This is a genomic window from Acinetobacter sp. CS-2, from assembly GCF_016599715.1.
Taxonomy (GTDB): Bacteria; Pseudomonadota; Gammaproteobacteria; order Pseudomonadales; family Moraxellaceae; genus Acinetobacter.
Genome location: NZ_CP067019.1, coordinates 1,316,646 through 1,374,316 on the forward strand (window position 1 = coordinate 1,316,646; position 57,671 = coordinate 1,374,316).

The following is a 57,671-nucleotide window of genomic DNA, read 5'->3' on the forward strand; positions in this document are numbered from 1 at the left end:
AGCGTGTTGTCAAAATTGTGAGGCATAAGAATGCTTAAAACGATCAAATTATATGGCGTACTAGGAAAGAAGTTTGGTAAAGAATTTCATCTAGCTGTTGAAAGCACCCGCGAGGCTGTAAAAGCGCTATCAATACAAGTGCCCGGCTTTGAGCAATTCATGCTAACAGCTCATGAGCAAGGTCTTGCCTTTGCTGTCTTTCAAGATGATGAAAATATCAGTGAGGATCAGATCGACTTTGAGACTGGTGCCAAAGTTATCAAGATCGTACCTAAAGTCATCGGCGCGGGTGGCAATGGAGTGTTGCAAACAATTCTGGGTGCTGTTTTGGTGGTAGTTGGTGTTCTTGTTGCCATTGGTACTCTTGGTGGTGGTGCACCTTTAGGCGCGGCTTTAATTGGTGCCGGTATCGGAATGATGGTCGGTGGTATTGCTCAAATGATGATGCCAAAGATGGACGAGGGAGATCAAAACCAAGATGGAAACAGGGCTAATAAGGGCTTTGGTGGTGCAGTTACAACGATCGCACAAGGAAATCCAGTTCCGATTCTTTATGGTCAGCGTGAAGTCGGTGGATTCATTATAAACGCTGGTCAATTTGCAGTAGATACTTTTAGCTCTGCGGATGCTGGTTTTACAGGTGGCGGCAGCAGCGGTGGAAAGAAATAATTTAAAAACACAGGCGCAATGAGCGCCTTTTTTATTGTCTAAGGATGAGTATGAACGCAGTAATTAAAGGCGCAAAAGGCGGTAGCAAAAGCCAAAGACAACCCAAAATTGCAAACGATACAACCGCTTCAAAAACCTATGCACGTTTACAATATGGCATGAGCGAAGGGGAGGTTGAGGGTTTAGCAAATGGCCTTAAATCAATCTTTCTTGATGACACGCCAGTTGAAAGCGATAGCGGCGCAAGAAACTTTCAAGATGTCACCCTAGATTTTCGCTCAGGCACTAATGATCAGACATACATGGAAGGCTTTGAAAGCATTGCTTCTGAAGCTGCTGTTGGAGTTGAGCTTAAAAGTGATACGCCTTGGGTTAAAGGGATTACCAATCTCAATCTCGATGCCGTAATTGTGAGGGTGCGTTTTGGGGCTTTAAAAAAGCAAGACCCAAGCAATGGCGATGTCTCAGGTATTGTTATTGATTACTCGATTGAAGTACAAACTGACGGAGGGGCATGGGAGTTAATGCTTGACACCAAAATGTCAGGAAAAACTTCAGCAAATTATGAGCGTACTCACCGTATCGGCTTGCCAAAAGCCAATAATAATTGGTTGATTCGCGTCACACGTAAAACACCAAATTCGAGCTCTGAATATGTCAGCGATAAGATGTATATTCAGGCCATTACTGAAGTTATCGATCTTAAACTTACATACCCAAATACCGCAGTGATTGGCGTGCAATATGATGCTGAAACATTCTCGAATATTGCTAAAATTGCAGTTGACCTAAAGGGCGTAAAGATCAAAGTGCCAAGCAACTATGATCCAGTAAGCCGAACTTACATCGGTATATGGGATGGTACATTTAAACGTGCTTATAGTAATAATCCAGCTTGGATTTACTATGACCTATGCACCAATAAGCGATATGCGCTTGGCAACCGTTTAACCGAGCAAATGATTGATAAATGGTCTTTATATCGTTTAGCTCAATACTGCGATCAGTTAGTGCCAGACGGCAAAGGTGGTCAGGAGCCGCGTTTTACCTGCAATGTGTATATTCAAAGTGCTGAATCTGCTTTTGATATTTTAAGCAAACTAGCAGGCGTATTCCGTGCGATTTCATATTGGGACGGCAATTCAATCGTATGTGATGCTGATTTACCACAAGATACTTATTTCACTTACACTCGCGCCAATGTGATTGATGGGCATTTTGAATATTCAGGCACCCGTGCGCGTGACCGTCACAATGCAGTCAAAGTTGCTTGGGATAATCCACAAAATCGCTATAAGACCGAATATGTCTTTGTGCGAGATGAAGCAGCTATTGCACGCGATCGAGGTGCAGTCAAATTACTTGAGTTAGAGGCATGGGGCTGCACATCGGAAGGACAAGCACAGCGCACAGGGCAGTGGGCGCTAAAAACAGAACAACTTGAAACTCGAACTGTCACATTTAAAGTTGGTTTAGATGGCTATATTCCATTACCAGGTAAAGTGATTGAGGTTGCAGACGAGTTGTTAGCTGGCCGTGCAAATGGTGGACGTATCTCTGCTGTCAGCGCTGATCTAAAAACCATTACGATTGATCGTGATGATGTGGTGTGTCGTGCGGGTGATCGACTGGTTGTAAACGGTGAAGATGGTAAAGCGCAAACTCGAATCGTGTCATCAAAAATTGGACGCAAAGTCACAGTTACATTGGCGTTTGATTCTGTGGCTGCGGAAAATGTTTGGGTCGTTGATGCTCAAGATTTAAAAACGATGAAGTTTCGCGTCATGAGTATTACTCAAGATGACAAACATCAGTTTTCAATCACTGCTTTGCAATATGAATCATCAAAATATGATGCTATTGATTTCGGCGCATTCATTGATGATCGTCCGATTTCCATTATTAATCCCACCGTTCAGGCGCCAGTCACCAATGTTTTAATTTCATCTGAAACCATGGTTCAACAAGGATTATCTATTGAAACAATGGTGATTGCTTGGGATCAGGCACAAGGTGCAACCAAGTATCAAGTTGAATGGCGCAAAGATGATGGCTCGTGGATTAAATTGCCAATCACAGGCAGTAATTCAGTAGAAGTTCAGGGTATTTATGCGGGCAACTATGAAGCGCGTGTGATTGCATTGTCTGCGTATGATGTGGCTTCTTTGCCAACATATTCAAATCTGACAGCATTGAAAGGTAAAGCAGGAAAACCACCAAAGCTGGCTTATATCAGTGCAACAGGCATTTTGTTTGGTATGCAATTGAACTGGGGCTTTCCAGCGGTTGGGGCTTTGGATACGGCTTATACCGAGATTCGAGTTTCACCCGATGGTCAAAGCAATATTGCGGTGTTGGGGCAGTTTGCCTATCCAACCAATGCCCATACGATTCAAGGTTTACAGCCGAATTTAACCCAATATTATCAAGCTCGATTGATTGATCGGATTGGCAATATTGGCGATTGGTCGGACTGGACGCATGCGACCACTTCAGCGGATGCTTCCGATGTGCTGGATATTTTATCGGGCAAGATTACTGATTCGCAGCTACATCAAGACCTGCAAACCAAGATTGACCGCATTGATACCGTTGATGGTGATATTGCCGACATTGTTCAAGCAGTACAGAACGTTGAAGATGGTTTGACACAAGAGCGTACTGAACGCCAGTCAGGTGATCAGGACGTATTGAATCAGTTGACCATTTACAAAGTCAGTAATGATCAAGCAGTTGCTGCTGTGGTTGAAGAAGTTGAAACCTTAACAACCGAGCAAGGAGCATTATCATCAAAAATTGATGGTGTGTTTGCCCAGGTGAACCCACCGATGATCGGATCAGAATCTGATTTGATCGGTAGTGAAGCAGGCTATGCCGGTGTGTGGTCAGAACAATCTGCGCGAATTGAAGGAGATATATCGCAAGCACAGCGGACTGAAACAGTACAAACCCAAGTGAATGAGAATCTGGCTTCAATTCAAGAAGTCTCATTGTCTGTCAATGGATTGTATGCTCAGAAGTACATCAAGCTTGATGTAAATGGCAAAGTTGCAGGTTGGGGTGGGACCAACACAGGTAAAGAATCGGATTTCATTCTGAACTTTGATTCATTTGCGATTGGCAGCGGAAATAGTGCTGGGTATTACCCATTTATCTTTAGAAATACGCCATTCACTGATCCTTTAACGGGCACGGTGTTCCCTGTATCCGCATATTTAAAATCGGCAATGATGGATTATCAGTCTGTGAAAACTTCACATATTGAAGATCTCGCAGTGAAGGCAGCCAAAATTGACAGTTTAGCGGTAACGACTGCCAAAATTGATAACCTTGCCGTGACTGGTGCCAAGATTGCTGATTTGGCCGTGGATACTCTGAAGATTCAAGACAATGCTGTAACCGTTCCAGTCTCGGCTTTTGCTGAAATCTCTGTGGCTGTTGGGAGTGAATACGCCACCATTCAAACCTTGAATGTGCCCTCTGATATGGGGCATACCATTTTGACTTTTGGTGCAGTATTTAGCTTTAGTTCTTATACGTCACAGCAACGATTGCTTTGTCGTGTGTTGAAGAATGGCAATGTGGTCTTTGAAGATTTGGAGGTTCATTTCATTGATTATGCTTCTGTCGGTGTGACCTCAAGTAACAGCGGGCAGCACCAACATGGTATGACAATGAATTTGACAGGCAGTACAAGTAGTGCTGGTGGTCACAACCACTCGTTCAGTGGATCAACAGGCAATACATCAATTAGTGGTGTTTCAAATTCATCACACAGTCATAACTACAGTGGTAGTACTGGATTTACAGGAGCACACACGCATAGCTTAAATTTAGATGGCTCTGTAACGATGGGGCTTGATGGTATCCATAGACATGATGTTGAAATTCGGGGCAGCGCACGAAGTGCGGGAACCTTGAATATTTCACGTCATGACTCAACAGGAATCGCAGGCGCATTCCAGTTGCAGTTGAAATCAACTTCAGGTGGCAGCGTCAATGTTTCACAGCGTTATATTCACGCAATGACAATGAGGAAATGATGGCTTATTTTGCAGTGTTTGATGTGGCAACAGGGAAAATTGAGAATATTGTTGAATGTCCTGAGTTCCTGGTGAAGACGATTCACCTAGAAACAACTCAAGACGTGATACGGGTTGAATCTCAAGTTTCTGCCGCGCAGTACCATGTTATAGATCGACAACTTTATAAGTTGTTTTAACGATTTGATCGATTAATAGCACCTTGCGAAACAGTGTTTCTCAGGGTGCTTTTTTATTGCCAAAAATTAGGGGGTAACGTGTCTGATAATCAGCAAATTGTGGATGCATCCGCTGCAATCGCTGCGAGTAAAGCGGCAACGTATGCAGGTTCGGGTGTGGCTGGAATTTCAGCTTGGATGGGAACGATTGATTGGGGTTTTTGGATCAGTATCAGCATTGCTATGGGTGGTTTTTTAATGAACTGGTACTTCGCCAAAAAGAAAGATAAACGAGATGAAATTGAACATAAGGCTTATTTAGGCAGCCTTGAAGGAAAGTGTGATGCAAAACAAGACTAAAATCTCAGTCGCATTATTGGCAGCTTCGGCTGCTTTTTTTACGGGTTTAGAAATACACGAAGGCTATTCGGCAAAACCCTATAAAGATGGTGGTGGAGTAGTCACTCAAGGCATCGGCTCAACCGTAAAACCCAATGGCCAGCCCCTCAAAATGACTGATCCGCCAATCACACGAAAAGTTGCCCAGGAGTGGGCAAAAGCGCATGTGGCCAAAGACGAGATTGCTTTCCGAAAATCACTGCATGGCGTGAAATTGTCTCAAGTTGAATATGACACCTATCTGGACTTCACATACAACTTTGGCCAAGCCAACTGGAATCAATCCTCCATGCTTCGAAATTTAAAAGCCGGGAAGTACAAGCAGGCTTGTGATTCATTGTTGAAGTGGAAGAACGTGGCCAAACGTGATTGCTCTGTACGATTCAACAATTGCTATGGTGTTTGGACTCGGCAGGTTGAGCGTCATTCGAAATGTATGGGAGCGCAGTAGATGAGTGAATTTAAAAAAGTTAGCAATGTGCTTCTTGAGTCTAACGGTATTTATTTTATTGAATGCCCTGGTTGTAAAACCTTGCATCCATTCCATGTTGATCCAAAACATAAAATTTGTTGGGATTTTAATGGCGATTTAGAGAAACCAACATTCACCCCATCATTGATGGTAAATCAAGGTCATCCAAGCCAATGTCACTCATTTATCACTGACGGGAAGATTCAATTCTTATCTGATTGTAATCACAGTTTAGCTGGTAAAACCGTTGATTTACTGCCAGTGGAGGAATTCTAATGCCAATACTCTTAGTCTTATGGAAATTCAAATACTGGGTCGCAATTGCGATCCTTTCTTTTTTATGGGTTGGGCAAATCGCTTACACAAATCATTTGTCCGGGAAGCTTCAGGATGCTGAAACCGCATGCGATGCACATGTGGCTAAAGCAATTAAGCCTTATCGAGATTCGATAGTAAAAGCCCAAGAACAGAAAGCCATCACTGAAAAAGCCTGGTCAGATAAATATATTGAGGTAGAACAAAATGCGATTAAAAAAATACAAGATGCGAATGCTTCCGCTCGTAGTGCTGACCTGGCTGCTAGTGGGCTGTCAAAGCAACTCAGTGAAGCCAACAAACATTTGTCCACAGCTTCCAAAGAAACCATTATTGAGTACACCGTTACCAACAATGAGCTACTCGAAGCATGCACAGCAGAATATCGAAGCATGGCAGAAAAAGCAGATGGCCACGCAATTGATGTCGAAAGATTAAGTGAAGTTTGGCCGGAAGATAAAGCCCTCAAGTGAGGTTTTTTTTAGGTTATAATAGAATTAATAAGCTTCCATTTACCTGTGGATAACTTAATAAAAACACCAAGTCTACACCAATGTTATGTAATTACTTGTTTTATATAATAAAATATAACCTACCAAATGTGGGTGATAAAATCACAGTAAACATTACCACTGAAGCTTCAGTTCCTGCGAAAAAATAAGCTTGAATTGGTTAATAAAAAAGCACCCTTGAGAGGGTGCTTTTTTTAGTGATTGAAATTTTACTTTAAATTGCTGAAATCTGTTTGAGATATGCCTGCAATACAGCCTGTGCCTGCAATGTTAATGCAGCGGCATGGCGCTGATTGTCGGCCCGCAAAGCTGGAATATTAATGTTGGCTTTTCTTAATTCACAGGTATGGCCAATCAGCCATTTTTCCAGACTTTCTGGGGCGACTTCAAGATGAAATTGTAAGGCCAGAATATTTTTCCCCACAGAAAATGCCTGATGAGGATAAATCTCTGAACCTGCTAATAATGTAGCCTGTTCAGGCAAATCGAAGGTATCGCCATGCCAGTGCAATACAGCAGTTCCTGTTAATGGCTCAAGCAGATTATTTGCACTATCTGTAATGCTGAGTTGGCTCCAGCCAATCTCTTTTTGATGGCCTGCATAAACTTTGGCATCCAAGGCATGGGCAATGAGTTGAGCACCCAGACAGATACCTAAAGTTGGCAAGTTTTCTTTTAAGCGAACTTTGAGTAAGTCTATTTCTTGTTGTAAGAAAGGGTAGTCATCCGTTTCATACACTCCAATCGGTCCACCTAAAACAATGGTCAAGCCTTTATGCTGAAATGCTTTGGTTAAATCATCTACACCGGCTTCAAAATAACGAACCCGGAAACCCAGTTGATAGAACACATCTTCAAATGCCCCCAGGTCTTCAAAGGCAAGATGTTGAATGGCATAAATGGTGTCGGGAAAGTCTGGAGATGCTGTAGTCATATACTATTTTTCTAAGAGGGCAGGAATAAGAGCAATTTAGCCTGAATAGCCAGAAAAATGAAGATTTCTCTGTGGATTGTTTGCAATTTAAAGCAAAAAAAGCGAACCGAAGTTCGCTTTTGATATTCTTTATACAAGGTTATGTTAGAAGAAGCCCATTGGCTTGGTGGCATAGCTGACCAACAAGTTTTTGGTTTGCTGATAATGATCCAGCATCATCTTGTGGTTTTCACGTCCAATACCTGATTTTTTATAACCACCGAATGCGGCATGTGCAGGGTAGATATGATAACAGTTGGTCCATACACGACCTGCTTCAATCGCACGGCCTGCACGATATGACGTATGCGCTGAACGTGACCAGACACCTGCACCTAAACCATAAATGGTATCGTTGGCAATTTTGATGGCATCATCAAAATCTTTAAAGGTGGTCACTGCAAGTACTGGTCCAAAAATTTCTTCTTGGAACGTTCTCATGTTATTGGTGCCTTTGAAAATGGTTGGTTCAATGTAAAAACCTTGGCCAACTTCATGACGTGCTTCCCCACCCGTCAATAGTTGAGCACCTTCTCCACGGCCGGTTGCGATACATCCCAAAATCTTGTCTTGCTGTTCTTGAGAAGCCTGTGCCCCAATCATCGTTTCTGTATCGAGTGGATGACCGGTTTTAATGCGTTTCACACGTTCTACTGCAAGTTCCAGGAACTGGTCGGCAATACTTTCCTGAACCAAAGCACGTGATGGACAGGTACAGATTTCCCCTTGGTTCAGGGCAAACATGGTAAAGCCTTCCAGTGCTTTTTCTAGGTAGTCATCTTGTTGCGCCATGACATCTTCAAAGAAAATGTTTGGTGATTTACCACCTAGCTCTAAGGTTACCGGAATAATATTTTCAGTGGCATATTGCATGATCTGCTGACCGACAGCTGTTGAGCCAGTAAATGCAATTTTGGCAATACGTGGGTTGGTAGCCAATGGGCGGCCCACTTCAACGCCATAACCATTCACAATGTTTAATACACCTGCAGGCAACAGGTCCTGAATCAGTTCAACCAGTACCAGAATACTGACCGGTGTTTGTTCAGCCGGTTTTAAAACAATACAGTTACCTGCAGCCAGAGCCGGTGCCAGTTTCCAAGTTGCCATTAAAATCGGGAAGTTCCACGGAATGATTTGTCCGACCACACCTAAAGGTTCATGAAAATGGTAGGCAATAGTATCTTCATCGATTTCTGAAATGCCACCTTCTTGTGCACGGATACAGCCGGCAAAATAGCGGAAATGATCAATCGCCAAAGGAATATCAGCAGCCAGGGTTTCACGAATCGGCTTACCATTATCCCAAGTTTCAGCAACTGCCAAAAGTTCCAGATTGGCTTCTAAACGGTCGGCAATTTTTAACAGGATATTTGAACGGGTGGTTGGCGATGACTTGTTCCATTGTGCTTTGGCTTTATGTGCAGCATCAAGAGCAAGCTCAATATCTTCAACGCTAGAACGTGGAACTTTGGTGAAGGCTTTGCCATCTACAGGCGAAATATTGTCAAAGTATTCTCCTTTGACAGGAGCTACCCATTGTCCACCAATGAAGTTTTCATATTGGGCTTTAAACTGAACTTTTGAACCAGGTTGATTAGGATCGACGTAACGCATATGTATTTCCTTTGCTTATTTTAGTGTCTTAAAACCGTATCTACAGCTTTGGTATATAAGGTACTTGTGTACATTATATGATTAGCATAACCTGAATAAGGTTGGAGAAAGGTTGGATACAAGAAGGTTTACAATCTTTTCAATCCAGCATAAAAAATAGCGATTACAGTGGATGTAAATCATGAATTGTTGTGAGAATAAGGAATGATGACAAAACAAAATTTGATGCAAAAAAGGCATAAAATTGATCAGTTTAGGCAAAGTAGCAGTTTATCTGCCTTACATGCAGAACAACTGGGTCAAAGCATTGCGAGTTCCTGGCAACGTTCATCCTCGGCCGAAATTCCCAAGGATCGCTTGGCTGCCCCACTGGTTCACTTACAAAAAGAAACCTATCCTTCGGCTTTGGCAAATGCCTTGCAACATTGCGCACAGGATTTAAAGCATATTGCCGAACAGTCTTCGATGGTAATTGCAGTCGGCGATATCGGTAGCACCATTATCTGGTCAGCCTCCAGTCCACAAATGCAGCGTGCAGCAGAAAGTGTGCATTTTATTGAAGGCGGGCAATGGCGCGAGGAACTGGTTGGAACCAATGCCTTGGCACTGTCGTTAAAAACCCAGCAATCGAGTTGTGTTTTTTCCAATGAACATTATATGCCTTCCATTCATGATTGGGTCTGTTATGCTGCCCCGATTATTGATCCTTATTCCAAACAGGTGTTAGGGGTGATTGACCTGTCGACCACCTGGCAAAAGCATAACAGTTTGGGGCTGCTTGCAGCGGAACGCTGTGCTTCGATTATTCAATCGGCTTTGCTGGAATACCAAAAGCAGCGCCTGTTTATTCGGGCTTTTTCCGTGCCTCAGGTTTTGTTTAACGGTAAGGTGCTGGTTTTGACCCCCCGCCAAATTGAAATTTTGACTATCCTGGCGTTATGTCCGCAAGGTTTAAGCCTGGATACCCTGCATCAGGCTTTATACGGGGAACGAAAAGTCAGTATAGGCACCTTAAAAGCAGAAATGTCGCAGTTGCGTGATGTACTGGGCGGTATGTTGGGTTCCAGACCTTATCGTTTATTGGCACATGTAGAGGCTGACTTTTTATTGACAGAACAGTCTTTGGATGCCGGCTATATCGATTCGGCCTTAAAACTGTGTACTGGCGTATTTTTATCCAAAACCGAAAGTCCTTTTTTATGTGCCTGGCGTGATTGTCTGGAATCACGTTTAAGTGATGCCATCTTTAAAGCCAATGAAACTGATGTGCTGCTAAAACATGTGGCTCGATTCCCTGAGGCGATTGATGCGGTGGAGCGCCTGATTGAGCTCATGCCCAAAACGCACCCTGTGCATCAAACCCTGCTGAAATATAAGGATGCTTGAGAGCTGTAAGATAGATTACAGCCCTTTAATTTCTAGCCATTCAAACAGCTGCTGATAAACCCGCTCACGCACAGATTTTTCCGACAAGACCAGATCATGTAAGCCATTCTTGATTTTAGCAATGGTGACATCACCTTGGATTTTTTTGGCATATTTGTCGATATGTTTGACATCTAGAATCACGTCACTGCTTTGTGCATATTGATGCCATTTTTTTGGATTTTTGCTTTGATCGGAATGCATTACCAAAGCAGGTACCGTTAAGCTGACTCCCTGATGAATTTCTTTCTGTGCTTCAAAAATGGCCCGAACAAAACTCAATCGAACCAGAGGATAAGATTGCGGTTTCCAGTCCAGATTAAAGTCCCATTCACCATGCAGGTTTTTATGCAGACTGGGAACATACCATTTGTTCAGCTCACTGGGAAATTTTAAATCCGGGCAAACCTTACCCACCCGGCTTAAATTGGGAATGCCCAATTTTTTCTTGATCGGGTTCATATTGAAATCATAAAACGGACTATTGACCCACAGTGCCTTAATTAAAGGATGCTCTGGATGATGTGCCGCATACAGTGTGGTGGTTAAGCCACCGGTAGAATGGCCACTGAGTAAAATGGCATCATGGCCTTCTGCGCCTATAATGTTTAAGGCTTCGGTAATTTCGGCATCGTATTCGGCAATTTCACGCACATTATAATATTTTTGATGCGGCAGAATGGAACGGCCATATTTACGTAAATCGAGTGCATAAAAGTCAAAACCATGCTGGTTGAACTGTTCTGCCATTTCCGTCTGGAAGAAATAATCAATAAAGCCATGAATATATAACACAGCTTTGGATGTGGTTTGGTCGGCTTTTTTTCTGACTAAGGTCGCTGTAACCTGACCTTCGTAATCATCCGGGAAATTTAAAGTGGCCTGTTCATAACCTGGGCCTAAGATATCACGTTGATAAAGTGGGGCGGTGTTACCATTGCTCATTTTTATACTCATAGAGAAGAATCTGTTTTCTCTTATCCTTCATGATGAGTGGTAATTTGTCAAATTGAATTATTTTCATAAAAAAAAGCAACCACAGTTCTTATCCTGTCATCAAGGACACAGGATCAGCCAGGAAAAGGGAAATGGTTTCTTTTCTTGGCGCACTTCTTGACGAAGTGCGAACATGGGTTGCTAAAAGTGTAAGTCAAAGAATTGGATAGAAGACTTACAGGGAGGTATTACATTGCTGCTTTAAAATCGACTACCGATGCATTAGGTTTCAATGCTGCCTTAAAGATATCGACCACTTGAGCATGGTTAGCTTTACGTGGGTTGGTCAGCATGCAGGCATCTTTTTGCGCATTTTCTGCCATGATGGCCAGATCAGCTTCTTTGACACCCAGTTCAGCTAAACCGGATGGAATACCAATAGAAGCAGAAAGTTGACGAATGGCATTGATGGCTTCAAATGCAGCTTCAGTTACCGTCAGGCCTTCAGTGTTGACTCCCATTAACTGTGCAATTTTCGCATAGCGATCCGGGCAGGCGATCAGGTTAAATTCAGATACATGCGGAAGCAGAATGGCATTACAAACGCCGTGTGGCAGATTGTAGAAACCGCCCAGCTGATGCGCCATGGCATGAACATAACCTAAAGATGCATTGTTAAAAGCCATACCTGCAAGATACTGTGCATAGCTCATGGCATCACGTGCTTCCAGGTTTTCACCATTGGCAACAGCCGGGCTAAGCCATTCGCTAATCATGGTAATTGCTTTTTCGGCACAGGCATCAGTAATTGGATTGGCTGCAGTTGATACATAGGCTTCAACAGCGTGAGTCAATGCATCCATACCGGTTGCCGCAGTTAAACTGGCTGGTTTGGCAATCATCAGTTTAGGATCGTCGATGGCAATCAGCGGGGTACAGCGCCAGTCAACAATAGCCATTTTTACATGGGTATCGGTATTGGTAATAATACAGAAACGGGTCATTTCTGAAGCCGTACCTGCCGTGGTATTGATCGCAATCAGCGGTGTCATTGGTACAGTGCTTTTATCGATCCCTTCGTAGTCACGAATATGACCGCCACCCGCTGTCACCAGGCCGATACCTTTAGCACAGTCATGTGATGAACCACCGCCTAAAGAAACAATAAAATCACAACCCTGTTTATTATAGGCTTGAACGCCGTTATGTACGTTAATGTCGGTTGGGTTTGGTTCTGCACCCGGGAAAATATGACTGTCAACGCCAGCATCTTTTAAATAGTTTGAAATAGTATCTGCGACACCAAATTTGAATAAACCTGCATCAGTCACAATCAAGGCCTTCTTGGCACCTAGATTTTGCGCTTTAGTTCCAATTTCTTTGGCACAGCCTGGGCCAAAAAGTGAAACACAGGGAATATAAAAACCGTTGGTTTGATCTGCAATATTTTTAAAAGCCATGGTGCGATTCCTTCTACCATTCATTATATTATCGGTGACTCTCACCGTAATTGGAGTATCGAATGAAGCTGGGAAAAATCCTACCTACCAAATACCTACCATTTTAAGTTTATGAATTTTATAATTTTTTTTATTAAATATTGCCCAGTTATCTATTTTCCATGCATCATTTACTCATATCTAGTCTATCTTGCAAGCCATGTATGAAAGGTTCTTAAACTTTAGCATGTTTGAATTATATTCAGGTGATCAACCATTAAAAAGCCCTAAGAATCAGATTGATATTTAAGCCCGAATACCAGTTTTGAGGGCGGCGATAGGGTAAAGCTAAAAATCCTGACTGGTTGAGAAATCATAGAAAATTGGCAACGGCCAGAAGATTAATTTTTTCCGCTGGGCATAAATGCAACCCTTATCTGGAGATAAAAAACCGGTGGCTGGCACCGGTTTTTTATCTTCCCCGTTTAGAATTTTTTTTCTACACTGAGGAGTACACTTGGAATGGCCTGATTCACCCGTGATTCATACAGGCTGCCATCAGATTGATTGGTTAAACGCTCTTTATAATCTGTACTCAAGATATTGCGTGCACTCAGGGTCGTTGCCCAGCCATCATCAAAGCGTTTGCTCACACTGATATCGACATTGACCCGTTCATTGCTGGTACGGTCATAGGGCAGGTTATCCAGGGCCCGGGTAAATTCAGGAACATAGTTCAGATTGACACTGCTGGAAAGACGCCAGGGCTGATAGTTATAAGATAAACCGGCACTGGCTGTATAAGGTGCCACATCACTGGCTAAACATTGCTGATGATTGGTCTCTTCAATTTTTGCCCGTACGGTAGACAGTTGACCATTCAACATCAATGCATGCCCATTTTCAGTTTGCTTTAAGGCATAACGAGCAGCAATTTCAACCCCATAGGTGGTGGCATTGTCCTGGTTTTGTGGGCGTTCTACAAAACGCGAGCCTTCCTGACGAATCACTTTCTCAATGTAATCTTCAATTTCACGTTGGTATGCCGTGATGTTGACGCCACCTGACGGGGTGTTATACCCCAAAGTGGATTCAAAGGCGGTTATTTTTTCCGGACGTAAATTAGGGTTTCCGCCACGATCCGGATTGTTCAGGCTACCGGCATCGCTATCGGTAGAAACAGAAACCGTAGGTAACAGCTGGTCGGTTTTAGGACTGCGGAATGCCTGGCTGATATTGCTTTGTAATGACCAGTGATCATCAAAGTCAAAACGATGTGCCAAGACTGGACTTAAGTGACTGTCACTATAATCCACAAGTCCTGAACGATGAATCCATTCTTGACGGGCACCTAAAGTCACGGTTTGCCGGTCTGTAAACTTCCAGCTGCCTTCGGTGTAGAGCGCATAACGCTGTTCATCGAGTGTATCGGTAATATTACTCTCAAGTTCACTCGAGCGAATATCCGTACCAAACTTCAGTTGTCGGGTGTTATCAAATTTACGCACACCATCATAAGCCACACCATACTCATGGATGGTTTCATCGGTATAGCTGCTGAAGAGCGGTGACCGGGTCGATTCGGTTTCGTTCTGCTGTTCGACTGAAAGACGAATTTTGTCGGAATTATCCTTGTCTTTACGTTCATAACGGGTATTTAAACGGATGCTGTCATTCTTGTCATTTTGCGTCTGATCGCCACGGCTGCCGTCACTTTCATTATTGCGATAGAACAGTTCGGCAACCAGTTTTTGCTGGTCATCCAGTTCATATTCAACACGGGGTGCCAGCATTTGCGACTTGCGTTCGGTAATACGCTTTTGTTCGCTTGTTTGGCTGCTGTTTTGGGTCTGGGTGATCGAAGTGGTGTCATTCCACATCTGGTTGGCAGACAGGCTGTATAACCAGGCATTATCCCGGCCATCAGCCTGAACACTGATATTTTTACGTTCCTCTTCTTTTTGGTCAGATTTTGCCAAACCATATCCTGCACGGATAGTTCCGCTGATGCGGGCATGATCCAGGGGGTGTTTCAGAATAATATTGATGACGGCGGAAGAGGCCACAGAAGCCTGAACGACACTTGGCTGTTTGGTAATTTCAATCCGTTCGATCATGTCTGGCGTGATGCTGTCAACAACCGACATGCCACCGCGTGGGCCACCTTGAACCGGTTCACCATTGATTAAAAATACCGGGGCACCACCGCCACGAAAACGCATAGCTGAAGCACCGCCACCCCCACGTGGACCTTGTCCCGGTGTGGGCATCTGAAAACCGGCGGCACGGCGTAAGGCATCATTCATGGATTGATCACCAAATTGCAGCATTTCTTCACGCGTGACAATAGTTTTCGCCACCGCACTGATATCCGGGTCTTTGGCTTGGGCGGGCGTTGCTTGAAATTTTAGGGTTGCCAGTGTCTGTACCGGGGCTGTTTGAGCAACCGTGCTGTTTGTTGTGGCATCGCTAATCGTGTCAGCCGCCCAGCTTGGGGAGATAAAACTAAACAGTGCACAACTCAGGGTGCTCCATTGCCAACGCGGTTGTATGCGTTTCATTATTCGATGTTCCCTATGTAATTTTGCGTAAGATAACGTAAAAATATGGAGAAAATTTGTGGGAAACCGCAGAAATGAAAATAACCCATAAAACTGGATTACAGCGATAAAATAATCAAAATGAATGGCTTAACCCCAGCATTCTGATTATTTTTTGTGGCCGGGGGCAATGCGGATGCTGCCTTATTTCGTCAAAGATAAAATACAGTTTTGGCTGATGTTTTCAATCACCGCATCATTCAAGTGAATTGGGTTATCCCATTTCAGCATTTTTTGGGTCAGCCATTTAAAATCATCTACCTTTGGCACAGATGTCTCATCGACAAAATTGCGGATAATATTTTGAATGGAGTGGAATTTTTGTACATGAATGCTGTCTGAGCATTGAAATTGCACAATATTGAACTCGGTCAGCATTTGCCAAACGTCAGCATAGTCCTGTAAATCTTTCAGTTCTTGCTGGGCTTTTTGAATGGCCTGCGTTAAAGCCTGATGCGTGTTTGGATGTTGCATTGCCCAATCACAGGTGACTGCCAAAACCTTATCTGCCACTTGGGGAATAATGTCCTGACTGGAAGCGACAATTTGACCGATTCCCAGTAGTTCAGCCTGGCTGTTCCAGGGTTCACCGACACAAAAACCATCAATGACCTGATTGGCTAATGCCTGCACCATATAGGGTGGGGGAAGCGTGGCCAGTTTTATATTTCGTGCAATTTCAGGATTGGCAAGGGCGAGCCATTCTCTGAGACAATAATGATGAATCGACTGCTTAAAGACATGGGCAAATTGAATCTTTTTTTGCGCTTGTAGGGCAGAGACGATTTTTTGTGCAGATTGTTGTGCGCTGTCCTGACTGGAAATGTTCAGATCAAAGCACAGTTTTTGACTCAAACTAATAAAGGCACGGTTATAACTTAATACCAGGGCAGTCTGGAGTGGAATACCGAGCTGGTCTTCACCAAGTGCTGCGGCAGGCAGCATGGCAGACAGGCAATGTGCAGCATCTAAAAAACCAAAAGCCAACCGGTCTCTTAAGCTGGCCCAAGATGCTTCCTTCACCAGCGTGACCTCTAAACCCGCTTCCTCAAAAAAACCACGCTGCTTGGCCCAAAGAATGGCCACACAATCCAGCAGAGGAATATAGCCGAACTGGATTTGAGTTTTTTCTAAATCTGGCATGGCTTAATCCTTCAATTGGCTTTGTAGTAGTTGCTGTGCATCCAGTAAACGCCGTGCCATTTCGCCAATGGTCATACGGTGGCTCATGGCATTTTTACGCAGTAACTGAAAGGCTTGATCTTCAGTAAGATGGTGCAATTGCATCATCAATACTTTGGCTTTCTCCACATCTTTACGGTCGGCTAGCTTATTTTTGGTGTCTTCCAGATCGCCGAGCAATTTTTTATGTTTTTTAAACTGTTCAATCGAGATTTCTAAAATGCTGTCCAGTTTGGATGGGTCAATGCCATCGACAATATACGCCGTAACCCCGGCATCAATGGCGTTTTTGATCGTGTCTTTGTGGCTGTTTTTAGTGAACAGTACTGTCGGCAGATCGAACTGGCTGACACAGCTTTCAATGATGTCACGATGGGGATGATCCATATCCAGCAAAATCACGTCGGCATGCAACTGTTCGAGGCGGAACATGCTTAAATGATCCGCGCTGAGGCAGGCCACGACCTCGAAATTGTGTTCGATCAGGGAGGCTTGAATGTAATGGGCACGGTCTTGATCGTCATCAATCAGTGCGATTTTGAGTTTTGGCATATGGGCTAAATATCATCAGGCCATGCCTGAAAGAAAAAGTCATAATCTATTTAAAGCAATTAAAATGCCAAATGAGTTAAATCATTATGATTTCAATAAAAGTTCACTGAACCAAGGAACGGTGAGCAAATTGCGCACTGTCTTAATGCAAAAATGCGCTACAAGGAAGCATAATCATTGTTGAGCTGAGTCAGGAGGTCATAGTTAAAAATAGAGAAGCAGACCATTACTGGCATTGAAAAATTATAAATAAAAATTAAAAATGATAAAAAATATAAACTTATAGTTTTCTCTGAGTTATTGGCACGCGCATTGCTATATCTCTTGTGAGTCAAAGACGACTCCAAAAATTGTAAGACGGCCAAAGACGTCCGTTCTGATCGAATCTGCTGTGCAGCTATCTGCATGACAGATAAAACAATACGTTCAGTTCAGGAAGGAGAGGGCTATGTCTTCAAATTTAAATGCTAAAAAAGCAACAAAAATAAGTCTTTTCAATTTCAGTAGCGCAGCAATGCGGGCCTTCCATATGAGTTGGCTCGCATTTTTTGTCTGTTTCTTTGCCTGGTTTGCCTGTGCCCCACTCATGCCTGTCATTGCCGGTGAATTTCATCTTACTAAAGATCAAATTGCCAATATTAATATTGCCGCAGTCGCAATTACTATTTTAGTTCGTCTGATTGTCGGGCCTTTATGTGATAAGTATGGCCCACGCAAAACCTATACCGCATTACTGATTATCGGCAGTATTCCTGTCTTTGGTGTGGCCTCTGCCAACAGCTATGAATCTTTCCTTTTCTTCCGCTTATTGATTGGTGCCATTGGTGCCAGCTTCGTGATCACGCAATATCACACCAGTATTATGTTCGCTCCGAATGTGGTCGGGACTGCCAATGCTGCATCAGCAGGTTGGGGGAATGCGGGTGGTGGTGCAACTCAAGCCTTGATGCCGTTAATGCTTGCTGCCTTGGTGATGTTTGGTGTTGAACAGGCGATGGGCTGGAGAATTGCGCTCATTGTTCCAGGTTTGATGATGCTGATTGTCGGTGCAATGTACTGGAAATTCACCCAGGACTGTCCACAAGGCAACTTTAAAGAACTTCGTGCACAAGGCATTCAAGTTGGTAGCGATAAAAAAGGCGGCATGGCGATTCTGATGCACGCTGCACGTAACTACCGGGTCTGGATTTTATTTGGTGCTTATGCTGCGTGTTTCGGTATTGAAATCTTCATTCATAACATTGTGGCGATGTACTACGTTGAACACTTTAGCTTTGGCCTCAAAGAAGCAGGACTGGCAGCAGGGATCTTCGGTTTACTGGCGCTGTTTGCCCGTGCTTTAGGTGGCATTGTCTCGGACAAAGTCGCAATTAAAAAAGGCCTGGATGGTCGTACCAAAGTGCTGTTCGGCATGATCTTGATGGAAGGCCTGTTCCTGATCTTGTTCTCTCAAATGAATACCGCAGTTCTCGCAATTCTGGTCATGACAGTTTTTGCACTGTTTACCCACATGGCCTGTGGTGCCACCTATGCCTTGGTGCCTTTCATTGACCGTGATGCTTTGGGTGGTGTTGCTGGCATCATTGGCGCAGGCGGTAACGTCGGTGCAGTGGCAGCAGGTTTCTTACTGAAAGGCATGCTGGATATTCAAACCTGCCTGATGGCTCTAGGTGGACTGGTGGTGATTGCAGCAAGCTTTGTACTGATGATTCGCTTCTCGGTTGAGCATAAACAGAAAGAACAAAAACTGTTTGAAGATGCAGTGCTTGAACGCAACAACATGGCGCAAGGTTAAGCAAAGGGATTAAGGAGAATTGATATGAAATTAGTCATGATTGGTCACGGTATGGTAGGGCACAAGTTCATTGAATCGGTTCTTGAACATGCAGGTGACGAGGTTGAAATCACGATTCTGGCAGAAGAACCACGTTTAGCTTATGACCGTGTGCATTTAACCGAATATTTCACTGGTAAATCAGCCAAAGACTTAACTTTATGTCGTGCGGATTTTGCCGATGCCTATGGTATTGATCTGCGTTTAAGCACCAAAGCTATTGCAATAGATACTCTGAATAAAACCGTTACCACCAATCATGGCGAAGTCATTGCATATGACAAACTGGTGCTGGCAACTGGTTCATATGCTTTTGTTCCTCCTATTCCAGGGAATGAGCGTGAAAACTGCTTTGTTTACCGTACTATTGAAGACCTAGATGCCATTCGTGCCACGAGTTTAAATGCCAAAACCGGCGTGGTGATTGGTGGTGGTTTACTCGGTTTGGAAGCTGCGAAAGCCTTGCGTGATCTGGATCTTGAAACCCATGTGGTCGAATTTGCACCCCGTTTAATGGCGGTACAAATTGATGATTTAGGCGGTAAGGTTTTACGTGCAAAAATCGAAAATCTGGGTGTGAAAGTTCATACCCAAAAAGCTACACAATGCATCGAAGCCGGTGAAAATACCACGCATGTGATGAAGTTTGGCGATGGTTCTGAACTTGAAACCGATATCGTTTTATTCTCTGCGGGGATTCGCCCACGTGATGAATTGGCGCATCAAAGCGGCTTGGCGCTGGGTGAGCGTGGCGGTATTGTCATCAATGATTATTGCCAGACTTCTGATGCTGACATTTACGCGATTGGTGAATGTGCACTGTGGCAAAACAAAATTTATGGTCTGGTGGCTCCGGGCTATGACATGGCACGTATTGCAGCCAAACATGTCATGGATCAGGCTTGCAATTCATTTACCGGCGCAGACATGAGCACCAAGCTCAAACTGATGGGGGTAGATGTGGCATCGGTGGGTGATGCGCATGCCATGACGCCAAATGCCTTAAGTTATTTCTATGCAGATGAAGATGCCATGATTTATAAAAAAATCGTGGTGAATGCGGAAAAAACCAAGCTACTCGGTGCTGTTCTGGTGGGCTGTGCCAAAGAATATAACGACCTGCTGCAAATGATGCTGAATGGATTGGAAATTCCAGAAAATCCGGAAAGCCTGATCATGCCGGGTTATATACAATCCTCAGCGAAAACAGGCGGCAGCGGTGTCGATTTACTGCCAGACAGCGCAACCATCTGTTCATGTAATAACGTCTCTAAAGCCGATATTTGCAGTGCTATCGCTGATGGTTCAACCTCGCTGGGTGCCTTGAAAAAATGTACTAAAGCGGCAACGGCTTGTGGCGGATGTGCACCTTTAGTCACTCAAGTATTGAAATCTGAATTGCAACGTCAAGGGGTGACTGTAAACAATCACCTTTGCGAACACTTTGCCTATTCACGCCAGGAGCTGTATCACCTGGTGCGGGTCAATGAAATCAAAACCTTTGATGATTTGATCGGACAACATGGTCACGGTCTAGGTTGTGATATCTGTAAACCGACTGCGGCAAATATTCTCGCATCTTGCTGGAATGACTTTGTGCTCAAACCAAGTCATGCAGGATTACAAGACAGTAATGACTATTATCTGGGTAATGTTCAAAAAGATGGCTCTTACTCGGTTGTACCGCGAATGGCTGGAGGTGAAGTCACTCCAGAGGGCCTGATTGCAATCGGTCAAATTGCCAAAGAATACGGTTTATATACTAAACTCACCGGTGGACAACGGGTCGACATGTTTGGTGCACAAGTGCATCAGCTGCCTGAAATCTGGGAGAAACTGATCAATGCCGGTTTTGAGTCAGGACATGCTTACGGTAAATCATTGCGTACCGTGAAATCTTGCGTCGGCAGTACCTGGTGCCGTTATGGGGTGGATGACTCAGTCGGTTTGGCCATCTTCCTGGAAAACCGTTACAAAGGTCTGCGTTCACCACACAAACTGAAAATGGCGGTGTCGGGCTGTACCCGTGAATGTGCCGAAGCACAAAGTAAAGATGTTGGGGTGATTGCTACAGAAAAAGGCTGGAACCTGTATGTCTGCGGTAATGGCGGCATGAAACCACGCCACGCGGAATTGCTGGCATCGGATCTGGATACGCAAACTCTAATCCGTTATATCGACCGCTTCTTTATGTTCTATATCCAAACTGCAGACCGTTTGCAACGTACTTCGGTATGGCGTGACAACCTGGAAGGCGGTCTAGATTATTTAAAAGATGTGGTGGTAAATGACTCACTGGGTCTGGCTGCTGAACTGGAACGCCGTATGAACCATGTGGTCGGCACCTATCAAGATGAATGGCGTACCGCGGTGGAAGATCCGGAAGTCCGTAAACGCTTCGTAACCTTTATCAATGCAAAAGTTGAACAACAAAATGATCCACACATTCAATTCGCCGAGGTGCGCGGGCAAATCCGTCCAAAAACCGAGGCTGAACGTGATGTGATGCGTATTCCTGTTGTTGAAGCTTAAAAGAATAAAGGAGAAAGATGATGACAATTTTAAAAGAAATGAATAAAACCAATGAGCTGGAATGGCTGGAAATTTGTGCACTGGATGACATTACCCCGAATACCGGTGTAGGTGCATTAATTGAAAATCAGCAAATTGCCATTTTCCGTGTCGGTAATGAAAAACGCGTCTATGCCTTGAGCAATCAAGATCCGTTTAGTCAGGCTTTTGTCATGTCGCGCGGCATCATTGGCGATTTGCAGGGTGAGCGTGTAGTGGCATCTCCCATCTACAAGCAGCATTTCAGTCTGGCCACCGGACGTTGTCTGGAAGATAAAGATCAAAAGTTACTGGTTTTCCCAAGCAAGATTGAAAATGGCAAGGTCTGGATCAGTCCTACACCGCAAAAAACCTATATCACCAATAACGGCACTTCCCAAGAAAAGATGAAACTGGTGTTGGTAGGTAATGGTCTGGCGGGTATGCGCTGTCTGGAAGACTTACTGGATATGGCACCTGAACGTTATGAAGTGACGGTCATTGGCGAAGAGCCGTGGGGCAACTATAACCGCATCATGCTTTCACCGGTGTTATCTGGCGATAAAACCATTGATGACATCATGCTGCATCCACATGCCTGGTATAGCGATAAAAACATTCGCTTTATTGCCGGTGATGCTGCGGTGAAAATTGACCGTCCACGTAAGCAGGTCTATACCGAAAAAGGCTTGGTGGTGGATTATGATCGTCTAATTCTGGCAACAGGTTCCAAACCCTTTGTCCCGCCTATTCCAGGTTCGGACTTAAAGGGCGTGATCAGTTTCCGCGATATCTATGATGTCAATACCATGCTGGATTACTGCAAATCTAAACAGAATGCCGTGGTGATTGGTGGCGGTCTGCTTGGGCTTGAAGCAGCTTATGGCCTGAAACAACGCGGTATGAATGTGATGGTCTTGCATTTGATGGATCGCATCATGGAACGTCAATTGGATAGTCGTGCAAGCAGCTTGTTAAGACAAAGTATTGAAGCCAAGGGCATCAACATCATGACTCAAGCCAATACCGAACAACTGATTGGCGAAGATGGTCATGTCACTCAAATCAAGCTGAAAGATGGCATGGTGCTGGATGCTGATCTGGTGGTTTTCGCCGTGGGGATTCGTCCTAATATGGCATTGGCGCAAAGTGCTGGCTTACGTTGTAACCGTGGTGTGATGGTGAATGACACTATGCAAACCTTTGACCCAAGTATTTATGCGGTGGGGGAATGTATTGAGCACCGTAATCAAACCTTCGGTCTGGTTGAACCACTTTGGGGCCAAGCCTTTATTTGTGCCTCACATCTGGCCGAACACGGCAGCCTGACCTTCAAGGCACCAACGGTTCCAACCCAGCTCAAGGTCAGCGGCTGTGATGTATTTTCAGCGGGTCGAATTGATTTAGAAAATGGTGAACCCCAGGACGATTACGAAGACATTATTTTGAATGATGAAAAACGTCAGATTTATAAACGCATTATTATTCAAAAAGATAAAGTCATTGGTGCAGTGCTGTTTGGTGATACTGAAGATGGTGCCTGGTATGCAGAGCTGATTTCTGATCAAACGCCAATCAGTAATATTCGTAATAAATTGCTCTTTGGTAAAGATTTTGCATTAAAGAAAGCAGGTTAGTTCATTCAGTAGAGAAAGCTTTATTGTGGATGTATCTCAGCGGTAAATAAAGCGTATGAATAGGTAGAAATCTCCCCTAACCCCCTCTTTGAAAAAGAGGGGAATAGCCTGACAAAAAGCTGATCAAATCAAGAAAAGCTCCCTCCTTTATTAAAGGAGGGTTGGGGAGGATTAAAGATGCTTAGGTAAGGAGCTAAGGAGCGATCATGAAGAGTATTCCCATTATGGAACTGCATAGCTCCACAGAAATAAATACCAAAATCACCAATACCACCTGTCCCTATTGTGGGGTAGGTTGTGGTGTCACTGCGACTGTGCAGGACACTGCTTTAGGGCAAAAAGTGTCGGTTGCAGGGGATGTCAATCATCCATCCAACTACGGGAAACTGTGCATTAAAGGCGGTAATCTCGCCGATACCATTGGCTTGGAAACACGTGTTCTCCATCCTATGCTTGGTCGTAAGAACCAGCGTGAAAAGACCGATTGGAATACCGCAACAGATTTAATTGCCGAAAAGTTTCAGCAATGTATTGATCAATATGGTCGTGACAGTATTGGCTTTTATGTGTCCGGGCAATTGCTGACTGAAGATTATTATGTGGTGAACAAGTTCGTCAAAGGTTACCTCGGTACAGCCAATATCGATACCAATTCACGACTCTGTATGTCATCTGCGGTTGCTGCACACAAACGTGCTTTCGGTGAAGATATTGTTCCGGCGAGCTATGAAGATTTTGAACATACCGACATGGTGGTGTTGGTCGGTTCCAATACGGCATGGTGTCATCCGGTGTTATATCAACGCGTCATGAAAGCCAAAGAGCAACGTGATCTGTTTGTGGTGGTGATTGACCCGCGTTTTACCAGTACCTGTGAAGCAGCAGATTTACATTTACCGATTTTACCGGGGCAAGATGTCGCTCTATTTAACGGCTTATTACAGTATCTGGCGCAAAATGGCCATGCAGACCCAGATTTTATTGATCAATATACGCAAGGCTTAGAACAAGCTTTAACATACAGTCAAACTGAATCGTCCATTGAAGATGTCGCTGTACGTACTGGTATTTCACTGGAAAAACTGCAAGTTTTTTATCAGAAATTTGCCCAAACTGAAAAAGTGATGACCCTGTTTTCCATGGGGGTGAATCAGTCTTCGCAAGGAGTGAACAAAGCCAACAGCATCACCAACTGCCATTTATTCACGGGAAAAATTGGCAAGCTGGGTGCAGCGCCATTTTCCATGACTGGACAGCCGAATGCGATGGGCGGACGTGAGGTCGGTGGTTTAGCCAACATGCTGGCGGCCCATCTGGAGCTGGAAAATGAAAACCATCAACAACTGGTGCAAAACTTCTGGCAAAGCCCTTATATTGCCAAGCAGGCTGGCTTTAAGGCCGTTGATCTATTCCATGCGGTAGAAAGTGGCAAAATTAAAGCCATCTGGATTATGGCGACCAATCCTGTGGTGAGCTTACCCGATGCCGATCAGGTAAAACGTGCTTTAGACAAGTGTGAATTTGTGGTGGTGTCCGACATTTGCCAAGACACAGACACCACACAATATGCCGATGTGCTGTTACCGGCTTTAGGCTGGGGTGAAAAAGATGGGACCGTCACCAATTCTGAACGCCGTATTTCCAGACAGCGCGCATTTTTAGAAGAGCCAGAACAGGCTAAAGCTGACTGGTGGGCGATCAGTCAGGTCGCTAAAAAAATGGGCTTTGATGGTTTTGAGTTTAACAATAGTCATGACATTTTTCTGGAACATGCACGACTCTCGGCTGAGCAGAATTCAGAGCCAGATCTGCGCGCTGATACGCCAAATTTCCGTTATTTCAATTTAAAGGCTTTAAGCGATTTAAATAAAACCGAATATGATGAACTGCAACCGGTGCAGTGGCCAGTTTGGTCTGCACAGCAACAAGACGGTGCTGTGGCACGCATGTATGGCAAAGGGCAATTTAGCCATGTCGATGGCAAAGCTAAATTTATTGCCATTAACGCGGTAGATCCGGTTAATCAAGTGTGTAGCGAATTTCCGTTGGTTTTAAATACCGGGCGGATTCGTGACCAATGGCACACCATGAGCCGTACCGGTTTATCTGCCAATTTAAGTACCCATCGTGCAGAGCCGTTTTGTGAAATCCATCCGCATGATGCTTTGAAATACGGGATCAAAGATGGTGAATTGGTAGAAGTCAAATCAAAATGGGGTAACTGCGTATTACGGGCGACGGTCAGTGATGATATTCGTCGTGGACAGGTATTTGCACCGATCCACTGGAATGACCAGGTCGCGTCCGATGCGCGTATTGGCAAAGTGGTCAATCCGGTGGTCGATCCAATTTCCGGTGAGCCTGAATTTAAACATACCCCCGTAATCATCCATCCATTTTATAGTCAGTGGCAGGGCGTATTTTACGTGCGTCAGGGCTTTGAAAAAATCGTGCAATCCTCCATTGAAAATACGGTGTGGTGGACGAAAATTACCACGGTTAAAGCTGTGCGCTATGAACTGGCAGACCGTAAAAAATTTACCCAGACCACTGAACATTTGAAAGAGCTGTTACCGTTTCAGGATGAAAGTTTTGAATGGTTGAACATTGAAGATCAGACCGCTCATATCAGTCACAGCGTGATATTGAAAGATGGTCATTTGATTGCCAGTTTGTATATTGCCCCTAAAGCTTTACTTCCAGATCGGGACTGGGTCGCAAGCCTGTTTAAACGTGAACGTCTAAGTGCCATGCACCGTAAAGCTTTACTGGCTGGACAAGCCATGTCGATGGCCAACAATGAAGGTCCGTTGGTTTGTAGCTGTTTTAAAGTGGGTAAAAACCGCATTATCGAAACCATTAAAACCCAAAATATCACCGATGAAAAACAGGTCACTGCATGTTTAAAAGCAGGCGGTAACTGCGGTTCATGTCTGCCTGAAATTCGTGGCTTGATCAAGGCTTGTCAAATGGAGGCGGTGGAATGAGAAAGAAATTGAAACTTTCGGTATATCCGCGCACCGATCTGGTGATTTTAGCCGGTGGGCAGGCAAAACGGATGAATGGCATCAATAAACTATTACAGCAATTTGATGATCAAATTCAACTCATCAAAATACATCAACAGCTGAAATCCAGTGTTCAACAGATATGGATCAACAGCCATCGTGATTATTCAATTTATCAAAAAATCATTCCCAGCATTCATTGTTATCAGGATGATGAAAGCGGATTTTTAGGTCCGCTGATGGGAATGAAAAGTGCCTGGACCCATGTACAGGCCGACTATGTGCTGTTCATCCCCTGTGACGTCACCTTTATTCCTGCAAGAGTCGTTCTTAAGCTGCATCAGGCTTTGAATAAAAATGCTCTGGCCGAAGTGGCGTATGTAGAAATCAATGGTACAGCCCTGTATCCCTTCTGTCTGGTCAAGCGTAGCAGCTTACGTACCCTAATTACGCACCTTGAGCAAAAACAGCGCAGTTTAAGACAGTGTTTTTCAGATTTGCACGCTCAAGTGGCACGGTTTGAAAATCATGCCCTGTTTTTTCACAGTATTAACTCGCTGGATGAGCTTCAGCAGTATCAACAACTTAAATTTTTGCACTAAACCTGAAAATTTCTTCTTCAGCACAAAGTTGGAACACTTATTGCAAATCTAATTATAACAAGATGGGGCGATTTAAATCTTGCGCACAATTCTTGTGCGATTACAGCAAGATGCCTGAAGATGGATGTTCAACATGAATATGATGACAGAGCTTGAAACCAATACACGATTTGTCGATCAATTTGGTCGCAGCAAGCACAAATTGCGGATTTCAGTAACCGATCGCTGTAATTTTAAGTGTGTCTATTGCATGCCGGAACATCCTGAGTGGATGAAAAAACACGATTTGCTCAGTTTTGAACAGCTCTATCAGTTTTGTGATTTTATGGTGCGTCGTGGTATTGAATCTATTCGGATCACGGGCGGAGAACCATTAATGCGTCAAGGGGTGGTGCATTTTGTCGCGCAGTTACAAGAGTTAAAAAAACTTGGGCTGAAACGCATTTCCATTACCACCAATGCCCATTATTTAAAACAATATGCAGCCGCATTAAAACAGGCCGGACTGGATGATTTAAACATAAGTCTGGATAGTTTGGATACCCAGCAATTTAAACAGCTGACCCAAAAAGATTTATCTCCTGTCCTTGAAGGAATTCAGGCAGCACGAGCTGCAGGTTTGCCGATCAAGATCAATAGTGTATTGATGAAGAGCATGAATGACGATCAAATTCTGCCTTTGGCACGCTGGTCGGTTCAAGAAAAAATTATCTTACGCTTTATTGAATTTATGCCACTGGATGGGGATCGTAAATGGTCGAGCGAGTATGTGGTCAGTGAACAACAGATTTTAGACAGCCTGCGTACTGAATTTGCTGTAACTCAACTGAGAAGTGACCCTGCGCGCTCAACTTCAGAGCCGGCACGACAGTATTTTATTGATGGTCATCCAATCGGAATCATATCCACCATCACCAATTCATTTTGTGGAACGTGTGACCGGGTACGTTTAACCGCACAAGGTGAGTTTTATAACTGTCTGTTTGCACCTCAAGCTTTGAATCTAAAAACTGAAATTAAAGCCCTGAACGCGTCTGAACCTTTGAGCGAACTGAGCTTGCATGCTGCATTATCACACTATATCTGGAACAAAGAATCAGGTTATCACGGCATAGTACAACGGTTGGAAAATCAGCGCATGAATAAAAACAGCCGCAAAATCAGCATGCACATGCTTGGAGGTTAAGATGTCACAGATCACAATTAAAATTGAAGCCTTCGGTGCGGTAGAACGCCAGTTACCTGCAAACTTGGAGATGATCTGCAGCCCATACAGCACGGTTGGGCAAGTTTTGGCTCAAATTGGGCAGGAGTATCCGGTAGCTTTTAGCATGATTGAACGCTGTGCCTGTGCCATCGGCGAGGACATTATCTCACGTCAAACTCAATTCCATGCAGACACCACTTTGGTGCTGCTGTCACCGGTAGCAGGGGGATGAAATGGAACAGCTGAAAGCATTTTCACGAATTCAGGATACGGCCTTAACCTTAGACAGTTTTGATCAGATTGAGCATTTTCCAGAATGTGGCGGTATTGGGGTGTTCATTGGCACCGTGCGTAATCATCATGAAGGTAAAGCGGTTAAAGCGCTGAAATATACATCTTATGCACCGGTGGCGGAAAAAATGATTCGTCAGATTGAGCAGGAGATTCAGCATAAATATGGGGTGTCCTATGTTCGGGTGATTCACCGGATAGGAGCATTGGATATTGGTGAAAAAGCCATTATTGCCATTACCTATGCGGCACATCGACGCGAAGCCTTTGCTGCCTGTGAAGAAGCGGTAGAACGGGTCAAGCATGAAGTGCCGGTGTGGAAAGAAGAATTTTATCTGGATGGTAGCAGCCAATATGTAGAAGGCTGCTGTATCCGTAAAGATGAAGCAGATGAAGCACATTCACATCCTCATCCTGGAGACTCATCTGAACAGCATGATCATCAGCATTGTGACCATGCAAAAGATCATGTCAAAGACAATGCTGCGCCGATCTACCAATGGCCGCTTTAATTGAACAATATTTTGAAAAATGAATGATAGGAACATGCAATGAAAAATGTCGGGATGAAAGCAGAAAGTTATCGCACTGCAGTGGCTACAGGGATTCTGCACGCACCGCCACATTGCATCGAGTTATTACGTAACGGCAATACTGAAAAAGGCGATGCGCTGAAAACGGCACGAATTGCAGGGATTTTAGCGGCGAAACGTACCGATGAGCTGATTCCGCTGTGTCATCCGCTACCGATTTACCGTGCCGATGTGGAATATGAACTGTTTGATGCCCATGTCGAGATTATTGCCACTGTAGAAACCATTGGGCCGACAGGGGTGGAGATGGAAGCATTAACCGCAGTCAGTCTGGCCGGGTTAACGCTGTATGACATGCTGAAACCGCATTGTGAACCGGAAGATTTATGTCTGGATCAGGTTAAGTTACAAAAGAAAAAAGGCGGAAAATCCCATTTTACCCGTGCCTTAAAAGAAGCGTTGCCGGCTTCAATCATTGTATTGTCCGATACTGTGGCTGCAGGTAAAAAACCGGATACTGCCGGGCAGAATGTGCTGGAAATTTTACAGGAAGCCAATTTTAGCGATATTGCTTATCAGGTGATACCAGACAGTCCTGAACAACTGTTGGCATTGGTTGAACAGCAAAAAAATGATTATCCACTGATTTTAACTGTTGGCGGTACAGGACTTGGCCCTAAAGATTTAACAGTGGAAACCATTCAGCCTTTATTAAAACGTGAAATTCCCGGCTTGATGGAAGCTTCACGCAGTTTTGGGCAAAAACGCACGCCTTATGCGGCCTTGAGTCGTGGCGTGGCCGGTTATATCGATAACAGTCTGGTGATGACTTTACCGGGCAGCCGTCAGGGAGCGAAAGAGTCCTTGATTGCAGTACTGCCTGCCTTGGTGCATTTATTTGATGTGCAAAAAAATATCCCCCATCCAGGTGGCTACCAATGAATAGCAAAATGTCTGGATGTGGCGCAGAGCCAGGCTTGATTACGGTAGATCACGCTTTAAATTTAATTTTGCAGCATACTCAGGGACTTGTCACGGAAAGTCTGGGGTTAAATCGGGCTTTAAACCGCTATTTGGCGCAAGATATTTATTCCACCATTAATCTGCCCTTATTTTCTCAAAGCGCGGTAGACGGCTATGCGATTTGTGCCCAATCTGCAATTGCACCACATAGCGAATTTAAACTGATCGGTGAAATTCGGGCAGGTGAACCGACTGAATGGCAACTGAAAGCAGGACAAGCCGTACGGATTTTTACCGGTGCCAAAATTCCGTTTGGCACCACCACAGTGGCACGTCAGGAAATCGTCAAGCTCATCGATTCAGGCAAAATCGCAATACTCGAAAACCTGCATGCTCATGCCGACATTCGTGATATGGGGGAAGAAATTAGTACTGGGCAGCTGCTAGCCAGTAAAGGCCAACAGCTGTCTGTGGGGGCAATTGCCAGCTTAAGTATGGCTGGCATTCACAGCGTTGAAGTTGTTCAATATCCCAAAGTTGCGGTCATAATTAGCGGGGATGAAGTCGCGAGCAGCATTGAGGATTTTGTAGCAGGTAAGATTTTTGATGCCAATGCGCCCCTGATTCAGGCCTGGTTTCAAAATGCAGGACAGCAAGTTGAAATTTTCCATGTAGCCGATAGCAAAGATGCAGTGAAAGCATTAATTCAGCAATTATCGGACAGCTATGATCTGGTTTTAAGCACCGGCGGTGTCTCGGTGGGAGATTATGATTTTATTCGGCCAGTGGCACTGGATTTAGGCTTTGAACAGCTGTTCTGGAAAGTGAAACAGAAACCGGGCAAGCCGATGTTCTTTGCAGAATTAACCCGCAATGATTGTTCGCATTGTTATCTGTTGGGTTTGCCGGGCAATCCCGCAGCCGTGTATGTGGGCATGCAAATTTATACCGCGACCTTATTAAATGTATTGCAGGGGCAAAAACAGCGGCCGGACTGGTTTAGTGCAGTACTCAGCCATGATTTAAAAATCGACAGCCGAGAACGTTTTTTAAGAATGTCAGCCAGTTTCGATCAGGGAATATTAAAGGTTAAAAGTTTGTCTAAACAGCAATCACATATGCTGAGCAATTTAATGCAGGCCAATTGTCTGGTGCGTATTCCCGCAGGGCAAAGCCTGCTTGAAGGGGATATTGTCCAGGGCTTATTTATTCATTAAGGGGCAAAAGAATCATGAAAAAATCTCTGTTTTTCTCAGTATGTCTACCGGTTTTACTTTCAGTTGCACATGCTGAAACAGTCAAAATTTATGCTGCTGCCAGCCTGACCAACGCCATGAGCGACATTGAAAAAATTTATGCAAAGCAACATCCGAAAACAAATCTTGTATCGGTATATGGGGCTTCATCCGCACTTGCAAAACAGGTTGAAGCAGGGGCAAGCAGTGATATCTTTTTTTCGGCCGATCTGGACTGGATGAATTACCTGATCAAAAAGAACCTGATTAATCAAAACAGAACCAGGCCCTTATTGTTTAACCAGCTGGTGGCCATCAGTTCAAAAAATTTAAATATTGCATTTAAGCCACAGTCTACTTTTAATTTTGCTCAAGCGTTTAAAGGACATCTTTGTACGGGACAGATGGAATCTGTGCCTGCGGGTAAATATGCCAAACAGAGCCTGATTAAACTGAACTGGCTAGATCATTTAAAAGGTCGGATTGTCGGGACGGATGATGTGCGCTCGGCTTTGGCTTTTGTTGAGCGTGGCGAATGTGAGGTAGGTATTGTTTATAAAACGGATGCCCTGATTAGCCAGAAAGTTAAAATCATCGGTACTTTTCCCGCAAACTCACATAGCCCGATTGCGTATCCGCTGGCTTTAACCAAGCAGGGCGAACAGAATAAACACGCAGTACAGTTTGCACAGTTTGTGGAAAAAAGTGCTCATGCCAAAGCAATCTTTAAAAAATACGGTTTTAGTCTGAAATCCTAAGCAATCCCTTGGGAGATAAATCAACGATGTTAAGTCCAGAAGAGCTGAGCGCCCTGTATTTATCTGCCAAAGTAGCCGGTTTTGCCACCTTGTTCTGCTTACCTTTTGCCATCGGCTTGGCTTGGATACTAGCACGACATGAATTTCGGCTGAAATTTATTGTGGAAGCATGTTTACAGTTGCCGATGGTTTTGCCTCCAGTCGTATTGGGCTATTTACTGCTGGTGTTGTTTGGCAATCAGGGCATCATTGGGAAATATCTGCATACACTGGGCATCCAGCTGGCCTTTAACTGGAAAGGGGCTGTATTGGCCTCGATGATTGTGGCATTTCCGCTGATGGTACAACCGATTCGGCTGTCCTTTCAGTTGATGAACCAGCAACTGGAACAGATTGCCGGTTCATTGGGGGCTGCACCGTGGAGAGTCTTTTTCAGTATCAACTTGCCTTTGGCTATTCCTGGCATCGTGATGGGTAGCATTTTATGTTTTAGTCGTAGCCTGGGGGAGTTTGGTGCCACCATTACTTTTGTCGGTAACATTCCTGATGAAACCCGTACCATTCCCATCGCGATTTATTCCTTGCTGCAACAACCCAATGGTGAAGATATGGCAATGCGTTTGGTGGCCTTATCCTTATTTTTGGCTTTTAGCGCCTTAATTGCCAATTACTTTATTCTGCAAAACTATCAACGCAAATTGGGAGCCTGAAATGTTGAAATGTGATTTTCAATATCAACATGCCGATTTTAGCTTGAATGTTGAACTGGAGATGCAGCAGTCACTTTTGGGCATTGTGGGCGTTTCTGGGAGTGGCAAGAGCACCTTGTTAAAAAATATTGTCGGACTGTTAAAACCCGATCAGGGGTATATCCAGTTTAATCAACACATTTTGGTGGATACCCTGCAAAACATTCATCTGCCTATGCATCAACGCAAAATCGCTTTAATTTTCCAGCAGGCCTTGCTGTTTCCGCATCTGAATGTCAAACAGAATTTATGTTATGCAGAAAAATGGCTGGCACCCCCGGAACGAAAATTCCAGTTTGATGACATTGTAGATTTGCTGGACTTGAATGGCCTGATTCAACGTAAAGCCCGGCAGCTTTCAGGCGGGGAAGCACAGCGGGTATCGATTGGACGTGCCTTACTGTCTTCTCCCAACTTGCTGTTATTGGATGAACCATTAACCGGATTAGATGTACAGTTAAAACAGCAAATTTTACCCTTTTTTAAACGAATGAAAGATGAACTGAATGTGCCGATGATTTATGTCTCTCATCATCTGGAGGAACTGGAGTATTTAGAGGCTGATACTTTGCAGTTAAGCCATGGCAAATTACAGCATAATTAAACTGATTAGAGCCGGCTCATATTATTAAAAATAGCCTAAGCAATTTAAATCCTAAACTGCTTAAACTATTTCTATAAATATCAAAAAAGCATCTTAAAAGGATTATGGAGTATGTTTAACCACCAGCACGGGAACATGACTTGCGGTCAGAATATCCTGGGCAATACTGCCAATAAAAGCTTTTTTCAAACCGGTACGCCCATGCGATCCAACCACAATCAAATCAGCCTTTAATTCATCGGCTAGTTCAGCAATGGCCTCACTGGGGGATTGTTTGGCCAGAAGTTTAGTCTCTGCGGCAATGCCTGCTTCAGAAAATCTGGCACCTAGCTCAGCTAATATATTTTTAGCGTGGGCTTGGGCCTCCATAAAATAATCTGTGACTCCAGGTACATTTTTATAAAAACTGACACTGGTTAAAGGGTCGATAATCACCACACTGACTATAGTCACTTTACTTCCTATAGCTTTAGCCAACATCATCGCTTGGTCAGCGGCAGCGAGAGAGATAGGGGAATCATCCACAGAAACTAAGATGTGCTGGTAACCCATGATGTTATCCTCTTGTTTCAATATTTATTATTTGTTCAAAGCTTAACATAGTTAGAATGCTGGAAGGAAAAAAGGTAAAAATGTATCTTTTATATTTAAGTCACCAAAATATTCATTAAATTTGAAAATTATCTTTTGATTTATAAGAATAAATATCAAACCTATTTTTAATGATAGAAATTTCAGCAGCAAAGCCTGGGAGGATCGACATTTCCAACTCTTGGCTTTGGTAGCTAACTAGTGTACCCCTTTGCCTAAAGAGATAACATAGTTGCCAGCATTATGCATGGTTTTGAACACCTGTGGGCTTCTTGGGATTTTTTATCCAATCCAGAAGATTGTGAATTTTTTAGAAAGCTGTTAGATGGCTAATAGTAGCTTATAGTAGCTTACTGCAGACTTGCTTATCTATCTGTCCATGTTGATATTATAGATTGGTTTGGAATCGATCTGCTTTTGTTTAAGCTTTTAATAAGAAGGTTGAAAAATAGAATGATAAAAATTAGCTTATAAAAAAAGCCCCAATCTTTCGATTAGGGCTTTTTCGTATTCTGGAGCGGGAAAGGAGACTCGAACTCCCGACCCCAACCTTGGCAAGGTTATGCTCTACCAACTGAGCTATTCCCGCAATATGGAAGTGCATTATAGAGAGTTTCTTTCAACTGTCAACTCTTTGTGCTTCCAAATGTTTAATTAATCAGCACGACGCCAAATGGTGCCTTGACGGGTATCTTCCAAAACCACGCCTTGATCGAGTAAATTCTGGCGAATTTCATCAGCTTTGGCAAATTCCTTGGCCTTTTTCGCATCTTTACGTTGCTGAATCAGGTCTTCAATCTGCTCTTCCGACAAGCCTAATGCTTCCTGACCAATATCTGATTTCAAAAAGTCGTCTACATTGTACTGTACCAAACCTAAGATATTGGTCAAGTGACGTAAAGTTGAATAATATACTGCAGCCTGTTCAGCATTTTCATCTTTCACTGCACGGTTCAGCTCTTTGTTGACTTCAAACAATACGGCAATGGCTTCAGCGGTATTGAAGTCATCACGCATAGCAGCATTAAAACGTTCAACCAATGCTTCATCTAGAATTTCTACAGTTTTTTCACCATAGGCTTGTTGATATGCCTTAAATGAGTGATAGAAACGGGAAAGGGTGTTCTTTGCTTCTTTAAGTGCCGTGTCAGAGAAGTTCACCGGGCTGCGGTAATGCGAAGAAACAATAAAGAAACGGATCACTTCCGGATGGAATTTATCCATCACATCGCGAATGGTGAAAAAGTTACCTAAAGACTTCGACATTTTTTCGCCATCGACATTAATAAAGCCGACATGCATCCAGTAATTCACATACTGTTCGCCAGTTGATGCTTCTGATTGGGCAATTTCATTTTCATGATGCGGGAAAGTTAAATCTGAACCGCCTCCATGAATATCAAAATGGTTGCCCAGACAGCACGTTGACATTGCTGAACATTCAATATGCCAGCCCGGACGTCCGTTGCCCCAAGGTGAAGCCCATGAAGGTTCATTTTCTTTGGCATGTTTCCACAGTACAAAGTCAAACGGATGTTTCTTTTCTACTTCCACATCGACACGTTCAGAGGCACCGGCTTGCATATCTTCCAGTTTACGGCCCGACAAACGGCCGTATTTGGCAAATTTTTCCACTTCAAAATAGACATCGCCATTTGCAGAAGGATAAGCCGTGCCTTTATTGACCAGATTGCCAATCATGTTTTGCATCTGGTCGATGTAATCAGTCGCACGAGGGGCTTCATCTGGATGCAGACAGCCCAAGTTTTCAGCATCTTCGTTCATGGCTTTGATAAAACGATCGGTTAGCGCAGTAATGCTTTCCCCATTTTCATTGGCACGTTTGATGATTTTGTCATCAATATCGGTAATGTTACGTACGTATTTTACCTTCCAGCCCTGACTGCGCAGAAAACGAATAATATAGTCAAATGCAACCATAACTCGAGCATGACCAATATGACAGTAGTCATACACGGTCATACCGCAAACATACATGTCGATATGACCTTCTTTACGAGGTACGAATTCTACTTTTTTACGTTGCTCTGAGTTATATAGAACAAAAGGTTGCATAGGTCTTCAAATTGTTTCTACTAAAAGATGGCTCATCTTAACCTAAGCATTTTTTTTCATAAAGTTAAAACGAAAAAAAGCAGGAATTTTTTAGGGAACATATGGATGTATAAATGTTGAATGCCATGACTAATGATGTGCAATGCTCTATTGCAAATAAAATCATCAGTGATGGCTGCCGATCTGTACCGTTTTTCTGGAGCATTTAAGACCAGAGCCTTTTAGAAATAGGCAGATGTAATATCCAGATTTTATAGATCAAGTGAACACTATATATCTCATCAATATTTAACAGATCAAGAGCAGTCTATATTCACCTGCTTCATTAGGCGCTCTATGCACGCAAGGTAAAACGGGCTGTGTTGGATGATCGACTGCCAGGCGCCAAAGATGTCCTTGACCTAAATTGATCGGGGTTGCATCCGCTTTGGGTGCATAATGTAAATCAAAGAAATATTCTTCCAAAAAATTTGCGAACTCGGCTTCTGGACCGTCATATAAGTCTTTAAGCTTTGCTCTTATTTCTGGAATTAGAATCTTTTGCTCAACCTGATCGTTTGGCAAAATATCACTGGCATAACCATAATAAGTACATAAAAAAGTATCTGTTTCTATAGGTGAGCGGTCAACATGGTAGGAATACACATCTGTTGAAATGAAATCTAACTCTTCATCCCGTTCATAACTTTTAAGTAAATTAAGAGAAGGGGATGCTCCAAAATCAGTTAATAGCTGTATATCCCTTAAGATCATTTCCCGAGCCAGATGACCTTGTTCGGAAAGTTGCAGTGCTAAAAGATCTTCAACAGAAACTTCGGTAATATTCTCTTTTAATTCAAGTTTGGTAACAATTTCTTTAAAATCCCCAGCTAGATTTCTATACCAGCAAAGGGCATTCATATTTCCTTGAAACTTCGAATTGACCAGTTCAGGAAAAGTTGAAACCATGCTAATTTGCTCGTGATCAGAAAGTGTATTTTTCATATTAGAATTAAATAATAAAACCATGTCTAATAATATAACTCAGCTTGGTATAAATGAAGCAGGATGAATGAAACACGACACCTACGCATCAAGTGGCTGTTTGCAGCTGGAATAACATGAGTTCATACAAATAAGAATGTATATCAATTCAATATCTTAAGATTGCTATAGGATACTGGCTAAACCTGAGGCTAGGAAACTGAGGTTCGCTAGGAAATTAGGGAAATTCATGACCATCATTTCTACACAATTCGTGGAATCTTGTACATTTAGAAACGTGACATTTGCATAGATATGATAAAATTGCGAAAATTATTTTTTGCTTGATTGAATCAGCTCTGTATAGAGTAAAGGTAAACCTATTTTGAACCCCTCAAATATGCCAAATCAAATAGACTTTCAAAAAGTTGCACTAGAAACTTTGCGTATAGAAGAACAAGCCCTGGAAATATTGGCAACGCAAATTGATGATCGTTTTAATCGTGCTTGCGAAACCATTTTGCAGTGCCGGGGACGTTTAGTCATTACTGGTATGGGAAAATCAGGGCATATCGGCCGTAAAATGGCGGCAACGTTTGCTTCTACAGGTACGCCATCATTCTTTATGCATCCGGGAGAAGCGGGGCATGGTGATTTAGGCATGCTGGTTCCTGGCGATGTGCTGATTGCCATTTCTAACTCGGGCAAGAGTGATGAAATCATGATGCTGATGCCTTTGATCAAGCGTCTGGAAATTCCTCTAATTACCATTAGTGGTGATGACAAAGGCCCTATGCCGCAAAATGCCGATGTCGCTTTAACCTTGGGAAATATCCAGGAAGCCTGTCCACTGGGTCTGGCTCCGACTTCAAGCACCACGGCAACTCTGGCTTTAGGTGATGCCTTGGCAGTTGCCTTACTGGATGCACGTGGTTTTACTGCTGATGATTTTGCTTTATCTCATCCAGCCGGTGCATTAGGTAAACGCTTGTTGTTACATGTCGAACACCTCATGCACACAGGCACAGAATTGCCAAAAGTCTCTCCAGATACACCAATGAATCAGGTTTTATACGAAATTTCAAACAAACGCCTAGGTTTAACCACAATTGTCGATCAAAATGACGTTCTATTGGGTATTTTTACCGACGGTGATTTACGTCGTTTAATTGATAAGCAACAAGGCTTTGATGTGAAATTGCCGGTTTCTGAGGTCATGACTAAAAATCCATTGACCATTTCGCAAGATGCGCGTGCGGTTGAAGCTTTAGAGCGCATGAACGAAAAGAAAATCAATCAATTTGTTGTTGTAGATGATGTAAATAAGGTCATTGGTGTGATTAGCATGCATGACCTGATTCAAGCCGGGGTAAATTAATAAATGGCATCTTATATTTTATTGGAACAGGCACGTTATGTTGAAGCCTTGGTTCTTGATGTCGACGGGATTCTGAGTGATGGTTTTGTCACCCTGACCAATACCGGGGATGAAATCAAGTCCTTTGATATCCGTGATGGTTTAGGTATGAAACTCGTACAGAAAGCCGGTGTAAAAGTCATTATTATTACTGGACGTAAAAGTAATATTGTGGAAAAGCGCATGTCTGACTTGGGCGTAGACCTGGTTTTTCAGGGTCGTGAAGATAAAGGTACTGCATTACGCGAAGCCTGTGCCCAATTGAATGTTGCTCCAGAAGACTGTTTGTATATGGGTGATGACTGGCCTGATCTTTCGGCATTTGCAATTGCAGGTATGAAAGTGACTGTTCCCAATGGTCATGTTGAAGTTCGACGCCGTGCTGACCTTGTAACCCAGGCCATGGGTGGTCGTGGTGCAGTGCGTGAAATCTGTGACATGATTCTGATGGCTAAAGGAGCTTATGAACAGCTACTTGAAACCTATACCGATGCCCCACATTAATTGTTAAACCATTCATTGAATTTGAGTTAAGTACCACACTTATGGATACAAAAGTTTTATACCTAACTGCTATAGCAATTGCAGCTATAAGTGGTGGTTACTACTATTACAGTGGTAAGGGCAACAAGCTCGAGGTTGACTCAGCCAGAAGCATGACCTATTCCGCTGAAAAAATTAACCTGACTCAAACCGATGACAACGGTAATTTGTATGCCCGTGCTCAGGTCGATCGTATGGAACAGGACATGCAAAAAGAAACGGCCAAACTCGAAAACCTGAATGCTTCCCTGTATAAGAATGGCGCAGTTGATGCTACTTTTTATGCCAAAGTGGCGAACAGTTATGATGATAATCAAAAGGTGATTCTGTCGGGCAATGTTGTGGCGACCAAGTTGATGCAACAGGGCAAAATGCAGTTTCAGACTCAGGAATTAACCGGATATCCTGACACTCGGGAAATAGAGACAGACAAACAGGTCATTGTGCAATCTCCGCAAGCTGAATTTGTAAGCCAGGGGCTGAAAGCCAATTTAAATGACGGTCAATACGAATTTTTTAATATTCGAGGAAAATATGAACCACAATCTTAAGCTTACATTGCCTAAAACCTTGCTTAAACAAGCAGCTTTAGCCGGTTGGGTTGTATTCTCGTCGGCAGCTGCATTTGCCATTCCATCTGACCGAAATCAGCCTATTTCATTGGTCGCAGACCGTGCAACCTATAATGAAAAAACCGGGGTGACGACCTATAGCGGGAATGTCATCATCGAACAGGGCACCATGAGATTGCAAGCTAACTCTATTGTTGCCAATCTGAACAGTCAAAAACAGATTAGTAGCATTACAGCGACAGGCGGTCCTGCACGTTTTCAACAGCAAACCGAGGTCAATAAAGGCTTGGCGAAAGGTCAGGCTCAGAAGATTCTTTATAATGCCCAAACAGGCATTATCACCTTGTCCGGCAATGCATTTTTACAGCAGGATGGGGCAAGTATTCGCGGTAATACTTTGAAATACAGCATGAATAAAGGTGATGTTGAAGCGACAGGTACACCGAACAATACTGGCTCATCTTCAGGTCGCGTACAAATTATTATTCCACCATCTAGCTCAAAAACGTTCCCAGGAGCACGTGATTAATGGATCAACCGCTAAATCAGCCCCAAACATTGTGTATTAAACATCTGGCAAAAAACTATAGTAAAAGATGGGTTGTGAAAGATGTCTCTTTTCAGATGCAGAGTGGACAGATTGTAGGCTTACTTGGTCCAAACGGTGCGGGTAAAACCACAAGTTTCTATATGGTGGTGGGTTTAGTTCGGATGAACAAAGGTGAGATTCATTTGGATGATCTTGATTTGTCAGACTTGGCCATGCATGAACGTGCCCGTAAAGGCATTGGTTATTTGCCGCAAGAAGCCTCAATTTTTAGAAAACTGACGATTTCTGAAAACATTATGGCAATTCTTGAAACCCGTAAGGATTTGAACAAGCAACAGCGTCAACAGCGTTTAAATGAACTATTGGCAGATTTTAAAATCACGCATATTAAGGATTCACTGGGGATGAGTGTGTCTGGTGGTGAGCGCCGCCGTGCTGAAATTGCCCGTGCTTTGGCGGCCGATCCCAAGTTCATGTTGTTGGATGAGCCTTTCGCGGGGGTTGATCCTATTTCTGTAGCGGACATCAAGGATATTATCCGTGAGCTTAAAGACCGCGGAATTGGTGTATTGATTACCGATCATAACGTACGGGATACATTAGCGATTTGTGAGCATGCCTATATTGTCAGTGAAGGTGCGGTAATTGCAGAAGGTACACCGCAAGAAGTGCTTGAAAATGACACTGTGCGCAAAGTCTATTTGGGTGAAGATTTTACTGTTTAATTAAAGTTTAATCAGAATGATTTAATCTTATAAATTACAGTATCATTTGACTTAAAATATTTTTTTAATTTAAGAAACCTTCTTTTATAGGAGGTTTTTTTGTATCTGCAAGCGGTTCAAAACAGGCTATACTGCTGCTGTATTGTTATTTATTCCAGATTTATGCCATTTACAATTGCCTCATCCGTTACTTTCGAAGAAGACATTAAAAAAAGTCGCTTTCAGGCGATTGCTACACCAGTAGAAAATGAACAGGATGTCAAAAACTTTTTAGAGTTCCATAAAGATATCACCACCACACATCAGTGCTGGGCCTGGAAAATTGGTCATAATGTTCGTTTTAATGATGATGGTGAACCATCAGGTACTGCGGGAAGACCGATTTTGGCAACCATTGAAGGCAATGAATTAACCAATATCATCGTTCTGGTCAATCGCTGGTTTGGCGGTATTAAACTCGGAACGGGCGGGCTAGTTCGGGCCTACGGTGGTTGTGCAGGGCAGTGCCTGGTACTGGCGGAAAAAATTGAACTGATTGAAAAAAAGAAAGTCAGCTTTGCCTGTCAGTTTAATGAATGGGCCATTTTTCAGTATGAGTTGAACCAGCAAAACATCGAATTTCAAGAACAATATACTGCCACAGGCGTACAGGTCGAAGCCTTGTTACAAGTTCATCAAATTCAGCCTTTGGCACTGAAAATTCAGGATGTGACTCGCGGACGTGAACAACTGAAAATTGTAGAAGAGCCGAACCATGACTGAACAGGATCCGCTATTAAAATATCGTGAACAGCACAAGCATCGTTTGAATTACATGCCGTGGCTGTACTGGTCATTAAAACCGAAAAATCGCGGCTGGGCAGAACAGTGGCAAAAAGAATATCAGGCTTATTTGATGGAAATGGAAACTGTCGAAATTGGTGAAAACTGTTTTATTTCACCGCTGGCCCATATTTTTGCCGAGCCAGGCCGGAAAATCATGATTGGTGATAATACTTTCATTGCCGCAGACTGTACCTTGCATGGTCCTTTAGAAATTGGCAATGAAGTGGCCATTAACCATCACTGTATTCTCGATGGTGGGCGCATGGGGATCAAACTGCATGATCAGGTCCGTATAGCTGCATATTGCCATTTATATGCCTTTGACCACGGGATTGAACTTGCACAGCCCATTTACCAGCAAGCGGTACGTTCTCAGGGTATCGAGATTGGGCAAGATGTCTGGCTGGGCGCGCATGTGGGGGTCAAAGATGGTGTTAAAATTGATGCTCATGCCATTGTCGGCATGAACAGTATGGTCACAAAGAATGTTGAAAAGGCAACTATTGTTGCAGGTAATCCGGCCAGGTTTATTCGTCATCGGGATTAAAAAATCCAAGAAAATGAAGATGAATCAGGGAGTAAGTTTAATTACATAAAAGCCTGCACAGCGGTGAAGAGTTATGCTAAGTTAAAATAACAATTAGACTTAAAGCCTGTATGGGCGAAAAGCGAGGCGAAAATGAAACGTGTAATCGCTTGTATTGATTCTTCTCCATGTGTAAATGCAGTGGCTGAAGCTGCGGCATGGGTTGCAAAGCAGACACAACGTGAATTGGTACTATTACAGGTTTTAGATTATTACCCGGCTAGTTATCATTTGGGGGAAATTAGTGGGGTGATCGGGTTTGAAAGTAATGCAATGTTACTGAAAGAACTGGCAGAACTTGAACAAAAACAAAGTGAACTGGCACTGGATTACAGCAATAATCTTTTAACCCATATTTCTGACATGATTCAGCAGAAGTATGAGATTAGCACCTCGCATCTGCAAGAAAAAGGCGATTTCCTAGAACAAAGTTTTCATGTGCTTAAAGAAGATGACATCGCCATTATTGGCCGGGTCGGAGAGCATTCTGCGGAACGCAACAAACCAATAGGCAGTAATGTAGAAAATTTTATTCGTGGTGCAAAATGTACCGTCATGACCGTCGGGGAACAGTTTAAGCCACCCACACGATTCATTTTTGCCTATGAATATTCACCAACCTGCATTAATCTGATGAAACGTGTCGCACAAAGTGATTTATTAAGACTCTTACAGTGCCATCTGTTATACGTAGGTGATCATCCGGAAATACTGAATGAACCTTCGCAGTATTTACGTGATGCCGGGATGGATGTGGTGACTGAATACCGTTATGGCGATGTTTCGGAAAATATACTGGAATACCAAAGTGAACATGGCATACAACTGATATTACTGGGTGCATTTAGTCACAGCAAGATTCGCCAATTCTTTTTGGGAAGTGTGGCAACCAGTATCTTCCGAAACTCAACCGTACCCTTATTGGTAGTGAAATAACTGAGTCAATACCTAACAGGTTTGATTAATAATTGCCCATAGTTATCCGCATAAGTTGTGGATAACTATATGGACAGTATCTGTAAGTTATTAATAAAAAACAAAAAAAATAAAAAGATTGTTTTTTAACCTTTGTGTCATATTATTTCACTATGGCAAGCGCAAAGCCATCATGTCCTTTGCTACCAACTGTTTGTAATGCAGTACAAGACAAAATTCGAGGATGGTCTTGCAAGGCTGTAAACATATCGCGAATACCTTCAATACTAGGTTTGTGGTTTTTAGGATTAATGATCTCGCCAGCACGAATCACGTTATCCAGCACAATAATAGTCCCTGAATGGGACAAGTTTAAGCTGAGTTCTAGATACTCTGGATAACTCTGTTTGTCGGCATCAATAAACACAAAGTCAAATGGTTCAAAATCTGCAGGCAATGCCTTTAATACATCTGCTGCACGCCCCACTTTAAGCTCAATGGTCTGCGGAAGTTTGGCATTATCGATATTTTCCTGACCCAAAGCTGCATGAGTATCACGACCCTCAATGGTCAGAATGTAACCATCTTCTGGTAGCGCACGAGCCAACCACATTGTACTGTAGGCAGCAAAGGTACCCAGTTCAAGCACACGCTTACACTTGTTCATCTGAATCAGCATTTGCAGCAGCATGCCCTGATTGGGCGCGACTGCGAGGTGATCTGGAAAACCTTTATCTTCAGTATTTTTTAATGTCTGTAGCAGAATGGGGTCTTCTGGAATTAAATGTGAATCGATGTAAGCATCAATCTCTGTCCACATTTGTTGCATAGTCTGGTCACCTGTGTTGCGATGCATGCATTTTAAACCTTTCCTTTCAGAGTGCAATTTATCGTTTTGATTTATTGAAAATAGGGCAATAAAAAAGAGATCAGCAGGATCTCTTTTTTTACCGCAATACACGATTTTAAAAATTACACATCGAGCTGTGGCGTGAGTGGTCTGGACCCCAGGTGCGGTAACCTTGAGTATCAATATGGATTTGACCAGAAGCATATAGCCCAAGTCCCATATTCAGGCTTTGTCCGTACTGCACCCAGAATTGACATAATTTAAATTTGCTATTTTCAATAAATGCATAATCTTCTGCTTGGGGCACTTCAGGCCCAATACGGAAATCGATCGCCGAATTAAATAAGTGGCGTGATGAATTTGCGCCACCGGCACACTGGTTAAGTGACAAATCCCGGTAAACGGAGGTTACTTCAAAGTCAGTAAGCACTTTGGCAGCAACCAGGTATTTAAAGACACGTAAAGTTGCAATTTGATTGTTCCATAATTCACGGTTAGGAATCATATATTGGGGACGGCCGCATTTTTGCCAGTCACGGGCAGAACGCAACAATTCGAAACTTGGGATAATATTGCCGACACCATTACGTTCCAGAAAATTTTCATATTCACGGACACGATGTAAATTATCACCGATGGCAATCCATGAATTATAAACATAAGGTACTGTTTTAGGTGGAATTGGGCGTTCAAGGCTAATGCGTTCTTGAGGAATGAAGATCCGTTTTCCATGGGGCATTTGCCCTTGTTTCTGAGGAGATGTGCTACATCCAATCATGACAAGTGGGACCAAGCTCAAGCCCAGTAAGCCCTTTAAAACATGCTTCATTATAGAAATCAGATATTTATAAATACATGCTATTTTAATCTAATTTGAAGGATAAAATTTGAAAATATTGCAATCAAATGTTTTTTTAAGTATAAAAAAAGATCAGCCTATGCTGATCTTTTTCAGGCTCAGAAACAGTCTTATTTTTCCAAGTATTGTAACTTGTCGGCTTTACCGTTCCATTCTTCACGATCGGCAGGCTGGTCACCAATTTGAGTGATGTTTGGCCATTTTTGTGAAAGATCGGCATTCAGCTCAATAAAGACTTCCTGACCTTCAGGCAACTCATCTTCCGAGAAAATAGCATTTGCCGGGCATTCAGGTTCGCATAATGCGCAGTCAATACATTCATCTGGATTAATCACGAGGAAATTTGGACCTTCGTAGAAACAATCTACCGGACAAACTTCTACGCAGTCTTGGTATTTACATTTAATACAATTTTCAGTGACAACAAAGGTCATGGCGACAGCTACCTAAAAAATATGGTTCTAGTTACTCTTGCTGTATTTTAGGCAAAAATGCTGCTAAGTAACAATTGCTTTTATTGATATTTATTATATATAAGGCTGTTAATTTTAGTAAAAATTGAATATTTCATTAAATATATGTAGTAAATGAAAAAGACTTCTATTTAGAAGTCTTTTTCTGGCACAGATTTAAATTAGCTTTCCAGGGCATCTTTTAAAGCATAAATTTGTTGCAAGGCTTCCCGGGGAGAAAGATTGTCTACATCCAGCGATCTTAACAACCTTAGTGCAGGGCTATCTTTTTCAATTTCCACTACACGTTCAATAATTTCTACAGCCGGTTCATCGATCGCACTAAACAAGTCATTTTGTACTACCTTATTGACCTGTTGATGTTGCTGTTTTTCCAGAATCTTTAACCGATTTTGTGCTTCTTTAATCACGCTGGCAGGAATACCGGCCAGTTTTGCTACCTGTAAGCCATGGCTTTGACTGGCAGGGCCGTGCTGAACCTTGTGTAGCAGGATTAAATTACCGTTCAGCTCTTTGGCTGTGACATGATAGTTATCAATTCCTGATTCCTTGCCCAGTTCGGTCAACTCGAAATAATGAGTCGCAAACAGGCACAGGCACTTAATCCGTTTGCTCAGGTCAATCACACAAGCCCAGGCTAGAGACAAACCATCATAGGTACTGGTTCCGCGTCCGACTTCATCCATCAGTACCAAAGACTGGTTGGTGGCATGATGCAGAATTTGCGAAGTTTCGGTCATCTCCACCATAAAAGTCGATTTACCGGTCGATAAGTCATCTGCTGAACCAATACGGGTAAACACGCGATCAATCGGGCCTAATACTGCGGACTTTGCAGGCACATAGGAACCGCAATAGGCCAGTAAACTGATCAGTGCGGTTTGACGCATAAAGGTGGATTTGCCGCCCATATTCGGACCGGTCACAATGGCCATACGGTGGTTAAAGTCTAGTGTGGTATCGTTCGGGGTAAAAGCAGTTTTGCTTAAGGCTTCCACCACAGGATGCCGGCCTGCAACAATTTTAACCCCAATTTCAGGGCTGAATTCTGGACGGGACCAGTTGCGTAAACGCGCCTGATGGGCAAAATTGGCCAGCATGTCAATCTGGGCAATAGCGCTGCTCATCATCTGTAAATTGCCAATGTCTTGACGTAATTCATCCAGCAGCATTTCAAACAGCATTTTTTCACGCGCAAGGGCACGTGATTCGCTGGACAGGACTTTATCTTCAAAAGATTTCAGTTCCGGCGTGATATAACGCTCGGCATTTTTTAAGGTCTGGCGACGGATATAATGATCCGGTGCCTGCTCGGCTTGAGCACGAGTCAGTTCAATATAGTAGCCACTGACACGATTATAGCCAATTTTCAGGGTTGAAATGCCGGTGTTGGCACGTTCTTGAGTTTCCAGATCAATCAGGAACTGGCCTGCATGATCACGGATTTTACGCAGCTCATCCAGTTCACTGTCAAATCCTTCTGCAATGACATTGCCATCACGGAGTAATACCGGAGGGTTTTCGACAATCGCAGACATCAGGCGTTGATGCAGGCCATTAAAATCCCCTAGTTCATCTGTCAGCTGCTGAATTAGAACGGATTGCTTAGTCTGCATCATTGGCTGTAGGGCATGGCGTAAAAAAGGAATTTGCGCACAGGCCTGACGTAGTTGTACCAGATCACGCGGACGTGCACTGCCTAAAGCGACACGGCTCAGTACACGTTCAATATCGCTAATTTCTTTCAGGACCAGACGAATCGGTGTTTCATGATAACCGCTCAACATAGCGGCAATGGCATCCAAACGGGCATCCAGTATTTTGGTGTCGCGTAAAGGCTGCATCAGTGTACGGCTGAGCAGTCGGCCACCCATGGCAGTCTGGCAGTCATTGATCAGCTGGAACAAGGATGTACCATGTTCAAATAGAGGTTCAACCAGTTCCAGATTGCGACGCGTGACCGGATCTAGCGCAATAAAATCACTGCTTTGTTCTAGCTGAATCGAGCGGATATGCGGTAAAGCAGTTTTCTGGGTTTCTTTGGCATAATGGATCAGTGCCGCTGCCGCCGCTTTGGCCAGCGGTAAATGGTCAATTCCGAAGCCGGACAGGGTAGATACCGCGAACTGGTCACATAAGGTTTTTTGTGCATTATTCAGGTTGAAATCGACATTCGGACGACGGGTCACTGGGCAGTCGAGTTGTTTTTTGATCTGCTCGATAATATTGGGATCGACAATATCTTCATCTACCACAATTTCACTTGGCATTAAGCGGGAAAGTTCAATTGCCAGTTGTTCGTGATGAAACTCTTGTTGTTGTACCTTGAAAATACCGGCACTTAAATCCAGCAATGCAATACCAATTTGCCCCTGATGTAAGCAGAGTGCAACCAGATTGGAAGACTGATGACTGTTCAATAGCGCATCATCGGTCAGGGTGCCCGGAGTGATGATACGCACCACACCACGCTCCATAGGTGCCTTTCCGCGAGAGCCTGCGCTCTCGCCCTCACCAAGCTGTTCGCAAATGACCACGGTTTCGCCTTTTTTGACCAGACGGGCCAAATAGCCTTCAGCGGCATGATAGGGAACACCTGCCATGGGAATCGGTTCGCCATTGGCCTTACCGCGGTGGGTTAAGGTAATCCCCAGTAATTTGGCGGCTTTATGGGCATCGTCAAAAAACAGTTCATAAAAGTCACCCATGCGATAAAACATCAGGGAGTGCGGGTGCTGCATTTTGACGCTCATGTACTGCTGCATCATCGGCGTTAAAGTGGAAAGATCAGCCATGATTTCCGGGTAACTCATTGAGGTAAAATCCTTAAATATTTAAATACATCTCATCGTTAAAATTTGGCTGTCTCACCAATTTCAAATTTATGCATGAAACGATATGCGTTAAATCCTAGACTCTGGCTTTGTTCTTATTGTTATTTTCAAGCCAACCCGAGCTATGGAAAAACGCTATTTCATTTGCTCAGACATCTTATCAAATTTGCATGAATTGCGAAAAATGCTTTGCAGTAAATGAATAAAAATTAGGAGAACAGTTTGACGGGTTTTATCGCAGTGCTGATTGTACCGGCAATGAAAATGACGCTGCGGGTTGATACGAAACTGGAGAACTCAAGCGGACATTAGGGCTGATGCAAACCAAGTCTGGTTAAATGTAGACGCAAGATACGACGCAATTCTAAAACAGCTTCTGGTGTTTCCTGAATGGAATGACCGCCTTTAATAATTTTTTCCGAAATAGCACCCTCCAGATGGGCACTCTTATAGGGCACTATGTCATCAGTGATCACATGGATATCATTACTGTTGGTGATATTGCCAATAATGGAATGAAAGACCAATCCTTTACGCGGGTTAATGTCTTTGGTCAGTTCAATAAACTTGGACTGATAACTTAAATCACTCGGTCCATTTTGAATCAGGCCATGATCAATCTGCTGTAACAGCTCTTTCAAATCCAGATCCTGAGTTTGTATGCTATCGCTAATCGCAGAGAGGAAAGCTCCGGGAATACGGATGATTTTACGTGCTGCCTTGGTAAACCAGCGATCGGCATAATCGGTTCCCCGATGCGGGGTGGCCAGAAAAATCGCCCGAGAAAAATTAGGAATGTCCTTGATGACCAGGCGCTGCGAAATAATCGGTAATTTCTGAAACTTGTTTAACTGACGATTATTCATCATGGATAAGGCTTTTTGGGTTAAGTCTGCATCACTGACCAAAAGCCGGGCAATAATGCCCCCCATACTATGTCCGACCAGTACCGCATCTTTTTTGGCAGGGGCATTGGCATCGACCTGGGCAAAGGCCTGAGTCAATAGGGCATAAATCTGAAAACGGCTTTCCATAATCGGCATATTAGTTGAATAAAATACCTGCCAGACCTGAAAATTTTCCCGTAGTACTGTGTCCCCCATAATATCGTTAGTCAGACGAATCCATGCTTCAGGGCTGCTGGCCAGACCATGGATTAAGACAATCACTTTTTTATTCGGATTATAAGGTTCCAGCATATATAAATGCGGCATGGTGAGATGATCATCACGGTCAATAAGGGTTAAATAGGCTGCCCGGCCGAGATTGTTTTGTGCAAGCCATAAGCCATAAGGCGTAGAAAAGTTTCCAGCCAGCGGATAGGTCTTTCCGGCCATATTGACCTGATCATATTTGTACGGATCAAAGGCTTTTATTTCAAATTCTGCATTGTTTAAAATGTCTTCTACACTGCTGGCCGCTTTAGGCTGGGCAGTCAGGGTTGCCGCTAAATAGCGGGCCTGATGAATATTGGGATTGACCCCGTTTTTGTAACTGAAATTTATTGGGTTAATAATATATTTATTTTTCCCTTCGCTAATACCATCCTTGACCTGCGGTAGAACCAGGACAAATTCTGAGCCAAAACCATCGCGACGGTTAATGGAACGTAAGCCTGAAAAATTCAGGTTGTAACTGGAAAGCAGCTGCTCGATTTTCTGATTTTTGAGCTGTGGATAGTAATCAAAGTTGATCTGATAAATACTTTTACCCACCTTGACCTGTGGCTCAACTACAGTAGGTTTATGACGCAAGGCATAAGCAGTTACCAGTTTAGCCAGTGCTAAATTATAAAAGTCACGTATTTGCACCTGCCGGTTGTCAAAAATGCGGTCTTTGGGCTGTCGTTTGGTCTTAAACATGTAGGCATAGCTGTAGCGGATACTTTTATCCAGCATATACAGTTGCTGATCCAGACATTGATCATAGGTTTCTTGTTGCTGTTTCTGTTTTTCTTCGGATCGGGTACTGGCTAAAGTACTGGTTTTACAGTCAGAAGAATTTTCAAATTCCAATGCTTTGGCCAGGTAAATTTCGCTGGAGGTAGAGAGCAGCTGTTCGTCCTGAATTTGCGGAATCTGTTGCAGTTCCTGAATACACTGGTCGGGTTGGTCGGAACAGATTTTAGCTTCACGACCGGTCATGGACAGCACATTTAAACTGGCTTCACTCAATTTATTTCGGGTAAGGATACTTTCACGTTCATTGGCAATGGTGACATTAATGCCCTGGCTTTTGACGTTGACAATTTGACAACCTGCAAGCAGATAACTACTCAGCAGCGAGGCAAATAAAAGCTGATATATTTGTTTTGGCATAAAGTATGTCTACGTTCAGTATTTATTTGAGTTTTGTTCATCATACGATGATTCTTCTAATTTTCAATTCGTACATATAAAAATAGACCGTTTTGAACGGTCTATCTGAAAGGTGAATGGACAAAGAAAAATTAAGACGTTTTAGCCGGATTAAGTACTTGCCATACATTCCAGCGACCTTGCTTTTCAATTTCTGCAATTAAACGGTCAGCCACTTCAGCTTCTTGCGGATATTTCACTTTGTAATTTTTCAAGACCTGAATCGCATTTTTCTTTTGTTCCATGGCAATGTAATTGTTTGCCGCAGATAAATAGGCTTCCTGCACACCTGCCTTCATGGCCTTGTCTAAATAAGGAATAGCTTCACGTTGACCACCACCTTCAGATAAGCCAAAACCGAACCAGAAGTTTGCTTCAGCATCTTCTTTGTTAATTTTTAAAATGCGCTGTGCATAAGTTAAAGACTTGGTGGTATAGACTGAACCTAAGTCCAGGTTACGTGCCATAACACTGGCTTTAAATGCACGAATCAACACATCAAAAGAGGCATTGTCTTTAGATGCCAGGGTATCGAGCTGTTGAGTCACTTGTTTCAGTTTGGCTTCAAAGCCTTTACGTTCCTGACGTTCAGTAAAACGAGGCGGATAATGGCGTGCTTTGCCTTCTACCAGCTGCAAGAAGTCATCAACTTCGGTGATATCTACTTCATTGTCACCCGCCACAACCGCATATTTTACATTACGTTGCTTGCTGTTCACGGTAGGAATAATCAGCTTGTTGACATCAAGCATCACTTTTTTCTTTGGATCACCCGGCAGTGTGACTTCCATTTTGGTTACCGGCTGTGCAGCAGCTTTTTGTAAGGCAATTTCAAATGGAGGTGGGGCATCATAGTTAAATGGATTTAGTGCATAAAACGGAGCAGTCAATTCAGGTTCAGTGAAAACGATCGGTGCATTGGAATTTTTATCTTTTGTTGGTGTCGAGCTACAGGCTGAGAGTAAAGAAACAGCAATCAATGTACATGCCAAAGGCTTAAGGGTCATAGGTGTCATCCGTTCATTTAATTTTAAAATTAATTAGTAGGTATGTTCCTCAGTCTAAAAAAACTTTCAGGAACATACAAGTCAGGGCTTGTTAATATTCAGGACAGCCGTTCAGGCTTTGGATTGACTGCTTTGCGCTTCGCATTCACGGCGAACGTCCTCCATAATTTTTAATTCTTCTGCACTAAAAGGTTGTTCATTCTGCTGCTGCTTTTTAAATGAAGGATCAATCACTGATAAACGCTGACATAGGGTATTCATACGTTTTTCATTAAGCTGAATCCGGTCCAGCAGTACGCGCATGCCATCCAGAATCGGGTCAGACTGGTCCTGTGTAGCTGCATAAGGCTGAAAGCCAATACTTTCTGCATAATCACGACGGCGGGCTTCTTCTGCATCTTTAGGTTTATCTTTGGTAATAAAGCGTGCCGGGTTTCCTACAGCAGTCGTATTCGGTGGAACAGCCTTGGTTACCACGGCATTGGAACCGACTTTGGCATTTTTACCCACGGTAAAAGGACCCAAAATTTTGGCACCAGCACCAACCACCACGCCATCTTCCAGCGTAGGATGACGTTTGCCCTTGTTCCAGGTGGTACCGCCCAAAGTGACGCCGTGATAGAGCGTGACATCATCTCCAATTTCAGCCGTTTCACCAATTACTACACCCATGCCATGATCGATAAAGAAACGGCGACCGATTTTGGCACCTGGATGGATTTCAATGCCGGTGGCAAAACGGCTAAAAGAAGACAGCAGGCGGGCAGAGCCTTTACACTCTTTTTGCCAAAGTTCATGGGCAATACGGTGCATGATCAGTGCATGAATGCCGGGATAGGTAGTGAGAACTTCTAAAGTGTTTCGTGCTGCAGGATCGCGCGCGAATACAGCTTGGATGTCTTCTTTGAGCTGTTTAAGCATTGGATTGATCCTCTGAAGAATCGGTTGTTTTGTCTGTAGATTTTTTCCATGTACCATTGTTCAATGCCTGTACACGGCTAAAGATGCCACGCAGTAAATGATATTCCATACGATCTAATTGTATACGTCCAAATAAACGACGCAAGCGTAAAGGCAATAAACGTGGGTTTTTCGGGTCCATAAATTCAATTTCGGCCAGCATTTTTTCAATATGTGGGTAAAACTGTTCCATCTGTTCATGCGTTACCAAAGGCTCATCCCATTGCATGTCAATGTCATCAGTGACATGCATGGTGGCTTCAGGGTCTTCCGCCTGTTCAGTCAATGCCATGGCAGCCATACGCATTTCATAGCAAATCACCTGAATGGCCTGAGCAACATTCAGTACGCCATAATCGCTATTGACCGGAATGGTGACATGATAATTGGCCATCGCCAGTTCTTCATTGGTCAGACCACGATCTTCACGGCCAAATACAATCGCAATTTCCTGCTGGTCATTGACTACTGCATTCAGCGATTTTTCCGCAGCCGGACGGGCATCCAGTAAAGGCCAGGGAATGGTACGGTTACGTGCACTGGTACCAAAAACCAGATGGCAATCCTTAATGGCTTCTTGCAAAGTCGGCACAATTTCAATCTGTTCAATCAGATCGGTTGCACCTGCGGCTAGCGCATCAATATCCGGATGTGGATAGGTTTTAGGCTCTACCAGTACCAGTTTGGATAGGCCCATGGTTTTCATGGCACGTAAGGCGCTGCCGATATTGGCAGGCAAGGTAGTATTGACCATGACAATACGCACATGAGAGAGATGTGCGGAAACCACAGCATTGTCAACTTGACTCATAAGGTGTCCGATTTGAATTTAAATATTTAAAAATTAAGAATATTGAGTGGCTTCAGCCTGATACATATCCATCGCTTCATCCATGCTCACATTGGCTGGAGGCGGCGGGACATTCGCAGGCATGGCCTGCTCATAACTCACAGCTTTGGCCGCCTTGGATTTGACCTGATATTCAATATGAATCACGTCTTTACCAAAATAGTCACGTAATTTCGTCAGCAACTCATCCAGTGGAGCCACCTTCCAATTCAGGCCCAGGTTGATATCAGCAGAGGCATAGGAATAATCAATGTGTAATTGCATCGGGATATGATTGCACATATCGACATTACAGAATGGCGTTAAGATTTTGCGTAAATCCTGACTGAGTGAAGGATTTAGATGTTCTGCGTTCAGCTTGATTTGAATACTGTTGGTACGTTTCTGACGGATTTCATTCAGGCTAAAGGCTTTGGTCAGGCGTCCCATAGGACGGTCAAAACCTTCACGTTCATAAATTTCGCCTTCAATCACCACCACCTTTTCATTTTGAATAATGTCTTTAAAGCGCTGGAAACGTTCATGATTGGCCGAGACTTCTATACGTGCGGTGCCATCATCCAAAGTGACCATCATACGGTTCGGGAAGTTGGCGACATCGACCACCAGACCGGCAAATACGGTAGTCACACCACGGCGTGTAGGGGTGAGCTCATTAATACGTGCAGGAATAAAGGATTTAAGTTCTGGACGATACACATCAATCGGATGTCCGGTCAAGTACAGTCCCAAGGTGTCTTTTTCACCTTTGAGGCGGACTTCATCTGACCACGGTTTGACCGGTTTGGCTGGTTTGCGCTGAACTTCCTCAACTTCACCAAACAGGTCCATCATGCCGGTTTCACGATTAGAGCGTGCCTGTTCTGCGGCTTGAACCGCTTCAGGAAGTTGCGCCATGAGGTCAGCACGTTCAATGCCCAAACAGTCCATCGCACCTGCACGGATGAGTGCTTCAAGGGTACGTTTATTGATTTTTTTCAGATCGACTCGGTGGCAGAAATCAAACAAATCTTTATAAGGACCATCCTGTATGCGTGAATCAATCACCGACTGCATTGCAGCTTCACCCACGCCTTTAATTGCACCTAAACCATAGACAATGGTATTCGGACTGCTGGCATGGAAGTTATATAAGGACATATTGATAGATGGGGGAAGAACCTCTAAACCATTAATACGGCAGTCATCAATCAGGAACACGATGTTGTCGGTGTTCTGCATTTCCGAGGTCATTACCGCAGACATAAACTCTGCAGGATAATGTGCTTTTAGCCATGCGGTCTGATAAGCAACCAGGGCATAGGCGGCAGCATGTGATTTGTTGAAACCATAACCGGCAAATTTTTCCATATAGTCGAAGATATGGTTGGCGGTCGCTTCATCAATATCTTTTTCAGCAGCACCTTTAATAAAGATCTGGCGCTGCTTGACCATTTCCTCAGGTTTTTTCTTACCCATGGCACGGCGCAGTAAATCCGCACCGCCCAGACTATAACCGGCACAGAACTGTGCAGCCTGCATCACCTGTTCCTGATACACCATAATCCCGTAGGTCGGTTCCAGAACTTTTTCCAGTAATGGGTGCAGGTATTCAAACTCACCGCCATGCATACGATGAATAAAGTCTGGAATCAGATCCATTGGACCCGGACGGTACAGGGACACGAAGGCAATAATTTCTTCAAATTTACTTGGACGTGCCTCTTTCAGCATCTTTTTCATGCCGACGGATTCAAACTGGAATACCGCAGTGGTGTTGGCATTGGCAAAGATTTCGTAGGCCGGTTTATCGTCCAGTGGAATATAGGAAATATTGACCGGTTCAGTCACATCCGGACGTGCATTGATATGCTTAATCGCATCTTCAATCACTGTTAAGTTACGTAAACCCAAGAAGTCGAACTTGACTAGACCGGCTGCTTCGACATCGTCCTTATCGAACTGGGCAACACGGTTAGTTCCGTCGGCATCACACATTACGGCTGAGTAGTCGGTCAGCTTGGTCGGTGCAATCACCACACCACCGGCATGCTTACCAGTATTCCGGGTAATGCCTTCAAGTTTGAGTGCCATTTCCCAGATTTCAGCGGCATCGTCATTGTCCGGGTTGGACGGATTGGTGACAATATCCTTGAGTTGGGGTTCTGCTTCAATCGATTCTTCCAGACTCAAACCTAAGGGTTTGGTTGGAATCATTTTGGAAATACGGTCCGCCAGACCATAGGATTTACCTAAAACACGTGCCACGTCCCGAATTGCACCTTTGGCCGCCATGGTCCCGAAAGTGGCAATCTGCGATACCGCATCTCGGCCATAAGTACGTGCCACATAGTCAATTACGCGGTCACGGCCGGCAATACAGAAATCGACGTCAAAGTCTGGCATCGACACACGTTCCGGGTTCAAGAAACGTTCGAACAGCAGGTCGTAACGCAGTGGATCCAGATCGGTAATTTTTAAGCTATACGCCACCAGTGAACCGGCACCTGAACCACGGCCCGGGCCGACAGGGACACCGTTACCTTTGGACCACTGAATAAAGTCCATTACGATCAGGAAGTAACCCGGGAAACCCATGTCGAGAATAATCTTCACTTCGAAAGCTAAACGCTCGTCATAAGGTTTGCGAATTTCCGGCCAGTCTTCACCGCGTTTTTCAGGTGGATACAGGAAGTTAAGTCGTTCTTCCAGACCTTGTTCGGATAAATGTGCAAAGTAGGTATCAATGGTGTGACCTTCCGGAATCGGGTAGTCCGGTAAGTCATTAAAACCTAAGCGTAAAGTCACATTACAACGCTTTGCAATGTGGTAGGTATTTTCAATGGCTGTTGGAATATCTGAAAATAGTTCAGTCATTTCCACAGCAGTTTTAAAGTACTGTTCAGGGCTATAGGTTTTAGGACGGCGGTTATCACCTAATACATAACCATCTGCAATACAGACCCGGGCTTCATGCGCTTCAAAATCATCACGTGTAATGAAGTGTACGTCATTATGGGCGACCACGCCAATATTGTATTTTTTTGCAAGTTTGACCGCTTCTTCAATAAAGGCATCTTCATCAGGGCGGTTGGTACGAGTCAGAGCCAAATAAACCCGATTGCCGAATTTTTCAATCCATTCTTGAAGGAGGGGTTCAGCTTTATCTGGATTTGATGTGATCAGCATTTTGCCGACATCCGATTGCATGCCCAATAGCACAATCAGGTCTTGATGCTGATCTAAAATCCAGTCTTTTTGCACACAAGGAATATCGAGTTGCTGACCTGAAATAAAACCTTGAGAAACCAGTTCGGTCAGACTGCGCCAGCCTTTATTGGTCATGGACAATAATGTCACACGATGTTCAGCATCATTCAGGCGGATTTCTGAACCTAAAATAGGTTTAATGCCTTTATCCAGACATTTTTTATAGAATTTTACCGCAGCATGCAGGTTGGACAGGTCGGTAATGGCCAGTGCTGGCATTTCATCATTTGCAGCAGCTTTAATTAGATCAGATATACGTACGATAGATTCTGTAATGGAAAATTCTGTATGTATACCAAGATGAACAAAGTGCATAAATGAGTCCCTGCAAAAACCACTGGATAGTTTAGCATGCTCTAGGAAAAGTCATGGATTATTATTTAGCTAATTCAAGTTCAAAATTGACTTTTTAAGTGTGATGAATAGGTGATTAAAATCATATCAGTAGGCTAAACGAATTTGAGTCCTCCTAATATTGATTGGAAGTGAAGCGGTGCTTAAACTTAATTCTGAATATAAAAAAGCCCTCAATCGAGAGGGCATTCAATAATGGTATTTTATCTTAATCGTGACAGCCATTCACCAAAGGTCTGTACAAATTGCACCAGCAATAACAGCACAATCACGGTCAAAATGACTACACTGGTATCAAAACGCTGGTAACCGTAGGAAATGGCCAGATCGCCAATACCACCGGCACCGACCGCACCAGCCATCGCCGTTGCACCAATCAGGCTAATGGTTGCCGTAGTAAGGTTTAAAATCAGTGAACTGCGTGCTTCAGGCAAAATAAACTTGAAAATAATTTGCAGGGGCGAAGCACCCATGGCTTGCGCTGATTCGATAATACCTTCATTTACTTCAAGCAATGAAGTTTCAATCAATCGACCCATATAAGGACCAATATAAATGGTCAACGGCACAATTGCCGCCCATGTACCAATTGATGTGCCCACGAGTAATTTAGTCAGTGGAATAAAGGCAATCAGCAGGATAATAAAGGGTAAGGAACGTAGCGCATTTACAATCGGGTTTAAGCCATGATAAATCACCCGGTTTGGCAAAATGCCTGCCGGACGGGTCACCAGCAAAATGATGGCCTGGATAAAGCCCCAGATACAACCAAACAGCATGGCAAAGAACACCATGTGCAAGGTTTCTTGCAGCGCGGTTACAAACTGGTCAATCGAAAGTGAGCTTTTCCAG

At 43.6% G+C, this 57,671-nt stretch carries 50 protein-coding genes, 1 tRNA gene and 1 pseudogene (2 of these 52 cut by a window edge); 31 read left to right on the forward strand and 21 right to left on the reverse strand.

The genetic code is table 11. From position 1 onward, the window contains the following. The 9 genes and pseudogenes from JFY49_RS06600 to JFY49_RS06640 all read left to right on the forward strand — a co-directional run. Nucleotides 1-38, forward strand: partial view of a C40 family peptidase gene (locus JFY49_RS06600; protein ID WP_200224571.1) — the end only. It extends 709 nt beyond the left edge of the window; only the last 38 of its 747 coding nucleotides appear in the window; the start codon falls outside the window, past its left edge; the stop codon is at nt 36-38. Next, a complete protein-coding gene (locus JFY49_RS06605; protein ID WP_200224572.1) occupies nt 31-669 on the forward strand; it encodes a tail assembly protein in 639 nt (212 codons plus the stop codon). Before JFY49_RS06600 ends, JFY49_RS06605 begins: the two co-directional genes overlap by 8 nt. Nucleotides 670-719: 50 nt before the next feature. Next, nucleotides 720-4,712 carry a host specificity protein J gene (locus JFY49_RS06610; RefSeq protein WP_200224573.1) on the forward strand — a complete coding sequence of 1,331 codons (3,993 nt, stop codon included), beginning with the start codon at nt 720-722 and terminating at the stop codon, nt 4,710-4,712. Next, nucleotides 4,712-4,891 carry a hypothetical protein gene (locus tag JFY49_RS06615; protein WP_200224575.1) on the forward strand — a complete coding sequence of 60 codons (180 nt, stop codon included), beginning with the start codon at nt 4,712-4,714 and terminating at the stop codon, nt 4,889-4,891. The genes JFY49_RS06610 and JFY49_RS06615 overlap by 1 nt, the downstream gene beginning before the upstream one ends. 78 nt (nt 4,892-4,969) lie before the next feature. Beyond that, complete coding sequence (locus JFY49_RS06620; protein WP_200224576.1) at nt 4,970-5,230, forward strand: holin; 261 nt, start codon at nt 4,970-4,972, stop codon at nt 5,228-5,230. Continuing rightward, on the forward strand, nt 5,214-5,720 hold the full coding sequence (locus JFY49_RS06625) for a lysozyme (protein ID WP_200224577.1): 507 nt from the start codon (nt 5,214-5,216) through the stop codon (nt 5,718-5,720). The genes JFY49_RS06620 and JFY49_RS06625 overlap by 17 nt, the downstream gene beginning before the upstream one ends. Continuing rightward, entirely contained in the window at nt 5,721-6,017 is a 297-nt protein-coding gene (locus JFY49_RS06630; RefSeq protein WP_200224578.1) for a DUF6527 family protein, read from the forward strand. Continuing rightward, on the forward strand, nt 6,017-6,529 hold the full coding sequence (locus tag JFY49_RS06635) for a hypothetical protein (RefSeq protein ID WP_200224579.1): 513 nt from the start codon (nt 6,017-6,019) through the stop codon (nt 6,527-6,529). The genes JFY49_RS06630 and JFY49_RS06635 overlap by 1 nt, the downstream gene beginning before the upstream one ends. 119 nt (nt 6,530-6,648) lie before the next feature. Further along, nucleotides 6,649-6,717: pseudogene (locus tag JFY49_RS06640) on the forward strand (polyisoprenoid-binding protein); the annotation flags it as partial. 65 nt (nt 6,718-6,782) lie between these two features. Here JFY49_RS06640 and JFY49_RS06645 read toward each other — a convergent pair. Continuing rightward, nucleotides 6,783-7,502 (reverse strand): glutamine amidotransferase, encoded by a 720-nt coding sequence (locus tag JFY49_RS06645; protein WP_200224580.1) that lies wholly within the window; start codon nt 7,500-7,502, stop codon nt 6,783-6,785. Between the two features lie 144 nt (nt 7,503-7,646). After that, nucleotides 7,647-9,158: an aldehyde dehydrogenase family protein gene (locus tag JFY49_RS06650; protein WP_086195078.1), complete on the reverse strand. Its 1,512-nt coding sequence runs from the start codon at nt 9,156-9,158 to the stop codon at nt 7,647-7,649. Nucleotides 9,159-9,362: 204 nt separating this feature from the next. Here JFY49_RS06650 and JFY49_RS06655 point away from each other — a divergent pair, with 204 nt between their 5' ends. Continuing rightward, nucleotides 9,363-10,544, forward strand: a complete 1,182-nt coding sequence (locus JFY49_RS06655) for a helix-turn-helix domain-containing protein (RefSeq protein ID WP_086195079.1) — start codon at nt 9,363-9,365, stop codon at nt 10,542-10,544. A 15-nt stretch (nt 10,545-10,559) separates the two neighbouring features. On the opposite strand, the gene JFY49_RS06660 is transcribed toward JFY49_RS06655, so the two are convergent. The 5 genes from JFY49_RS06660 to JFY49_RS06680 all read right to left on the reverse strand — a co-directional run bounded on the left by JFY49_RS06660 (nt 10,560) and on the right by JFY49_RS06680 (nt 17,292). Continuing rightward, nucleotides 10,560-11,528 (reverse strand): alpha/beta hydrolase, encoded by a 969-nt coding sequence (locus JFY49_RS06660; RefSeq protein WP_200224582.1) that lies wholly within the window; start codon nt 11,526-11,528, stop codon nt 10,560-10,562. Nucleotides 11,529-11,767: 239 nt separating this feature from the next. After that, the gene (gene mdh, locus JFY49_RS06665; RefSeq protein WP_200224583.1) at nt 11,768-12,979 is read right to left on the reverse strand and encodes an iron-dependent methanol dehydrogenase; all 1,212 of its coding nucleotides are present in this window, start codon (nt 12,977-12,979) and stop codon (nt 11,768-11,770) included. A gap of 464 nt (nt 12,980-13,443) precedes the next feature. Further along, nucleotides 13,444-15,519 carry a TonB-dependent receptor plug domain-containing protein gene (locus tag JFY49_RS06670; protein WP_200224584.1) on the reverse strand — a complete coding sequence of 692 codons (2,076 nt, stop codon included), beginning with the start codon at nt 15,517-15,519 and terminating at the stop codon, nt 13,444-13,446. A 183-nt stretch (nt 15,520-15,702) separates the two neighbouring features. After that, nucleotides 15,703-16,701, reverse strand: coding sequence for an ABC transporter substrate-binding protein (locus JFY49_RS06675; RefSeq protein ID WP_180043102.1), 999 nt, complete (start codon nt 16,699-16,701; stop codon nt 15,703-15,705). A 3-nt stretch (nt 16,702-16,704) separates the two neighbouring features. Then, nucleotides 16,705-17,292, reverse strand: a complete 588-nt coding sequence (locus JFY49_RS06680) for an ANTAR domain-containing response regulator (protein ID WP_086195084.1) — start codon at nt 17,290-17,292, stop codon at nt 16,705-16,707. 448 nt (nt 17,293-17,740) lie between these two features. Between JFY49_RS06680 and JFY49_RS06685 the strand changes: the two genes are divergently transcribed. The 13 genes from JFY49_RS06685 (at nt 17,741) to JFY49_RS06745 (ending at nt 33,263) form a co-directional block, all read left to right on the forward strand. Beyond that, nucleotides 17,741-19,087 carry an MFS transporter gene (locus tag JFY49_RS06685; RefSeq protein ID WP_180043101.1) on the forward strand — a complete coding sequence of 449 codons (1,347 nt, stop codon included), beginning with the start codon at nt 17,741-17,743 and terminating at the stop codon, nt 19,085-19,087. 24 nt (nt 19,088-19,111) lie between these two features. After that, nucleotides 19,112-21,658 (forward strand): nitrite reductase large subunit NirB, encoded by a 2,547-nt coding sequence (gene nirB, locus JFY49_RS06690; RefSeq protein ID WP_200224585.1) that lies wholly within the window; start codon nt 19,112-19,114, stop codon nt 21,656-21,658. Nucleotides 21,659-21,678: 20 nt separating this feature from the next. Further along, nucleotides 21,679-23,313: a nitrite reductase small subunit NirD gene (gene nirD, locus JFY49_RS06695; RefSeq protein WP_200224586.1), complete on the forward strand. Its 1,635-nt coding sequence runs from the start codon at nt 21,679-21,681 to the stop codon at nt 23,311-23,313. 206 nt (nt 23,314-23,519) lie between these two features. After that, the gene (locus tag JFY49_RS06700) at nt 23,520-26,300 is read left to right on the forward strand and encodes a nitrate reductase (RefSeq protein WP_200224587.1); all 2,781 of its coding nucleotides are present in this window, start codon (nt 23,520-23,522) and stop codon (nt 26,298-26,300) included. After that, nucleotides 26,297-26,923 carry a molybdenum cofactor guanylyltransferase gene (locus JFY49_RS06705; RefSeq protein WP_131289674.1) on the forward strand — a complete coding sequence of 209 codons (627 nt, stop codon included), beginning with the start codon at nt 26,297-26,299 and terminating at the stop codon, nt 26,921-26,923. The genes JFY49_RS06700 and JFY49_RS06705 overlap by 4 nt, the downstream gene beginning before the upstream one ends. A 133-nt stretch (nt 26,924-27,056) precedes the next feature. Beyond that, entirely contained in the window at nt 27,057-28,109 is a 1,053-nt protein-coding gene (gene moaA, locus JFY49_RS06710) for a GTP 3',8-cyclase MoaA (protein ID WP_131289672.1), read from the forward strand. A gap of 1 nt (nt 28,110) precedes the next feature. Next, the gene (locus tag JFY49_RS06715; RefSeq protein WP_131289670.1) at nt 28,111-28,362 is read left to right on the forward strand and encodes a MoaD/ThiS family protein; all 252 of its coding nucleotides are present in this window, start codon (nt 28,111-28,113) and stop codon (nt 28,360-28,362) included. Between the two features lies 1 nt (nt 28,363). Then, entirely contained in the window at nt 28,364-28,933 is a 570-nt protein-coding gene (locus tag JFY49_RS06720) for a molybdenum cofactor biosynthesis protein MoaE (RefSeq protein WP_131289668.1), read from the forward strand. Nucleotides 28,934-28,972: 39 nt separating this feature from the next. Continuing rightward, entirely contained in the window at nt 28,973-29,896 is a 924-nt protein-coding gene (gene moaCB, locus JFY49_RS06725) for a bifunctional molybdenum cofactor biosynthesis protein MoaC/MoaB (RefSeq protein WP_131289666.1), read from the forward strand. Further along, on the forward strand, nt 29,893-31,134 hold the full coding sequence (locus JFY49_RS06730; protein ID WP_200224589.1) for a molybdopterin molybdotransferase MoeA: 1,242 nt from the start codon (nt 29,893-29,895) through the stop codon (nt 31,132-31,134). Before moaCB ends, JFY49_RS06730 begins: the two co-directional genes overlap by 4 nt. Before the next feature lie 14 nt (nt 31,135-31,148). Then, nucleotides 31,149-31,910 carry a molybdate ABC transporter substrate-binding protein gene (modA, locus tag JFY49_RS06735; RefSeq protein ID WP_200224590.1) on the forward strand — a complete coding sequence of 254 codons (762 nt, stop codon included), beginning with the start codon at nt 31,149-31,151 and terminating at the stop codon, nt 31,908-31,910. A gap of 26 nt (nt 31,911-31,936) precedes the next feature. Further along, nucleotides 31,937-32,620, forward strand: a complete 684-nt coding sequence (gene modB / locus JFY49_RS06740; protein WP_200224591.1) for a molybdate ABC transporter permease subunit — start codon at nt 31,937-31,939, stop codon at nt 32,618-32,620. Between the two features lies 1 nt (nt 32,621). Further along, entirely contained in the window at nt 32,622-33,263 is a 642-nt protein-coding gene (locus JFY49_RS06745) for an ATP-binding cassette domain-containing protein (RefSeq protein WP_200224592.1), read from the forward strand. Between the two features lie 102 nt (nt 33,264-33,365). Here JFY49_RS06745 and JFY49_RS06750 read toward each other — a convergent pair whose 3' ends face one another. The 4 genes from JFY49_RS06750 to JFY49_RS06765 all read right to left on the reverse strand — a co-directional run bounded on the left by JFY49_RS06750 (nt 33,366) and on the right by JFY49_RS06765 (nt 36,914). Beyond that, nucleotides 33,366-33,815, reverse strand: a complete 450-nt coding sequence (locus tag JFY49_RS06750; protein WP_180176343.1) for a universal stress protein — start codon at nt 33,813-33,815, stop codon at nt 33,366-33,368. Between the two features lie 552 nt (nt 33,816-34,367). Next, nucleotides 34,368-34,443, reverse strand: a tRNA-Gly gene (locus JFY49_RS06755). A 65-nt stretch (nt 34,444-34,508) separates the two neighbouring features. Further along, a complete protein-coding gene (cysS, locus tag JFY49_RS06760; protein ID WP_180176342.1) occupies nt 34,509-35,930 on the reverse strand; it encodes a cysteine--tRNA ligase in 1,422 nt (473 codons plus the stop codon). A 288-nt stretch (nt 35,931-36,218) separates the two neighbouring features. Further along, the gene (locus JFY49_RS06765; protein WP_180176341.1) at nt 36,219-36,914 is read right to left on the reverse strand and encodes a DUF1826 domain-containing protein; all 696 of its coding nucleotides are present in this window, start codon (nt 36,912-36,914) and stop codon (nt 36,219-36,221) included. Between the two features lie 379 nt (nt 36,915-37,293). Between JFY49_RS06765 and JFY49_RS06770 the strand changes: the two genes are divergently transcribed. The 8 genes from JFY49_RS06770 (at nt 37,294) to JFY49_RS06805 (ending at nt 43,047) form a co-directional block, all read left to right on the forward strand. Beyond that, complete coding sequence (locus JFY49_RS06770) at nt 37,294-38,271, forward strand: KpsF/GutQ family sugar-phosphate isomerase (RefSeq protein ID WP_086195101.1); 978 nt, start codon at nt 37,294-37,296, stop codon at nt 38,269-38,271. A gap of 3 nt (nt 38,272-38,274) precedes the next feature. Then, nucleotides 38,275-38,814, forward strand: a complete 540-nt coding sequence (locus JFY49_RS06775; protein ID WP_180176340.1) for a KdsC family phosphatase — start codon at nt 38,275-38,277, stop codon at nt 38,812-38,814. A 41-nt stretch (nt 38,815-38,855) separates the two neighbouring features. Next, nucleotides 38,856-39,404, forward strand: a complete 549-nt coding sequence (lptC, locus tag JFY49_RS06780) for an LPS export ABC transporter periplasmic protein LptC (RefSeq protein WP_086195103.1) — start codon at nt 38,856-38,858, stop codon at nt 39,402-39,404. Continuing rightward, on the forward strand, nt 39,388-39,954 hold the full coding sequence (gene lptA / locus JFY49_RS06785; RefSeq protein WP_180176339.1) for a lipopolysaccharide transport periplasmic protein LptA: 567 nt from the start codon (nt 39,388-39,390) through the stop codon (nt 39,952-39,954). Before lptC ends, lptA begins: the two co-directional genes overlap by 17 nt. After that, nucleotides 39,954-40,700, forward strand: coding sequence for an LPS export ABC transporter ATP-binding protein (gene lptB / locus JFY49_RS06790; RefSeq protein WP_200224594.1), 747 nt, complete (start codon nt 39,954-39,956; stop codon nt 40,698-40,700). The genes lptA and lptB overlap by 1 nt, the downstream gene beginning before the upstream one ends. Nucleotides 40,701-40,862: 162 nt before the next feature. Further along, nucleotides 40,863-41,462 carry an IMPACT family protein gene (locus JFY49_RS06795; RefSeq protein ID WP_200224595.1) on the forward strand — a complete coding sequence of 200 codons (600 nt, stop codon included), beginning with the start codon at nt 40,863-40,865 and terminating at the stop codon, nt 41,460-41,462. After that, nucleotides 41,455-42,072, forward strand: coding sequence for an acyltransferase (locus JFY49_RS06800; RefSeq protein WP_180176337.1), 618 nt, complete (start codon nt 41,455-41,457; stop codon nt 42,070-42,072). The genes JFY49_RS06795 and JFY49_RS06800 overlap by 8 nt, the downstream gene beginning before the upstream one ends. Nucleotides 42,073-42,204: 132 nt before the next feature. Beyond that, nucleotides 42,205-43,047: a universal stress protein gene (locus JFY49_RS06805; protein WP_200224596.1), complete on the forward strand. Its 843-nt coding sequence runs from the start codon at nt 42,205-42,207 to the stop codon at nt 43,045-43,047. Nucleotides 43,048-43,189: 142 nt separating this feature from the next. Here JFY49_RS06805 and JFY49_RS06810 read toward each other — a convergent pair whose 3' ends face one another. The 10 genes from JFY49_RS06810 to JFY49_RS06855 all read right to left on the reverse strand — a co-directional run. Next, complete coding sequence (locus JFY49_RS06810) at nt 43,190-43,855, reverse strand: O-methyltransferase (protein ID WP_200224823.1); 666 nt, start codon at nt 43,853-43,855, stop codon at nt 43,190-43,192. 136 nt (nt 43,856-43,991) lie between these two features. Continuing rightward, on the reverse strand, nt 43,992-44,705 hold the full coding sequence (locus JFY49_RS06815; protein WP_086195110.1) for a D-Ala-D-Ala carboxypeptidase family metallohydrolase: 714 nt from the start codon (nt 44,703-44,705) through the stop codon (nt 43,992-43,994). Nucleotides 44,706-44,845: 140 nt separating this feature from the next. After that, a complete protein-coding gene (fdxA, locus tag JFY49_RS06820; protein WP_004279936.1) occupies nt 44,846-45,169 on the reverse strand; it encodes a ferredoxin FdxA in 324 nt (107 codons plus the stop codon). A gap of 200 nt (nt 45,170-45,369) precedes the next feature. After that, entirely contained in the window at nt 45,370-48,021 is a 2,652-nt protein-coding gene (gene mutS / locus JFY49_RS06825; RefSeq protein ID WP_180043655.1) for a DNA mismatch repair protein MutS, read from the reverse strand. Between the two features lie 329 nt (nt 48,022-48,350). Then, on the reverse strand, nt 48,351-50,360 hold the full coding sequence (locus JFY49_RS06830; protein ID WP_200224597.1) for an alpha/beta fold hydrolase: 2,010 nt from the start codon (nt 50,358-50,360) through the stop codon (nt 48,351-48,353). Between the two features lie 131 nt (nt 50,361-50,491). Beyond that, nucleotides 50,492-51,406 (reverse strand): ABUW_2363 family tetratricopeptide repeat lipoprotein, encoded by a 915-nt coding sequence (locus JFY49_RS06835; protein ID WP_200224598.1) that lies wholly within the window; start codon nt 51,404-51,406, stop codon nt 50,492-50,494. Between the two features lie 111 nt (nt 51,407-51,517). Beyond that, nucleotides 51,518-52,327, reverse strand: a complete 810-nt coding sequence (cysE, locus tag JFY49_RS06840) for a serine O-acetyltransferase (protein WP_086195115.1) — start codon at nt 52,325-52,327, stop codon at nt 51,518-51,520. Beyond that, nucleotides 52,320-53,177 carry an RNA methyltransferase gene (locus JFY49_RS06845; protein ID WP_200224599.1) on the reverse strand — a complete coding sequence of 286 codons (858 nt, stop codon included), beginning with the start codon at nt 53,175-53,177 and terminating at the stop codon, nt 52,320-52,322. Before JFY49_RS06845 ends, cysE begins: the two co-directional genes overlap by 8 nt. Nucleotides 53,178-53,210: 33 nt before the next feature. Beyond that, complete coding sequence (dnaE, locus tag JFY49_RS06850; RefSeq protein ID WP_200224601.1) at nt 53,211-56,780, reverse strand: DNA polymerase III subunit alpha; 3,570 nt, start codon at nt 56,778-56,780, stop codon at nt 53,211-53,213. A gap of 242 nt (nt 56,781-57,022) precedes the next feature. Then, nucleotides 57,023-57,671, reverse strand: the 3' portion of a protein-coding gene (locus JFY49_RS06855; protein WP_086195118.1) for a methionine ABC transporter permease. 47 nt of this gene lie beyond the right edge of the window; the window shows 649 of its 696 coding nt (coding positions 48-696); its start codon lies off the right edge, out of view; the stop codon is at nt 57,023-57,025.

Coding starts and splice junctions, on each gene's coding strand:
- JFY49_RS06605 (WP_200224572.1), top strand. CDS start 31: ATGCTTAAAACGATCAAATTATATGGCGTACTAGGAAAGAAGTTTGGT.
- JFY49_RS06610 (WP_200224573.1), top strand. CDS start 720: ATGAACGCAGTAATTAAAGGCGCAAAAGGCGGTAGCAAAAGCCAAAGA.
- JFY49_RS06615 (WP_200224575.1), top strand. CDS start 4,712: ATGGCTTATTTTGCAGTGTTTGATGTGGCAACAGGGAAAATTGAGAAT.
- JFY49_RS06625 (WP_200224577.1), top strand. CDS start 5,214: ATGCAAAACAAGACTAAAATCTCAGTCGCATTATTGGCAGCTTCGGCT.
- JFY49_RS06630 (WP_200224578.1), top strand. CDS start 5,721: ATGAGTGAATTTAAAAAAGTTAGCAATGTGCTTCTTGAGTCTAACGGT.
- JFY49_RS06635 (WP_200224579.1), top strand. CDS start 6,017: ATGCCAATACTCTTAGTCTTATGGAAATTCAAATACTGGGTCGCAATT.
- JFY49_RS06645 (WP_200224580.1), bottom strand. CDS start 7,502: ATGACTACAGCATCTCCAGACTTTCCCGACACCATTTATGCCATTCAA.
- JFY49_RS06650 (WP_086195078.1), bottom strand. CDS start 9,158: ATGCGTTACGTCGATCCTAATCAACCTGGTTCAAAAGTTCAGTTTAAA.
- JFY49_RS06655 (WP_086195079.1), top strand. CDS start 9,363: ATGATGACAAAACAAAATTTGATGCAAAAAAGGCATAAAATTGATCAG.
- JFY49_RS06660 (WP_200224582.1), bottom strand. CDS start 11,528: ATGAGCAATGGTAACACCGCCCCACTTTATCAACGTGATATCTTAGGC.
- mdh (WP_200224583.1), bottom strand. CDS start 12,979: ATGGCTTTTAAAAATATTGCAGATCAAACCAACGGTTTTTATATTCCC.
- JFY49_RS06670 (WP_200224584.1), bottom strand. CDS start 15,519: ATGAAACGCATACAACCGCGTTGGCAATGGAGCACCCTGAGTTGTGCA.
- JFY49_RS06675 (WP_180043102.1), bottom strand. CDS start 16,701: ATGCCAGATTTAGAAAAAACTCAAATCCAGTTCGGCTATATTCCTCTG.
- JFY49_RS06680 (WP_086195084.1), bottom strand. CDS start 17,292: ATGCCAAAACTCAAAATCGCACTGATTGATGACGATCAAGACCGTGCC.
- JFY49_RS06685 (WP_180043101.1), top strand. CDS start 17,741: ATGTCTTCAAATTTAAATGCTAAAAAAGCAACAAAAATAAGTCTTTTC.
- nirB (WP_200224585.1), top strand. CDS start 19,112: ATGAAATTAGTCATGATTGGTCACGGTATGGTAGGGCACAAGTTCATT.
- nirD (WP_200224586.1), top strand. CDS start 21,679: ATGACAATTTTAAAAGAAATGAATAAAACCAATGAGCTGGAATGGCTG.
- JFY49_RS06700 (WP_200224587.1), top strand. CDS start 23,520: ATGAAGAGTATTCCCATTATGGAACTGCATAGCTCCACAGAAATAAAT.
- JFY49_RS06705 (WP_131289674.1), top strand. CDS start 26,297: ATGAGAAAGAAATTGAAACTTTCGGTATATCCGCGCACCGATCTGGTG.
- moaA (WP_131289672.1), top strand. CDS start 27,057: ATGAATATGATGACAGAGCTTGAAACCAATACACGATTTGTCGATCAA.
- JFY49_RS06715 (WP_131289670.1), top strand. CDS start 28,111: ATGTCACAGATCACAATTAAAATTGAAGCCTTCGGTGCGGTAGAACGC.
- JFY49_RS06720 (WP_131289668.1), top strand. CDS start 28,364: ATGGAACAGCTGAAAGCATTTTCACGAATTCAGGATACGGCCTTAACC.
- moaCB (WP_131289666.1), top strand. CDS start 28,973: ATGAAAAATGTCGGGATGAAAGCAGAAAGTTATCGCACTGCAGTGGCT.
- JFY49_RS06730 (WP_200224589.1), top strand. CDS start 29,893: ATGAATAGCAAAATGTCTGGATGTGGCGCAGAGCCAGGCTTGATTACG.
- modA (WP_200224590.1), top strand. CDS start 31,149: ATGAAAAAATCTCTGTTTTTCTCAGTATGTCTACCGGTTTTACTTTCA.
- modB (WP_200224591.1), top strand. CDS start 31,937: ATGTTAAGTCCAGAAGAGCTGAGCGCCCTGTATTTATCTGCCAAAGTA.
- JFY49_RS06745 (WP_200224592.1), top strand. CDS start 32,622: ATGTTGAAATGTGATTTTCAATATCAACATGCCGATTTTAGCTTGAAT.
- JFY49_RS06750 (WP_180176343.1), bottom strand. CDS start 33,815: ATGGGTTACCAGCACATCTTAGTTTCTGTGGATGATTCCCCTATCTCT.
- cysS (WP_180176342.1), bottom strand. CDS start 35,930: ATGCAACCTTTTGTTCTATATAACTCAGAGCAACGTAAAAAAGTAGAA.
- JFY49_RS06765 (WP_180176341.1), bottom strand. CDS start 36,914: ATGAAAAATACACTTTCTGATCACGAGCAAATTAGCATGGTTTCAACT.
- JFY49_RS06770 (WP_086195101.1), top strand. CDS start 37,294: ATGCCAAATCAAATAGACTTTCAAAAAGTTGCACTAGAAACTTTGCGT.
- JFY49_RS06775 (WP_180176340.1), top strand. CDS start 38,275: ATGGCATCTTATATTTTATTGGAACAGGCACGTTATGTTGAAGCCTTG.
- lptC (WP_086195103.1), top strand. CDS start 38,856: ATGGATACAAAAGTTTTATACCTAACTGCTATAGCAATTGCAGCTATA.
- lptA (WP_180176339.1), top strand. CDS start 39,388: ATGAACCACAATCTTAAGCTTACATTGCCTAAAACCTTGCTTAAACAA.
- lptB (WP_200224594.1), top strand. CDS start 39,954: ATGGATCAACCGCTAAATCAGCCCCAAACATTGTGTATTAAACATCTG.
- JFY49_RS06795 (WP_200224595.1), top strand. CDS start 40,863: ATGCCATTTACAATTGCCTCATCCGTTACTTTCGAAGAAGACATTAAA.
- JFY49_RS06800 (WP_180176337.1), top strand. CDS start 41,455: ATGACTGAACAGGATCCGCTATTAAAATATCGTGAACAGCACAAGCAT.
- JFY49_RS06805 (WP_200224596.1), top strand. CDS start 42,205: ATGAAACGTGTAATCGCTTGTATTGATTCTTCTCCATGTGTAAATGCA.
- JFY49_RS06810 (WP_200224823.1), bottom strand. CDS start 43,855: ATGCAACAAATGTGGACAGAGATTGATGCTTACATCGATTCACATTTA.
- JFY49_RS06815 (WP_086195110.1), bottom strand. CDS start 44,705: ATGAAGCATGTTTTAAAGGGCTTACTGGGCTTGAGCTTGGTCCCACTT.
- fdxA (WP_004279936.1), bottom strand. CDS start 45,169: ATGACCTTTGTTGTCACTGAAAATTGTATTAAATGTAAATACCAAGAC.
- mutS (WP_180043655.1), bottom strand. CDS start 48,021: ATGAGTTACCCGGAAATCATGGCTGATCTTTCCACTTTAACGCCGATG.
- JFY49_RS06830 (WP_200224597.1), bottom strand. CDS start 50,360: ATGCCAAAACAAATATATCAGCTTTTATTTGCCTCGCTGCTGAGTAGT.
- JFY49_RS06835 (WP_200224598.1), bottom strand. CDS start 51,406: ATGACCCTTAAGCCTTTGGCATGTACATTGATTGCTGTTTCTTTACTC.
- cysE (WP_086195115.1), bottom strand. CDS start 52,327: ATGCTTAAACAGCTCAAAGAAGACATCCAAGCTGTATTCGCGCGCGAT.
- JFY49_RS06845 (WP_200224599.1), bottom strand. CDS start 53,177: ATGAGTCAAGTTGACAATGCTGTGGTTTCCGCACATCTCTCTCATGTG.
- dnaE (WP_200224601.1), bottom strand. CDS start 56,780: ATGCACTTTGTTCATCTTGGTATACATACAGAATTTTCCATTACAGAA.